General features: G+C 71.3%; 50 protein-coding genes and 4 tRNA genes (1 of these 54 only partly in view). 31 read left to right on the top strand and 23 right to left on the bottom strand.

Going from position 1 to position 47,221, the window contains the following annotated elements:
• Positions 1-381: 381 nt before the first annotated feature.
• The 5 genes from nuoK to htpX all read left to right on the top strand — a co-directional run bounded on the left by nuoK (position 382) and on the right by htpX (position 7,309).
• Entirely contained in the window at positions 382-780 is a 399-nt protein-coding gene (nuoK, locus tag ACIP4O_RS28290) for an NADH-quinone oxidoreductase subunit NuoK (RefSeq protein WP_401578738.1), read from the top strand.
• Positions 777-2,813: an NADH-quinone oxidoreductase subunit L gene (locus ACIP4O_RS28285; protein WP_401578736.1), complete on the top strand. Its 2,037-nt coding sequence runs from the start codon at positions 777-779 to the stop codon at positions 2,811-2,813. Before nuoK ends, ACIP4O_RS28285 begins: the two co-directional genes overlap by 4 nt.
• A 3-nt stretch (positions 2,814-2,816) precedes the next feature.
• Complete coding sequence (locus ACIP4O_RS28280; RefSeq protein ID WP_401578734.1) at positions 2,817-4,709, top strand: NuoM family protein; 1,893 nt, start codon at positions 2,817-2,819, stop codon at positions 4,707-4,709.
• A complete protein-coding gene (locus ACIP4O_RS28275; protein WP_401578732.1) occupies positions 4,706-6,268 on the top strand; it encodes an NADH-quinone oxidoreductase subunit N in 1,563 nt (520 codons plus the stop codon). The genes ACIP4O_RS28280 and ACIP4O_RS28275 overlap by 4 nt, the downstream gene beginning before the upstream one ends.
• Positions 6,269-6,436: 168 nt before the next feature.
• A complete protein-coding gene (gene htpX, locus ACIP4O_RS28270) occupies positions 6,437-7,309 on the top strand; it encodes a zinc metalloprotease HtpX (protein WP_401578730.1) in 873 nt (290 codons plus the stop codon).
• A gap of 92 nt (positions 7,310-7,401) precedes the next feature.
• On the opposite strand, the gene ACIP4O_RS28265 is transcribed toward htpX, so the two are convergent.
• The gene (locus tag ACIP4O_RS28265) at positions 7,402-7,827 is read right to left on the bottom strand and encodes a YccF domain-containing protein (RefSeq protein WP_401578728.1); all 426 of its coding nucleotides are present in this window, start codon (positions 7,825-7,827) and stop codon (positions 7,402-7,404) included.
• A 244-nt stretch (positions 7,828-8,071) separates the two neighbouring features.
• Between ACIP4O_RS28265 and ACIP4O_RS28260 the strand changes: the two genes are divergently transcribed.
• Positions 8,072-8,338 carry a GlsB/YeaQ/YmgE family stress response membrane protein gene (locus ACIP4O_RS28260; RefSeq protein ID WP_007823195.1) on the top strand — a complete coding sequence of 89 codons (267 nt, stop codon included), beginning with the start codon at positions 8,072-8,074 and terminating at the stop codon, positions 8,336-8,338.
• 105 nt (positions 8,339-8,443) lie between these two features.
• Here the strand turns inward: ACIP4O_RS28260 and ACIP4O_RS28255 are convergent, their stop codons facing one another.
• Positions 8,444-8,932, bottom strand: a complete 489-nt coding sequence (locus ACIP4O_RS28255) for a YajQ family cyclic di-GMP-binding protein (RefSeq protein WP_007823194.1) — start codon at positions 8,930-8,932, stop codon at positions 8,444-8,446.
• A 201-nt stretch (positions 8,933-9,133) separates the two neighbouring features.
• Between ACIP4O_RS28255 and ACIP4O_RS28250 the strand changes: the two genes are divergently transcribed.
• Positions 9,134-9,215: transfer RNA gene (locus ACIP4O_RS28250), tRNA-Tyr, on the top strand.
• A gap of 167 nt (positions 9,216-9,382) precedes the next feature.
• On the opposite strand, the gene ACIP4O_RS28245 is transcribed toward ACIP4O_RS28250, so the two are convergent.
• The 14 genes from ACIP4O_RS28245 to ACIP4O_RS28180 form a co-directional block, all read right to left on the bottom strand.
• Positions 9,383-10,759 carry a tyrosine-type recombinase/integrase gene (locus ACIP4O_RS28245; protein ID WP_401578726.1) on the bottom strand — a complete coding sequence of 459 codons (1,377 nt, stop codon included), beginning with the start codon at positions 10,757-10,759 and terminating at the stop codon, positions 9,383-9,385.
• Positions 10,760-10,826: 67 nt separating this feature from the next.
• The gene (locus tag ACIP4O_RS28240) at positions 10,827-11,021 is read right to left on the bottom strand and encodes a helix-turn-helix transcriptional regulator (RefSeq protein ID WP_401578725.1); all 195 of its coding nucleotides are present in this window, start codon (positions 11,019-11,021) and stop codon (positions 10,827-10,829) included.
• Positions 11,022-11,477: 456 nt separating this feature from the next.
• Entirely contained in the window at positions 11,478-12,953 is a 1,476-nt protein-coding gene (locus ACIP4O_RS28235; RefSeq protein ID WP_401578723.1) for an ATP-binding protein, read from the bottom strand.
• Between the two features lie 3 nt (positions 12,954-12,956).
• Positions 12,957-13,784 carry a bifunctional DNA primase/polymerase gene (locus ACIP4O_RS28230; RefSeq protein ID WP_401578721.1) on the bottom strand — a complete coding sequence of 276 codons (828 nt, stop codon included), beginning with the start codon at positions 13,782-13,784 and terminating at the stop codon, positions 12,957-12,959.
• Positions 13,781-14,500 (bottom strand): DNA methylase, encoded by a 720-nt coding sequence (locus ACIP4O_RS28225; protein WP_401578719.1) that lies wholly within the window; start codon positions 14,498-14,500, stop codon positions 13,781-13,783. Before ACIP4O_RS28225 ends, ACIP4O_RS28230 begins: the two co-directional genes overlap by 4 nt.
• Positions 14,501-14,594: 94 nt before the next feature.
• Positions 14,595-15,056: a hypothetical protein gene (locus ACIP4O_RS28220; RefSeq protein ID WP_401578717.1), complete on the bottom strand. Its 462-nt coding sequence runs from the start codon at positions 15,054-15,056 to the stop codon at positions 14,595-14,597.
• An 8-nt stretch (positions 15,057-15,064) separates the two neighbouring features.
• Positions 15,065-15,520 carry a hypothetical protein gene (locus tag ACIP4O_RS28215; protein ID WP_401578715.1) on the bottom strand — a complete coding sequence of 152 codons (456 nt, stop codon included), beginning with the start codon at positions 15,518-15,520 and terminating at the stop codon, positions 15,065-15,067.
• A 204-nt stretch (positions 15,521-15,724) separates the two neighbouring features.
• Positions 15,725-17,863: an FtsK/SpoIIIE domain-containing protein gene (locus tag ACIP4O_RS28210; RefSeq protein ID WP_401578713.1), complete on the bottom strand. Its 2,139-nt coding sequence runs from the start codon at positions 17,861-17,863 to the stop codon at positions 15,725-15,727.
• A gap of 101 nt (positions 17,864-17,964) precedes the next feature.
• Positions 17,965-18,282 carry a hypothetical protein gene (locus tag ACIP4O_RS28205; protein ID WP_401578712.1) on the bottom strand — a complete coding sequence of 106 codons (318 nt, stop codon included), beginning with the start codon at positions 18,280-18,282 and terminating at the stop codon, positions 17,965-17,967.
• Position 18,283: 1 nt separating this feature from the next.
• Positions 18,284-18,631 (bottom strand): RRQRL motif-containing zinc-binding protein, encoded by a 348-nt coding sequence (locus ACIP4O_RS28200; protein WP_401578710.1) that lies wholly within the window; start codon positions 18,629-18,631, stop codon positions 18,284-18,286.
• Positions 18,628-19,503 (bottom strand): protein spdB, encoded by an 876-nt coding sequence (locus ACIP4O_RS28195; protein ID WP_401578708.1) that lies wholly within the window; start codon positions 19,501-19,503, stop codon positions 18,628-18,630. Before ACIP4O_RS28195 ends, ACIP4O_RS28200 begins: the two co-directional genes overlap by 4 nt.
• Positions 19,503-20,135: a GGDEF domain-containing protein gene (locus ACIP4O_RS28190; protein ID WP_401578706.1), complete on the bottom strand. Its 633-nt coding sequence runs from the start codon at positions 20,133-20,135 to the stop codon at positions 19,503-19,505. The genes ACIP4O_RS28195 and ACIP4O_RS28190 overlap by 1 nt, the downstream gene beginning before the upstream one ends.
• Positions 20,132-20,593 (bottom strand): Pycsar system effector family protein, encoded by a 462-nt coding sequence (locus ACIP4O_RS28185; RefSeq protein ID WP_401578704.1) that lies wholly within the window; start codon positions 20,591-20,593, stop codon positions 20,132-20,134. The genes ACIP4O_RS28190 and ACIP4O_RS28185 overlap by 4 nt, the downstream gene beginning before the upstream one ends.
• Positions 20,590-20,859, bottom strand: a complete 270-nt coding sequence (locus ACIP4O_RS28180; RefSeq protein WP_401578702.1) for a DUF6284 family protein — start codon at positions 20,857-20,859, stop codon at positions 20,590-20,592. The genes ACIP4O_RS28185 and ACIP4O_RS28180 overlap by 4 nt, the downstream gene beginning before the upstream one ends.
• A 588-nt stretch (positions 20,860-21,447) precedes the next feature.
• Here ACIP4O_RS28180 and ACIP4O_RS28175 point away from each other — a divergent pair.
• Together ACIP4O_RS28175 and ACIP4O_RS28170 are read left to right on the top strand one after the other, a co-directional pair.
• Positions 21,448-22,236: a GntR family transcriptional regulator gene (locus tag ACIP4O_RS28175; RefSeq protein WP_401578700.1), complete on the top strand. Its 789-nt coding sequence runs from the start codon at positions 21,448-21,450 to the stop codon at positions 22,234-22,236.
• Entirely contained in the window at positions 22,233-22,913 is a 681-nt protein-coding gene (locus ACIP4O_RS28170; RefSeq protein ID WP_401578698.1) for a YdcF family protein, read from the top strand. Before ACIP4O_RS28175 ends, ACIP4O_RS28170 begins: the two co-directional genes overlap by 4 nt.
• Before the next feature lie 25 nt (positions 22,914-22,938).
• Here the strand turns inward: ACIP4O_RS28170 and ACIP4O_RS28165 are convergent, their stop codons facing one another.
• The gene (locus ACIP4O_RS28165) at positions 22,939-23,892 is read right to left on the bottom strand and encodes a hypothetical protein (protein ID WP_401578696.1); all 954 of its coding nucleotides are present in this window, start codon (positions 23,890-23,892) and stop codon (positions 22,939-22,941) included.
• 282 nt (positions 23,893-24,174) lie between these two features.
• Between ACIP4O_RS28165 and ACIP4O_RS28160 the strand changes: the two genes are divergently transcribed.
• Positions 24,175-25,377 carry an MrcB family domain-containing protein gene (locus tag ACIP4O_RS28160; protein WP_401578694.1) on the top strand — a complete coding sequence of 401 codons (1,203 nt, stop codon included), beginning with the start codon at positions 24,175-24,177 and terminating at the stop codon, positions 25,375-25,377.
• A gap of 216 nt (positions 25,378-25,593) precedes the next feature.
• On the opposite strand, the gene ACIP4O_RS28155 is transcribed toward ACIP4O_RS28160, so the two are convergent.
• Positions 25,594-27,468, bottom strand: coding sequence for a DNA/RNA helicase domain-containing protein (locus ACIP4O_RS28155; RefSeq protein WP_401578692.1), 1,875 nt, complete (start codon positions 27,466-27,468; stop codon positions 25,594-25,596).
• Between the two features lie 117 nt (positions 27,469-27,585).
• Between ACIP4O_RS28155 and ACIP4O_RS28150 the strand changes: the two genes are divergently transcribed.
• Positions 27,586-27,795 (top strand): hypothetical protein, encoded by a 210-nt coding sequence (locus ACIP4O_RS28150; protein ID WP_401578690.1) that lies wholly within the window; start codon positions 27,586-27,588, stop codon positions 27,793-27,795.
• A 7-nt stretch (positions 27,796-27,802) separates the two neighbouring features.
• Here the strand turns inward: ACIP4O_RS28150 and ACIP4O_RS28145 are convergent, their stop codons facing one another.
• Positions 27,803-28,459 (bottom strand): SDR family oxidoreductase, encoded by a 657-nt coding sequence (locus tag ACIP4O_RS28145; RefSeq protein ID WP_401578689.1) that lies wholly within the window; start codon positions 28,457-28,459, stop codon positions 27,803-27,805.
• 46 nt (positions 28,460-28,505) lie between these two features.
• Entirely contained in the window at positions 28,506-29,753 is a 1,248-nt protein-coding gene (locus ACIP4O_RS28140; protein ID WP_361328934.1) for an amidohydrolase family protein, read from the bottom strand.
• Between the two features lie 312 nt (positions 29,754-30,065).
• On the opposite strand from ACIP4O_RS28140, the gene ACIP4O_RS28135 reads away from it, so the two are divergent.
• The 9 genes from ACIP4O_RS28135 (at position 30,066) to ACIP4O_RS28095 (ending at position 36,342) form a co-directional block, all read left to right on the top strand.
• Positions 30,066-30,138, top strand: a tRNA-Thr gene (locus ACIP4O_RS28135).
• 54 nt (positions 30,139-30,192) lie between these two features.
• Positions 30,193-30,265 (top strand) — tRNA-Met (locus tag ACIP4O_RS28130).
• Positions 30,266-30,355: 90 nt separating this feature from the next.
• Positions 30,356-30,520, top strand: a complete 165-nt coding sequence (gene rpmG, locus ACIP4O_RS28125) for a 50S ribosomal protein L33 (RefSeq protein WP_007823188.1) — start codon at positions 30,356-30,358, stop codon at positions 30,518-30,520.
• A 233-nt stretch (positions 30,521-30,753) separates the two neighbouring features.
• The gene (locus tag ACIP4O_RS28120; protein ID WP_401578686.1) at positions 30,754-31,212 is read left to right on the top strand and encodes a MaoC family dehydratase N-terminal domain-containing protein; all 459 of its coding nucleotides are present in this window, start codon (positions 30,754-30,756) and stop codon (positions 31,210-31,212) included.
• Entirely contained in the window at positions 31,212-31,640 is a 429-nt protein-coding gene (locus tag ACIP4O_RS28115; protein ID WP_361328928.1) for a MaoC family dehydratase, read from the top strand. Before ACIP4O_RS28120 ends, ACIP4O_RS28115 begins: the two co-directional genes overlap by 1 nt.
• Before the next feature lie 115 nt (positions 31,641-31,755).
• Positions 31,756-32,298 (top strand): TetR/AcrR family transcriptional regulator, encoded by a 543-nt coding sequence (locus ACIP4O_RS28110; RefSeq protein ID WP_401578684.1) that lies wholly within the window; start codon positions 31,756-31,758, stop codon positions 32,296-32,298.
• A gap of 115 nt (positions 32,299-32,413) precedes the next feature.
• On the top strand, positions 32,414-33,844 hold the full coding sequence (locus tag ACIP4O_RS28105) for an MFS transporter (RefSeq protein ID WP_401578682.1): 1,431 nt from the start codon (positions 32,414-32,416) through the stop codon (positions 33,842-33,844).
• A 67-nt stretch (positions 33,845-33,911) separates the two neighbouring features.
• A complete protein-coding gene (locus ACIP4O_RS28100) occupies positions 33,912-34,967 on the top strand; it encodes a UDP-N-acetylmuramate dehydrogenase (RefSeq protein WP_401578680.1) in 1,056 nt (351 codons plus the stop codon).
• A gap of 94 nt (positions 34,968-35,061) precedes the next feature.
• On the top strand, positions 35,062-36,342 hold the full coding sequence (locus ACIP4O_RS28095; protein WP_401578678.1) for a M48 family metallopeptidase: 1,281 nt from the start codon (positions 35,062-35,064) through the stop codon (positions 36,340-36,342).
• A 27-nt stretch (positions 36,343-36,369) separates the two neighbouring features.
• On the opposite strand, the gene ACIP4O_RS28090 is transcribed toward ACIP4O_RS28095, so the two are convergent.
• Positions 36,370-37,008 carry an NAD(P)-dependent oxidoreductase gene (locus ACIP4O_RS28090; RefSeq protein WP_401578676.1) on the bottom strand — a complete coding sequence of 213 codons (639 nt, stop codon included), beginning with the start codon at positions 37,006-37,008 and terminating at the stop codon, positions 36,370-36,372.
• Positions 37,009-37,113: 105 nt separating this feature from the next.
• Here ACIP4O_RS28090 and ACIP4O_RS28085 point away from each other — a divergent pair, with 105 nt between their 5' ends.
• Both ACIP4O_RS28085 and ACIP4O_RS28080 read left to right on the top strand, forming a co-directional pair.
• Complete coding sequence (locus ACIP4O_RS28085; RefSeq protein ID WP_401578674.1) at positions 37,114-37,746, top strand: TetR/AcrR family transcriptional regulator; 633 nt, start codon at positions 37,114-37,116, stop codon at positions 37,744-37,746.
• A gap of 118 nt (positions 37,747-37,864) precedes the next feature.
• The gene (locus tag ACIP4O_RS28080) at positions 37,865-38,527 is read left to right on the top strand and encodes a DsbA family protein (RefSeq protein ID WP_401578672.1); all 663 of its coding nucleotides are present in this window, start codon (positions 37,865-37,867) and stop codon (positions 38,525-38,527) included.
• A gap of 28 nt (positions 38,528-38,555) precedes the next feature.
• Here the strand turns inward: ACIP4O_RS28080 and ACIP4O_RS28075 are convergent, their stop codons facing one another.
• Together ACIP4O_RS28075 and ACIP4O_RS28070 are read right to left on the bottom strand one after the other, a co-directional pair.
• Entirely contained in the window at positions 38,556-39,626 is a 1,071-nt protein-coding gene (locus ACIP4O_RS28075) for an adenosine deaminase (RefSeq protein WP_401578670.1), read from the bottom strand.
• A gap of 179 nt (positions 39,627-39,805) precedes the next feature.
• The gene (locus ACIP4O_RS28070) at positions 39,806-41,032 is read right to left on the bottom strand and encodes a pyridoxal phosphate-dependent aminotransferase (RefSeq protein WP_401578669.1); all 1,227 of its coding nucleotides are present in this window, start codon (positions 41,030-41,032) and stop codon (positions 39,806-39,808) included.
• Positions 41,033-41,303: 271 nt separating this feature from the next.
• Here ACIP4O_RS28070 and ACIP4O_RS28065 point away from each other — a divergent pair.
• The 9 genes from ACIP4O_RS28065 to rplL form a co-directional block, all read left to right on the top strand.
• Positions 41,304-41,376 (top strand) — tRNA-Trp (locus ACIP4O_RS28065).
• Positions 41,377-41,486: 110 nt separating this feature from the next.
• Complete coding sequence (gene secE, locus ACIP4O_RS28060; RefSeq protein WP_030996522.1) at positions 41,487-41,765, top strand: preprotein translocase subunit SecE; 279 nt, start codon at positions 41,487-41,489, stop codon at positions 41,763-41,765.
• Between the two features lie 83 nt (positions 41,766-41,848).
• Positions 41,849-42,772 (top strand): transcription termination/antitermination protein NusG, encoded by a 924-nt coding sequence (nusG, locus tag ACIP4O_RS28055; RefSeq protein ID WP_401578666.1) that lies wholly within the window; start codon positions 41,849-41,851, stop codon positions 42,770-42,772.
• Positions 42,773-42,987: 215 nt separating this feature from the next.
• Positions 42,988-43,422 carry a 50S ribosomal protein L11 gene (rplK, locus tag ACIP4O_RS28050; protein ID WP_007823169.1) on the top strand — a complete coding sequence of 145 codons (435 nt, stop codon included), beginning with the start codon at positions 42,988-42,990 and terminating at the stop codon, positions 43,420-43,422.
• Between the two features lie 94 nt (positions 43,423-43,516).
• On the top strand, positions 43,517-44,239 hold the full coding sequence (gene rplA / locus ACIP4O_RS28045; RefSeq protein ID WP_007823167.1) for a 50S ribosomal protein L1: 723 nt from the start codon (positions 43,517-43,519) through the stop codon (positions 44,237-44,239).
• A gap of 144 nt (positions 44,240-44,383) precedes the next feature.
• Positions 44,384-45,043, top strand: coding sequence for a hypothetical protein (locus ACIP4O_RS28040; RefSeq protein ID WP_401578665.1), 660 nt, complete (start codon positions 44,384-44,386; stop codon positions 45,041-45,043).
• Positions 45,044-45,125: 82 nt separating this feature from the next.
• Complete coding sequence (locus ACIP4O_RS28035; protein ID WP_401578664.1) at positions 45,126-46,139, top strand: hypothetical protein; 1,014 nt, start codon at positions 45,126-45,128, stop codon at positions 46,137-46,139.
• Positions 46,140-46,466: 327 nt separating this feature from the next.
• Entirely contained in the window at positions 46,467-46,997 is a 531-nt protein-coding gene (gene rplJ, locus ACIP4O_RS28030; protein WP_008746149.1) for a 50S ribosomal protein L10, read from the top strand.
• Positions 46,998-47,111: 114 nt separating this feature from the next.
• Positions 47,112-47,221, top strand: partial view of a 50S ribosomal protein L7/L12 gene (rplL, locus tag ACIP4O_RS28025; RefSeq protein WP_401578662.1) — the start only. It continues 274 nt past the right edge of the window; the window shows 110 of its 384 coding nt (coding positions 1-110); the start codon lies at positions 47,112-47,114; its stop codon lies beyond the right edge, outside the window.

The raw sequence follows: 47,221 nt of genomic DNA, 5'->3' as shown, positions 1-47,221 counted from the left end.
CACCCCTCGGTCCGCGAGCCCGGCCACCCCGCAGGCCCCAGACCCAGCCACCCCGCAGGACCCGGGCTCGGCCGTTCCTCGGTCCGCGAGCCCGGCCAGCCCGCAGACTTCGGACCCGGCCAGCCCGCAGACTTCGGACCCGGCCGTCCCCCAGGCCTCCGACCCGACCACCCCTCGGTCCGCGAGCCCGGCCACCCCGCAGGCCCCAGACCCAGCCACCCCGCAGGACCCGGGCTCGGCCGTTCCTCGGTCCGCGAGCCCGGCCACCCCGCAGGCTTCGGACCCGGCCACCCCCCAGGCCCCGGACCCAGCCACCCCCCAGGCCCCGCGTCGCCCAGCGCCCCCGCGCCCAGCGCCCCCGCACCCGGAGGACCCGCGCTGATGCATCTCGTCTATCCGGCCGTGCTGTCGGCCCTCCTCTTCTGCACCGGGATCTACGGGGTGCTCGCGCGGCGCAACGCGATCCTCGTGCTCATGTCCGTCGAGCTGATGCTCAACGCCGTCAATCTCGACCTCGTCGCCTTCGACGTCTGGTTGCGCGACACCCTCCACGCGGGCCAGGCGCTCACCCTCTTCACCATCGCGATCGCCGCCGCCGAGATCGGGATCGGTCTCGCCGTCGTCCTCGCCGTGTACCGCGCCAGGGGCACGATCGCCGTCGACGCCCTGCGCGACACCGCCGAGCCCCCGTACGGCCCCGAGGACCCCGAGGCCCCCGAAGGCCCCGGCAGCACGGACCCGGCCGCCCCCGGCACGCGCACCCCCGGAGCAGCCGCGTGAACACCACGACCCTCGCTGTCCTCGTCCCCCTCCTGCCGTTCCTCGGCGGGATCGCCGGGCTGCTCATCGGGCGCGGCGCCGCGGGGCTCGTACGGCCCCTCGCCGTGCTCCCCGCCGCCGCGAGCGCCGTGCTCGCCGTCCTCGTCACCGTCCGCCAGGGCGGCGACGCCGCGATCGACGCCGCCACCCGGCTCACCCCGACCGGCGCCGCCCCCGTCGACCTCGCACTCCACCTCGACGGCTTCGCCGTCCTCGTCGCGGTCCTCGTCACCGTCGTCTCGACGTGCGTCCAGCTCTACTCCACCGGCTACCTCCGCGAGGACCCCCGCTACTCCTCCTACGCCGCGCTCGTCTCGCTCTTCACCTCCGCGATGCTCCTCGTCGTCTACTCCGGCGACCTCATGGTGCTGCTCGTCGGCTGGGAGGTCATGGGCATCTGCTCGTACTTCCTCATCGGGCACTACTGGGAGACCCCCGAGGCCCGCTCCGCCTCGCTCAAGGCCTTCCTCGTCACCAAGCTCGGCGACGTCCCCTTCCTCTTCGGCCTCTTCGCGCTCGCCGCCGACACGGGCTCCTTCCGCATCACCGAGGTCCTGCACGCCGTCACCCACGGCGGGCTCGACCACCCCACGCTCATCGCCCTGCTCCTGCTGTGCGGGGTCGTCGGCAAGTCCGCGCAGTTCCCGCTGCACACATGGCTCCCCGACGCGATGGCCGGGCCCACCCCCGTCTCCGCGCTCATCCACGCGGCCACGATGGTCGCGGCGGGCGTCTACCTCGTCGCGCGCCTCCTGCCCGTCTTCACCTCCTCCGCCGCCGCGCTCGTCGTCCTCGCCGTCCTCGCCGCCGTGACGATGGTCGGCTCCGGGCTCGCCGCGCTCGCCCAGGACGACATCAAGCGCGTCCTCGCCTACTCGACCGCCGGTCAGCTCGGCTACATGACCGGCGCCCTCGCCGTCGGCGACCGGGGTGCCGCCGTCTTCCACCTCCTCTCGCACGGCGCCTTCAAGGCGCTCCTCTTCCTCGCGGCGGGCGTCGTCATCCACGCCGCGGGGACGAACTCGCTCGCCGCCATGTCCCGGATGCCGGGCCTGCGCCGCGCCGTCCCCGACGCCTACTGGACGATGACCGTCGCGCTCCTCGCGCTCGCCGCGATCCCCCCGTTCACCGGCTTCTTCTCCAAGGAAGCCGTCCTCGGCGCCGCCGAGCACGCCGCCACCGGGCACGCCCACGGCATCCCCACCGCCGCCGGCTGGCTCGTCCTCGTCGCCGGACTCGCCACCGCCCTCCTCACCGGCGCCTACGCGACGCGCCTCTGGCTCCTCCTCGGCGCCCGCCAGGCACCCGAGATCCCCGCGCGCACCGCCGAGCAGACCCCCGCGGCCGAGGCCGCCACCCACGACCACCCCACGACCCCCCGCGTCATGAACGCCGTCCTCTGGCTCCTCGCGATCCCCACCTTCCTCTTCGGCCTCACCGCCTGGGCCCTCCCCGACTGGTTCGACGGCCGCGACCTCGCACCGACCCTCACCACCTCCGTGCTCGGCACCGGCGTCGCCCTCGTCGGCGCCGTCCTGACCTACGGCGCCTGGCGCCACACCAAGGCGCTCGCCGCGCGCCACCCGCTCGGCGCCGTCGCGGCGGGACCCGAGGGCGACGCGGGCCGCACCGAGGCCCAGGCCATCGCGAGCCGCCCCGCCGCCTACGGCGCCCCCGGCGGCACCGAGGACCCGGCTGACCCTGGCCGCCTCCTCCTCGGCGGCCTCCACCGCCACGCGGCCACGGGCTTCCACCTCGACCGCCTGTACAGCGCCCTCGCGGTCACCCCCGTCCGGGCCGGCGCCACGCTCGTCCGCTTCCTGGACACGGCCGTCGTCGACACCTACGTCCGCGCCGCCGCCGCACTCCCCAGACTGCTGGGCGCCGCCGCACGCCGCGCCCAGACCGGCAACATCCAGACGTACCTGGGCGCGCTGATCGCCGCGGCCGCCCTCCTGACCTGCGCGGTCGTCCTCTACGCGGCGGGAGCCTGAACCGTGGCCCACCTCCTCGGCGCCCTCGCGCCGCACGCACTCCAGGCAGGGGCGAGCGCCCCCGGTATCGCCGGGACCCCGCCCGCCCCGGCGGGCACGAGCCACCTGAGCGGTGCGCCCGCGGACCTGGCGAGCGGTGCCCTCGTCGGCCTTGGCGACACCGCCCAGTCCGTCCTGCTCCTGATCGTCGTCCTCGGCCCCCTCCTCGGCGCCCTCGCGGCCCTGCTCCCCGCCCCGCCCGGACTGCGCGGCCGCGACCCCGAGCAGGCCGTACTCCGCCACGGCGTCACCGTCAGCGCCGCGATCCTCGCCGCCGCGCTGCTCCTCGCCCTCGGCTTCGACCGCGACCAGGCCGCCCACATCCAGGCGAGCACGGACGTGAGCTGGATCGCCGCGTACGACATCCGCTTCCACCTCGGCGTCGACGGCATCTCGCTCCCCCTCCTCGTCCTCACGGCCCTCCTCACCTTCCTCTGCGCCCTGCACAGCTACTTCCGGCCGCCCAAGGGCGGCACTCCCCGCGCCTTCGTGGCGCTCCTGCTGCTGCTCGAAGGCGGCGCGCTCGCCGCCTTCGCCGTGCTCGACCTCGTGCTCTTCTTCGTCGCCTTCGAGACCGTCCTGATCCCGATGTACTTCCTCATCGCCCGCTGGGGCGGCGCCAAGCGGGAGCAGGCCGCCTGGAAGTTCATCCTCTTCACCCTGGTCGGCTCCGCCGTCATGCTCCTCGGGCTGCTCCTGATCGGCCTGAGGGCGGGCACCTTCGACATGGTGGCACTCGCCACTGACAACGGCTCAGGTCTCAGCAAGTCCGTGCAGGTCACGGCCGTTCTGGCGATCGGTCTCGGCCTCGCGGTCAAGTCCCCGATGTGGCCGCTGCACAGCTGGCTGCCCGCCGCGCACACCGCCGCACCCACGGCGGGCTCGGTCATGCTCGCCGGGGTCCTGCTGAAGATGGGCACGTACGGCTTCGTGCGCGTCGCGATCCCCGTCGCGCCCGAGGGCATGAAGGTCTTCGCGCCCTGGCTCGCGGTCCTCGCGGCCGCCGGCATCCTGTGGGGCTCGCTCGCGTGCCTCCAGCTCGTACGGCGCGGCTCCGGCGGCGACCTCAAGCGCCTCGTCGCGTACTCGTCGGTGGGCCACATGGGCTTCGTCCTGCTCGGGATCGCGAGCATGACCCCGCAGGGCCTCAACGGCGCGCTCTTCGCGAACATCGCCCACGGCCTCATCACCGGGCTGCTGTTCTTCCTCGTCGGCGGCGTCAAGGACCGCGCGGGCACGTCCGTCCTCGACCGCCTCAGCGGCTCCGCCGGAGCGGCGCTCTACGGTCGCGCCCCGCGCTACGCCGTCCTCCTCGCCTTCGCCGCCGTCGCCTCGCTCGGCCTCCCGGGCCTCGCGGGCTTCTGGGGCGAGATGCTGACCATGTACGGGGCCTTCGACCCGGCGAGCGGCCTGAACCGTGCCACGTACCTCACGTGCATGGCCGTCGCCGGCCTCGGCACGCTCCTCACCGCCGCGTACCTCCTCCTCGTCGTCCGCCGCCTGTGCATGGGCCCGGCGCCGATCGGCACGCTTCCCCAGGACGAGGGGGACGCCCGGACGTCAACCGGGGGAGCCGCTCCCCGGGAGGATTCGACCCTTCCGGGGAATTCCCCCGTAGGGGAGAACCCCGAGGCCGAGGAGCCCGCCCCCCTCCTCCTCGACGCCCCGCCGACCCCGGCTGCCCCCTACGAGCCGCCCGCCCTCGCCGAGCGTCCCTTCCCCGAGCTGAGCGCCCCCGAGGCGGTCGCCTGGACGCCGCTCGTCGCCCTCACCGTCCTCGCCGGGCTCTGGCCCGCGCTCCTCATCGGCCTCAGCGACCCGGCCGTCCACAAGCTGCTCACCGGAGGCGCGGCATGACCACCCTCGTGCAGTCCGTCGACTGGCTCGCCGTCGCCCCGCCCGCGCTCACCGCCCTCGTCGCGCTCGCCGTCCTCGTCGCGGACCTCTTCACGCCCGAGGCCCGCAAACCCCTCCTCGGTATCGGCGCCGTCGCGGGCCTCGCCCTCGCCCTCCTGAGCCTCCTCCCGCTCCTCGACGGCGACCGCGCCACGTTCTGCGTCGCCAAGAGCGGGTGCGGCTACGAGGCCGACCACTTCGCCCTCACCGTCCAGCTCCTCGTCCTCGGCGGCGCGCTCCTCACCGCGCTCCTCTCCTTCACCGCCGTGCGCGAGCAGCGCCTCCCGGCGGGCGAGTACTGGTTCCTGCTCCTCTCCTCCGCCGCCGGAGCCGCCCTCCTCCCCGCCGCGCGCGACCTCGCGACGCTGATCGTCGCCCTGGAGGTCGCGACGCTCCCGTCCTTCGCGCTCGTCGGCCTGCGCCACGGCGAGCGCCGCTCCGCCGAAGCGGCCCTCAAGTTCTTCCTCTCCTCCGTCACCGCGACCGCCGTGACCCTCCTCGGCACGGCCTTCGTCTACGCGAGCACGGGCAGCGTCCACCTCGACGCGATCGCGGCTGCCCTCGGCGACGTCGACCCCCAGCTCCGTACCCTCGCCCGCGTGGGCGTCGTCCTCACGCTCGTCGGCTTCGCCTTCAAGACCGCCGCCGTCCCCTTCCACTTCTGGGTCCCCGACACCTACACGGGCGCTCCGCTCCCGGTCGCCGCCTACCTCTCCGTCGTCGGCAAGGCGGTCGGCTTCTCGGGCCTCGCGCTCGTCACCGTGCGCGCCTTCCCCTCGTACGGGAACGTCTGGGGCCCCGCCCTCGCCGTCCTCGCCGCGCTCACGATGACGATCGGCAACACGGCGGCCCTGCGCCAGGACCCCACACGCCCCTTCAGCGCCGTGCGCCTCCTCGCGTGGTCCTCGGTCGGCCAGGCCGGCTACCTCCTCGTCCCGCTCGCCTCGGCCGCGTACACGGACCGCCCGGCGCACGCGATCGGCGCGACCCTCGCCTACGCGCTCATGTACGCGGCGGTCAACCTCGGCTCCTTCGCCGCCGTGGCGCTCCTCGCCCGCGGCCGCCTCGCCGACTTCCAGGGCCTGTACGCGCGCAACCCCGCGCTCGCCCTGCTCCTCGCCTTCTTCCTGCTGTGCCTGGCCGGGCTCCCGCCGGGCCTCGCGGGCCTCTTCGCGAAGCTCGCCGTCTTCGAGGCCGCGATCGACGCGGGCCTCGGCTGGCTCGCGGTCGTCACGGCCGTCAACGTCGCGATCGCCCTCGTCTACTACCTCCGCTGGACCGCGTCCCTCTTCCGTACGACACCGGAACCGGCCACGGACGCGGGGGACCTCCCGGCCGCCGGAGGCAGCACCCTCACGGCCGTACGGGAGGAGGCACCCGTGCGGGAAGCGGCCCCCGCCCTCGCGACCGGCCGCCCCCTCGCCCTCGTCACCGCGCTGACCGTCTGCGGCCTTCTCGCCCTCGTCCTCTCGGCGGCCCCGCAGCTGATCCTCCGCCTCGCGGACGTCAATCTCTTCTGAGCCTCCTCACCCGTACGGAGGACGGCCGTGCCCCCGCCGACCGGGGAACCTGAGCCGCTCGCCTGGCGTTGACCAGTAACGAAGGGTCCACTTGACCCAGGTCCACCGGGCGCCGGCCACCTGCCGCGCCAGGAAGGGTTCCCTGCCGCACGACTTGGAGGGCGTACCGTGCACCGCCGGCACAATGGCTTGAAGACCGCTGTACTCCTCGGGGGCCTCTCCGCGCTCATCCTCGTCATCGGCTCCTTCTTCGGCCGGACGGGGCTGATCGTCGCGCTCCTCGTCGCGATCGGCACGAACGCCTACGCGTACTGGAACAGCGACAAGCTCGCGCTGCGCGCCATGCGCGCCAGGCCGGTCAGCGAGTTCGAGGCCCCAGGCCTCTACCGGATCGTGCGCGAGCTCTCCACCGAGGCCCGCCAGCCCATGCCGCGCCTGTACATCTCGCCCACCGAGGCCCCCAACGCCTTCGCCACCGGCCGCAACCCGCGCAACGCCGCCGTGTGCTGCACCGACGGCATCCTGCGCATCCTCGACGAGCGCGAGCTGCGCGGGGTCCTCGGCCACGAGCTGAGCCACGTCTACAACCGGGACATCCTCATCTCCTCGGTCGCGGGCGCCCTCGCCTCCGTGATCATGTTCCTGGTCAACTTCGCGTGGCTGATTCCGATCGGCCGCTCGGACGACGACGAGGGCCCCGGGCTCATCGGGCTGCTCCTGACGATGCTCCTCGGCCCGCTCGCCGCCTCGCTCATCCAGCTCGCCATCAGCCGCTCCCGCGAGTACCAGGCGGACGCCTCCGGAGCCCAGCTCACCGGCGACCCGCTCGCCCTCGCCTCCGCCCTCCGCAAGCTCGACGCGGGCACGAAGCAGCTCCCGCTGCCCTCCGAGCCACGCATCGAGACGGCGAGCCACATGATGATCGCCAACCCCTTCCGGCCCGGCCAGGGGCTGACGAGCATGTTCTCCACGCACCCGCCGATGGCGGAGCGCATCCAGCGCCTGGAGCGGATGGCGGGCGGCGGCCAGCAGCGCCCCTGACGGCCGGCACGGACGGCCGCACCCCCGAGGGCCATCACAGACCGGCCGGACCCCCGACGGCCGCCGCCCGGCCGCCACCCGGCCGCCGCGCGTCACCAGCTCCGCGACGCCTCGCCCGGGCGCGCCGCGAAGGGCTGGTCGCTCGGGACGACCTCGCGCCCGAGCGGCATGAGCGAGATCGGGATGAGCTTGAGGTTCGCCCAGCCGAAGGGGATGCCGATGATCGAGACGAAGAGCGGGATGCTCGTCAGCAGGTGACCGAGCGCGAGCCACCAGCCGGCGAAGACCACCCAGATCACGTTGCCGACGAAGGAGGGCGCCCCCGCGTCCGGGCGCTCGACGGTGGTACGCCCGAAGGGCCACAGCACGTAGCCCGCGATGCGGAAGGAAGCGACCCCGAACGGGATCGTGATAATGAGAATGCAGCAGATGACGCCCGCGAGCAGATAGCCGAGGGCCATCCAGATGCCGCAGAAGATCAGCCACAGCAGGTTGAGCACGAGGTTGAGCAGTTTCACGAGGTCGCCTTTCGTCTGTGACGCGTCCGCGCCGCATCCCTGTCCGGTCCCGAGGTCGTCCCCCCACCTCTACCAACGGTGAGGACGCCGCCAAGCCCCGCGCGCCTGCTTTGTTGCGCGATCGGGAAGCGGACGCGCGGCCGGTGACACGACCGTGACACCGCCGCGTCAACCTCGCAGGTGATCACGTACGTCCCTATGGGTAGAGCCCCCCGAAAGCAAAACGATCAGGAGTGGGACGCACATGGGCATCATCAGCTGGATCATCCTCGGCCTCCTGGCGGGAGCGGTCGCGAAGATCCTCCTCCCGGGCCGCGACCCGGGCGGTCTCGTCGGCACGACCCTCATCGGCATCGTCGGCGCCTTCCTCGGTGGCTGGATCTCGTCCCGCTTCCTGGACCACCCGATCTCGAAGGACTTCTACGACCTGCCCACGTGGATCTCGGCCGTCGGCGGCTCCCTCGTACTCCTCATCGGCTACCGGCTGATCTTCGGCAACTCGCGGGACTGAGCGGGGGCCGGTACGGGGAGGGCCGGTATGGGCGCGGGTGGTACGGGTGAGGGGCGGCGCACCCGCGGTGCGCCGCCCCTCACCCGTACCACCCGCGCCCGTCGCCTACCGGTAGTTGACGAACTGGAGCGCGAAGTCGAAGTCCTTGCCCTTCAGCAGCGCGATGACGGACTGGAGGTCGTCGCGGCTCTTCGAGGAGACCCGCAGCTCATCGCCCTGGACCTGGGCCTTGATGCCCTTGGGGCCCTCGTCGCGGATGATCTTCGCGACCTTCTTGGCGTTGTCCTGCGAGATGCCTTCCTCGACGGAGGCGAAGAGCTTGTACTCCTTGCCGGAGATCTGCGGCTCACCCGCGTCCAGCGACTTCAGCGAGATGCCCCGCTTCACCAGCTTGGACTGGAAGACGTCCAGGATCGCCTTCACGCGCTCCTCGGAGTTCGCCTCCATGAGGATCTTCTCGCCCGACCACGCGATGGACGCACCCACGCCCTTGAAGTCGTAGCGCTGCGAGATCTCCTTGGCGGCCTGGTTGAGGGCGTTGTCGACCTCCTGCCGCTCGACCTTCGAGACGATGTCGAAACTGGAGTCGGCCATGTTCCTGTGGCTCCTTGGCTCGGATTGCACGTATGACAGAGGGCAGCGACCCCCAGCGGGCCGCAGCCCCAAAGCCTAGCCACCCCACCCCCCGCCCGCCCCGGACAACCGGGTGGCGAAGCACCCCCCACCATCAGGTATTGTTTTCCCCGTTGGAAGGACACCCCCGGCCCCGCGCCGGACGCCCGACCAACAATCCCAGGCGGTGTGCCCGAGCGGCCAAAGGGAGCAGACTGTAAATCTGCCGGCTCAGCCTTCCCAGGTTCGAATCCTGGCGCCGCCACACGGACGAGAAACCCTCTCCGATCAGCCCGAAAGAGCTGGTCGGAGGGGGTTTCTTCGTTGTCGGGGCGGGGGCTGTGCGGCGTGAGGGTTGTCTCAGCGCGTCTCGCGTGCGTCCCGCCCACGGTCGGCGCGTGTCCCCCAGGCGTCCCCCGGGGGACGGCCGCCCTACTCGGGCTGGTCCCATCGCCGGTAGCCCTCGGCTATCCGCTCGTTGGCTTCCTGCTGGGTGCGGTCCAGGACCTTGGCGTACGTACGGAAGAGGACTGCGACGCTGTGGCCGGCGCGGCGGGCGCACTCCATCGGGTCCACGCCGGAGCTGAGCCAGAAGGACACCCCGGCGTGCCGCAGGTCGTACGGGCGCCGCGCGAGCGGGGAGGCGGCCTCTTCGGGCGTAAGGGCGGTCGCGCGGGCCCGTTCCCAGACCTCCCCGTACCCGGTGTCCTGCACGACGCCGCCCCGCCCCGTACGGAAGAGCCGTCCGTCCGGCGCCGTGCCGAACCGGTCGATGTGCTCGCGGAGCTGCCGGACGAAGGCGGGCGGGATCGGGACGGGCCGCGTCTCGCGCTCGGCCCGCGCCTTCAGATGCCGCTCCTCGTACGACTTGCCGTCGTCGGTCCACTGGCTCCCCGTGTGCACGATGCCCTTCCGGAGCATCAACGTTCCCCACCCGGACTCGGGAAGTCGGCACTGCGCGCGGCGGAGCCCAGTGGCCTCGGCGGGGCGCATGGCGGCGTAGTACAGGCACCCGAAGAAGGCTTCGAGTCGTTCCCCTCGCGCGCCCTGCTCGCGGACGGCGGCGAGGAGCGCGCGGACCTGTCGGGGGTTCGCCACGCTCTCCGGGTCCACCTGCTCGGCGGTCTTCGGGGCGCTCCACTTCACGGTGGTGAGCGGGTTCACCGGGACGGTGAACGCCTGCCGTTCCACCGCCATGCCGAGCACATCGCTCAGGCAAGCCCGCTTGCGCAGCGCGGTCTTAGCGGCGGCCGGGCGCCCGTCGAGCTTCCGCGAGAGCGCGTCGAGCGCGCGCCGTACGGTCTCGGGCGACTCCAGCACGGAGAGGGGCACCGTGTGCGTCTCGATCCAGCGCAGGGCCGCCGCGACGTCCGTCGGCGGTTCCTGCTCCCAGCGCTGCACGTTGTACGCCCACCCGTAGAGCGCGCGGCGCATGAGGCGCTTCTCGGGAGCCCCCGCGGTCGTGCTGAGCAGTGCGGGTGTGATGGTGGCGAGCGCGTCGGCGTAGTTCTTCCGCGACTTCGCTGGCGCGTCGTCCCACTTGCGGGCGACGTAGTCGCGCGTGTGCTGATACCAGGTGACGGATGCGCGGGCGGCGCGGAGTTCGGACGCCGGGAGACCGGTCTCCTCGTCGAACTGCTCGCCCTTCCTGACCGCCTCCCTCAGTTCCGAGATGCGGCCCTCGGCCTGCACCTTGAGCGTGTAGCTCTTGCCGTGCTTCCGGCTCCCGACCCGCCAGCGCGCGCGGTACGGCTTGGGACGGTCCTTGCGCACTTCGATGCTGTAGAAGCGCACGTCGTACGTCTGCATGGTGCTCCATGACGAGGGCCCCGCCGGTTCGAACCGGCGGGGCCCTCGGGGTTGTGGGCGGGTGAGGTCAGGCGGCGTGCTGCTGCTCCTCGCCGGCGTTGAGCCAGGCGTCGAGGTCCGCGCGGCGGCAGCGGAGCTGGCCGTTGGGGAGCTTGACGAGGCGCGGGGCCTGGCCCTTGGCGCGGAGGCGGTAGAAGGCGGCGCGACTGAGGTTGATCTCGGTGAGGAGTTCGGGGAGCTTGAGCATCTGCGGGCGGGGCATGGGCGCGGGCTCCTGTCCGGGGTGGGCGGGGTGGGTGCCGGGCGTGCGGGGCTGTCCTAGGTGGGGATTTCTGCGTCATGTGCGTCATCAGCGTCATGCGGGTCGCTGACCTGCGCTTTCGTGTGACGCAGGGGTGAGGCGTGCGTCATCGCCGCGTCATGGTGTGCGTCATCTCCATGACGCAGATGACGCAGGATGACGCAGGGGGTGCCGTCTGCGTCATGGTCCGAACCGCAGGTCGGAGCCGGTTTGCGGGTGCGCGTGACGCAGATGACGCAGCGTTTCCCCTCTTAGGACAAAGCAGGGGGTGTCTGTAGGCGTCGCACGCTCGCGTGGGGAGAGAAGTAGGGGGCCGCTTCGCGGCGCATCCTTGGGGCGGCGTTCCGCCGAACAGCAAGAAGAGCACGCGGGCGCGTTGCCCCCCTGGTGCTCTTCTTGCTTGTTCGGTGGCGAGGGTCAGAACGCCGGGTTCTGCTCGTGCGGGGTGGTGGCGGACCGCCGGGCCATTTCGAGGTAGCGGCCCTCGCTGGTCCGGCCCGAGTCGATGAGAACACCCCGGGCGGCGAGGGTCGGTTGCAGGCGCTTGAGGCGGTCTGAGAGGACTTTGCCGGTCGTCGGCCAGCCCTTTGGAAGGGGGCGCAGCTCCTCGCCGCTGTAGAGGCGGCTGAGGAGGTGCAGCCACTCGGTGGACGTCATCCGCTGTTCGGTGCCCGGGGGGATGCTCTCGGCGTGCTTGAGGACGGTCTGTGCGAGCAAGTCCCCTTCGATCACGTCGTCGTTGAGGTCGTCCAGGCTTGCCCGGTAGGCGGGCAGCGCGCCGAGTCCGGTCGCGGTGTCGAGCTGTGCGCACAGGTGGGCGAAGTCGGCCATACGCAGGTCGGTCGGCGTCTGCGCGCGTACGGCGCGGACCTTGACGGTGAGGTCGAGGAGCGAGCCGAGGATGGCAGGCAGCACCCGCTCGTACTCCGTCCACAGCTCCGCCTCGGTGCGACGGACGCGCGGCCGTTCGAGGCGGAGGGGGAGGAGGCGTTCCGCGAGGTCGGGGCGGATGACGCCGACGTCTATGCCGGTGAGGAGGAGGGGGCGGCGGTAGCGGGCGCGGAAGACGTCCCCGTCCGTGAACAGGGCGCGCTTGACGTTCTCGGCGCCGGTGACGATGCAGCACATGGCGTCGGACAGGTCCGGCGTCATGTGGGACAGGTTGTCCAGCGCGGTGACCCACCCCGCCGAGACGGCGGCGATCAGGTTCTCCTCGTCCTTGGGGGCGCGGCGCAGGTCGCCGCTCATGCCCTCCAGGATGCGTACGAGCATCCGTCCGCCCGTGGACTTGCCGGCGCCCTGCGGTCCCGTGAGGAACGGCGCGGGGACGGGCACAGAGGGCGCGAGGCAGCCGATGAGCCAGGCGACGGCCAGGCACTCCGTCTCGGCGGTGGCGAAGTTGCACAGCCGCAAGAGGTGGTCGATGCCCTGCTCGTTGGTGTCCTTGTCCGGGAGCGGGAGTTCCCCGGTGAGCTGGGTCCGGCGCCAGCACACCTCGCGCGGGTCGGGGACGGAGATCTCCCAACCGGTGGGGTGGATGCGGACGGACTGGCCGTCGTCGCGGCCGAGGTCGAGCCAGGTCGCCCCGTCGAGGCCGGGGGCGACGCGGATGTGCACCGGCTGCACAGCCTCGGTGAGCGCGAGCGCTTCGATCAGGTCGAGGGCCTCCTTCATGGCCGTGCCGTTGAAGACGCCGAGTCCGTCGCGGAAGAGGCCCACCATGAGTTCCTGCCGGTGGCTGCCGGTGGTGCCCTGGGAGCGGATCGGGCGGGCCACGGGGTGGCCGTTGCGCTGGGCGTAGACGGTGCCGTCGGCGGTGCGGAAGTAACGGAAGTGGGATTGCGCGTAGTCGGTGATGACCTCGCGCGCCGGGGTCTTCTCCTCCTCGGACACGCCTCACACCCCCAGCCGCGTAAGGGCGTTGGCCCACGCGTCGGAGCAGTGCCGCAGGGTCTCGCCCTTGGCCTGCGCGGCGGCGAACAGCCGGTTGACGTGGGTGTCGGTGAGGCAGCCGCACCGGCCGTGCGTGCTGAGCACGGCGAGGAACACCCGGTACACGGTGGCGTGCACGGCGCTGTCGGCAGCGGTGATGCGCTCCTCCGCCATCGCGAGGCCGCGTTCGAGGTAGGCGGGAGTGCGGTGCGAGCACTCGCCCGTCATGGTGGAGGCGGTGAGGCCGGACGGGGCGGGACGGGCCGGGGCGGGCGCCTTCACGATGAGCGCGCGGACCTCGGCGGGCAGCGCCGCCATGGCACCTTCTCCGGGGCCGAGCCAGCGGGCGTATGCCATGCGGGACTTGACGTCCACGCCGGGCCGCACGGCGTTCGCGGACTGCATCGTGCCCCGGTAGATCCAGTGCTCGCCCCGGGTGGTGGGGACGGTGCGGGTGGGCGGGAGTGTGGCGCGGGCCCACGTGATGGCCGCGTCGTTGTCGAGGTCCACGACGGTGAGGCCCGCGCCGCCGGGGTGGTAGGCGACGGCGGCGGCCCGCTCCCAGTACGGGGCCCACGCGGTGGCGTGGCGGTGGGTGTCGGTGGTGGCGGCGGCCCAGCCGTGGCACGGCAGCGGGCACGCGCACCGGCCCGGGGTCTTCATGTTCGGCCGGCCGCCGCACTGGTTGCGGGCGCAGGCCGGGCAGTTGCCAAACGGGACCTTCCCGGCCCGCAGGGGCAGGACGGGCAGACCGCCGGACGCGAGCCGCAGGGCGAGGGCGGCGGTGTTCACGCGGCCACCTCCGCCCCGGTGAGTGCGGTGAGGAGGTGCGTGCCGATCCAGTGGGTGTAGGCGGGCGGGATGGCTTCGGTCAGTTCCTCGCGTTCGTCGGTCCAGGTGATGCCCATGGCGTGCTGCATCTCGGGGACGGTGGCCTTGCCGCCGCCGTTGCCGTAGGGGCCGTCGCGGTAGACGCCGTGCCGCCACCCCCGCACCGGCCCCCGGTGCCGAGGGTGGGTGGGCTGCGGGGCACTCCACCCGCCCAGTTCGAAAACGCGGTGGCGGATCACGCCGAGGCCGAACATCTCCCCGCACAGGCGCACGTCGGCGCGGACGGGGGCCTTGCCGGTGGGCTGTTCCAGCACCCATGGCAGGCCCGTGCGGTCCAGCAGGACCCGCAGTTCGGGGATGAGCTGGACATGCGGGCGTCCCCAACCCCGGGAGGTGTTGGTGCCCACGGTGAGCGCGCACCCGGCCTGGCAGGGCGGGGAGGCGTGCACCGCGTCGAATCCGGCGATCTCCCCGCTGTCGAGCAGGCGGGTGAGGAAGGCGAGCGCGTCGGCGCGGTGCCAGGTGTACGGGTAGTTGGGGCGGTCGGCGACGTCCACCCCGGTCACGTCAAATCCGGCACGGGCGTAGCCGGTGGCGGCCCCGCCGGCGCAGCAGAACAGATCGAGCAGACGCGGACGCCGTACACCCTCTCGCGGGAAGGGGATCAGGTCGGGCATTCTGGAACCTCCAACAGGTCCGTTCACGGTCGGGTTGGACGAGGGCGGCCCCGGACTTTGGCGAGAAGGGGGCCGCCCTCGCTTGTGTGGGTGGTTACGCGGCCTTGCAGGTGCTCGCCCACTGGGCGTACTGCTGGCGCACGTAGCCGCGCGGGTCGTGGCCAGCGACGGGCGGGGCGTTGTCCATGTCCGCGAGGTGGGCGGCGGCGTCCTCGGCGGCCTGCGCGTCGCGCGGGTCCGCGCCGGAGGCGAGCGCGATGCGGTTGAGGACGGCCGCCTTGCGGAGGTAGTAGTCCCGGTCGAGGGCGGTGAAGCACTTCGCGTCGGCGGCCGTGGCGGTCACGGCGGCGAGTGCGTCGAGGATGGCGGGGGCACCCTCGTACGCCTCCTCCGGGGTCGGCCGCCCGATGGGCCGGTGCTCGGCGCTCACGTAGAGGCGGGCGCGGCCGTCGCGGGCCGGGTACTGCCGCGCGGGGCCGGTGCGGAAGCAGGTGCCCAGCTCGCGCACGACGCGTTCGCTCTCGGCGGGGTCGCAGATGATCCGGATCTCGAACACGGGGCTCCTCAGCCGTGGAAGTGGTTGCGCTTGAAGGTGGCCTTGCGGATGTTGACCGTGGTCCCGGCGCCCCGCTCGCGGTGGCCGAGGACCTGTACGGCGATCCAGCCGCCGAAGATGACGGCGGCGAGGATGACGAGCTGGGAGACGAAGGCGGTGAGCGCCGCGATGAACGACGTGAGAATGAGCAGTCCACCGCTGACCGCGAGGAAGCCGACCCCGCCGAGCGCGATGTTCACCGCCACCCGGGAGACGGGCGGCTTCGCGGCCACCGGGGCGGGCTGGGCGGACGCGATGGTGTAGCCCGTGATGGTGCGGCCGTCCGGCAGGACGATGGTCGCAAGCTCCGGTGTGGTGCTCGGCGCGTTGACCGGGAGGGGCGTCGGGGCGGGGACGATGGGCACCGGCCGGTGGACTTCTGCGGCCGGTACGGGGGTCCGGTGGGTGGGGTGGTCGGGGTACATGCGGAATCCCTTCCGGTGCTGGCTCAGGGAGGCTTGGGCACCCCCTTCGGAGTGCCGTGTGGAGGGGGTTGAAGGGGGCCTGACCTGCGGGCCTCCCTGCCTCCCTGAACGATCATTCGTGCAGGTCAGGCGGAGGGAGGCAGGGCAGGGAGGCGGGTAGGGAGTTCTCCCTGCCTCTCTGCCCCGTGAGGCAACGGCTCCCTGTCAGCTCGCGGCGGAAGCGGAACCGTCGGCGTCGCGGTGGGCGAGGGCGCGGGCCACCCGGTCGCGGGCGACGACCATGACCCCGTCGGACTTGTACGGCTCGGCGCCGGCCTCGTCCAACACGCGCTTGAGGTCGATGAACGACCAGCCGCCGTAGGCGTCCGGGTTGCGCGTGGACAACCGGGCCAGGACGTCCTTCGTCCGTACGCGGGCGGCGTCCCCGATGACGGCCGCGACGTCCGCGAGCGGATCGTGTTCGGCGTCGTGCTCGACGGCGTGCAGGAGGGTGGTGATCCCGTCGCGCAGGGCCTTGGCGCGGTCGGTGATGGCGCGGGCGTCGTCGTCGGGGATGTAGTGGGTGCGCACCGTGATGGAGGACTGTCCGGCGGGGATGGTGATGCCGTCCGAGGCGACGACGAGTGTGCCCCGGTCCAGGCCCGGGCGTAGCAGGTTCGGCGCGGCCCCGCCGTCAACGGCCTTGTCGCCCAGCGCCATGCGCGCCTGTGACTCGGTGCCGAGCGCGAGCGAGGCGCGGGTGTGGGCGCCCTCGCGCACCAGCTTGGGCAGGTTCTCGTTGGTGGGGTCCTGGGTGCCCTGCCACATCAGGACGTTGACCGCCCGCCCCTGGTTGTGGATCTTTCGGACGGCCATGAAGTAGCGGGAGTTGGCCTTGGACCCGCCGTAGGGGCGCTTCTCCTCGTCCTTGGCCGGGCACATGAACGCCACCTGCGCTTCGTCCACCAGGACGATGAGCGGGGGGAAGGTGGTGCCGGGCGGGGCCTGGATGCGGCGGTTCATCTCGTCCACCGCGCCTTCGACCATCTCGGTGACCTGGATGACGTGTTCGTCGGTCGGGCCCTGGATGAGGGTGGAGGCGAGGCCGTCGAACATGGCCCAGTCGCCCACGCCCTTGAGGTCACCCATGAGGAACCGCACCGACTTGTCGAGCGCCAGCCACAGGGCCAGCGAGCGCAGGGCCACGGTCTTGCCCTGGTTGGACAGGCCGGTGATGAGCAGGTGGCGCTGGTAGAGGCTGAGGGCGGCGGCGTCGCCCCGCAGGTCCTGGCCCCACGGGGCCTTCCCCTTGGCGTAGTCGGCGGTCATCGTGTCGTCGGTGACCAGCGGGGAAGGACCGATGGGCTCGTCAAGGGCGCCGGAGTCCGCGATCCACAGGCGGACCGTGCGGGCTGCCTCGGGGATCGTGATGAACACCTCGTGCTCGTGACGGGTCAGGTTCTCGGCGAGCTTGCGGCGCTTGCCCTGCACCTCGTTCGTGGACACCCCGGACGGCAGCGTCACGTCCACTTCGACACCGCATCCGGCGATGCGGATGGGGCCGAGCATCGAGGCGCCGGCGTCGCCCATCTCCTTGATGGCCCGGCCGAGCGCGGGCACGCCGAGGTCGCGCAGGGCCTTGACGACGATGGACGGGGTGATGGGCTCGCCCGCGCTGTCGCGGACCTTCGCGGGCAGGGCCCAGGCGGGGGCGGCGTGCTGCTTGCGCCCGACCGACCACAGGGCCAGCAGCGCGAGGAACGGGCCGAGGGCCAGCGCGGGGCCCCAGACGACGCGCACGATGCGGATGAGCAGGGCGAGGAAGTCGATCGTGGCGGACAACGGGGTGATGACGTCACCGGGGCGGCCCGTATTCACGGCCATGACGACGCCGAGGGCGACGAGGACACCGACGCTCATGCCCGCGCCGACCGCGACGCCCTTCGCGGCGTCCACGGGGGAGTGCAGGAGGTCCATGCGGCGGTGGTGGCGGGCGGCGCGGAAGCGCTGCAACCGCTCCTCCCACTCCTCGGCGGCTTCCAGGTTCCCCGCGGCTTCGGCGGCGCGGATCATCCGCTCGTAGCGGGCCCCGGTACGGCCGTCCCAGGCCCGGCGCGCCACGATCCGCCCGCCGTTGAGGGTGTAGAGGCCGTGGCGGGCCGCAGCCCGGACGCTGGCCCGCGTGGACTCGTGCGTGAGCCCGGACCGTACGGCGCGCCCGGAGCGGACCCACAGCGGCACGGGCCCCGTGGGCGCCGTGTCCGGCACGTCCGGCACGTCCGGCACGACGGTGAGGACGGTGGGCGCCGGGTCGGTGGCGGGCGAACTGGTGGTCTTGTGGAGGGAGACGACGTTCTCGGTCATGCTGGGGGTGCTCCTGACTGCCCCGACGAGGGGCGGGAGGGGTGGAGCGTCGGGGTGGCCGTGTCCGTGGAAAGTCCCGGCCACCCCGGCGCGAAGGCCGGTCAGAACCAGCCGGACGCCTTCTTCTTGGCCTTCTCGCGGGCCGCCTCGGTGACCAGGCGCTGCCGCTCGCCGTGCAGCGCGTTCAGCTCCGCGTTCAGCCTGATCTCGGCCGCGCTGCCCGTGGAGTCCAGCCGGGCGTCAGCCCGCTGCGGGCTGCGGCCCCGGGCGACCTGGTAGGCGCCACCGACCGCCGCACGGGTCATCGCCCGGCGCTCCTTGCCGTTGAGCGGCCACCACTCACCGCGTCGCACGGCCTCCAGCTTCTTCGTCGCCCTCTCGATCTCCCGGTCGAGGCGGCGGATCTCGGCGTTGCGCATGTCAGACACTCCTCAAGGAGTCGTAGCGGTCGGAGTCGGCGCAGGGGACGCACGCGCCGAGGTGGACGGGGAGGACGTAGCCCGCGTCGCGTCCGCAGACGGGGCACGTACGCCGCGCCGTCATGGCCCGGTCCAGCGCCACCCGGCGCGCGGGGGTCATGGGGCGTACGGGCCTGGCGAGGTCGAGGCGGTAGAGGTGGGCGACGAGCGGGCCCCGGCGGCGGCGCGGGCGTTCGAGCTGTGCGGCGACGGGTTGTCCGCCGGGGCGCAGGCCGAGGGCGCGGAGCTGGCGGCGGGTGGCGAGTCCGTCGGGGGCGAGCTTCCACCGGTAGACCGGAACGGCGCTCACGAGGCGGCCCCGGTCTCGGTGGCGAGGACGCGTTTCCAGGCGCCGCGCAGGCGGACTTCGGAGGCGCTGTGACCGGCGCTACGGAAGCGTGACGCCATCTCCCGGTACGACAGCGCGGGGACACGGCTGACGCGGATCTCGGCAACCAGCGCGTCCAGCTCGGTGTCGGTGAGGGGAGTGGGTTCCAGCTCCGCGACGGGGACGCTGGGGCCCCAGACGGGGAGTTCCCAGCGGGGTGTGCCGGAGGGTGTGACGCGGCTCGTCACGCTGGTCAGAGCCGGTCCCGTCTCCTCACCCGTGCGGGCGTTCTCCAGCGTCGCCCACGCCTCGGAGAGCGTCTGGGCGGTGCGGGCCTGGACGCGTGCGACGCGCGCCCCGGCCTCCGTCACGGCCGTCAACCGTGTCTCCTCCGTGCCCGCGTCGGCGCGCAGGCGGGCGCGGGAGACGGCGGCTTCGTCGCGGGCCTCCTGCTGGATTCCCCGGATCGCGCCGAGGGCCGCCGGGGTGAGCGCGGTCCGCTCCCACAGCCCGTGCACCAGCCACAGGGCCTTCGCTGCGAGGGGGAGCCAGGCGACGGCGAGCCAGGCGCCCTTGGAGGCTTCGGCGGTGAGGGCGTGGGTGATGAGGACGCCGGCGGCGATGAGGCCGAAGGACCATCCCACGGCGGTGACGGGGCGGCTGTGGTCGCCCTGCGCGGCCAGGCGGCGTTCGTAGGAGAGGGTGGCGAGCCATCCGCCGTCGATCCCGAGCCCGACGACGAGCGCGACCGGCCACGGCATCGCCCGCCCCAGCCACATCACCACCACCGCCAGCGTGAGGACCATCGACACCGCCGTCATGGCGACGGCGGGAAGCACGGTCTTGGCCCTCATCACGCCACCTCCCGCACGACGTCGCGGCGGCCCGAGCGACGCGCCGTGACCAATCCGAGAAGGCGGCTGGCGAACGGGGCCTTCACCGGCCGGTGCGCCCGCTTGGCCTCGTACATCGCCGCGTCCGCCCGCGCCAGCAGCGCGGACAGGTCGCCGCCGGGGTGGTCGGCGGCCCGCACCCACCCCAGGGAAACGGTCGTGGCGACCTCGGCCGGCTGTCCCTCGGCGGGGCGGGCGAGGACACCGTGAAGGAGGGCGAGGAGGTCGGGCGCGGTGCCGTCCGCATCGATCAGGACGGCGGCGAACTCATCCCCGCCGAGGCGCCCGCACACCCCGGCCCGGCCGGTGGCGTGGGCGAGACGGCGGGCAACCGACGCGAGGACCGCGTCACCGGCGGCGTGGCCGTAGCGGTCGTTGACCTGCTTGAAGCGGTCCACGTCCGCCAGCACCACCACCGCACGCTCATCACGCAGCAGGCGCCGGGCCTTGCGGGTGAACGCGTCCCGGGTCCACAAGCCGGTGAGCGGGTCGCGGCGGGCCCGGGTCAGCCCCCGCCGCAGGGTGAGCGCATGGGTGGCCCACCCGGCGACGAGCGGAGCCGCCGTGGCAAGAGCGGTCAGGGTCTCGCTCACGACGCACCCCCGATCACGACGAGGAGCCCCGCGAGGACGAGCAGCGCGCAACCGGCGGCGGTCAGGTCCACGGCGCGGCGCAGGTCCGTGTACTTTGCGACCGCGAGCCGGGACAGCCCTGCCACGTCGGCGGCCAGGTCCCCAACCACGGCGGTGGTGATCTCCTCGGCGCTCAGCGTCGCCCACAACGGGAATCCGTGGCTTCCGCCGAGGCGGGGGCGGACGGAGCGCAGGAGCAGGCCGGCGGCCGCGAGGAGCAATGCGGTACCCGCGCCGCCGGCCAGAACGGCGGGAAGGCCGCTCTCGATGTCCTTCGCGACGGTCCACGAACCGGCGAGGACCGCGCCGACGAAGGCGAGCAGGAGCCCGGTCTTCGTGTCAGTCCGGGCGATCTCGGCTTTGACCTCGGCGTGAGCCGCCGCGAGGCGGGCGCCCGGTGCGACGTCGGGGGTACTCATGCCGCACCTCCCGCCGGGAAGTCGCGCACGGTGGCGTTGGCGAGCGCGGCCCGCTCCCGCAGGACCCGGCGGCTGGCCCTGCGAAGACGGGCGGTGTCCAGCTCGGAGGGGATGCGGTCGAGGGTGAGGATCTGGGCGTCGAGAAGGTCCACCTCCGCGAGGATCGCGGGCAGCTCCTCCTCGACCGCCGCCAGCTCGGCGGCGGTCGGCTCCAGCCAGTCAGCGAACGCCGTAACGGCGTCCTGAACAGTGACGATGATGCTCATGGGTCGTGGTCTCCCTGGAAGATGGCAACGGCCCGAACAGAGCCCCCGGTGGTAGGACACCGGGGGCTCGCGCCGTTGGGGGTCGGAACTCCGGCTCCCCGCGCTCCTCCTCGTACTGCCGTAGACGCGGGACGAGGAGGAGAGGCAGCCGGCCGCCGCGACCGGAAGGCTGTGTGTGCGGCGGGATGACGCGAAGGGCGTTACCGCTCGTACGGGTCCAGTACGAGCGGCGCCGGGGGCAATCGACGTGGTGGGTGCATCGGGCTCCTTCGGAGGTGCGGACAGGTGTTGAGCACTGCAAGGCGGACGCAGGGTCCGCACTCTCCGGCCGTTGCTCGCGGTCACCGGGCCACCTCGCCAGTACGGGCCGAAACCCTGTTCCACCTGGCCTTTAGCGGGATTGCAGCGTCCCCGCCCTCTGCTCTGGCTGTTGTCGTCGCACCCCTAGCGAAGCGGCGTGACGACAGCACCTCAGCTTCCGTAGTCCTAGGACTGCGCTCGCCGTGAAAGTAGAATGGCTCACAGTCCCGAGACTGTCAACAGTCCTGGGACTGTGTTTCACTTGCCGCAGGTGAAAGGGGTTCTTCTATGGCGCCGAAGTGGCGAGAGCTGGCAGACCGACTGGCCGCGCAGATCCGCAGCGGGGAGCTGAGGGCGGGTGAACGGCTGCCGCACATCCGAGAGCTGGTGGAGGCCGGCGAGGGCTCCAAGTCCACCGTCCACGCGGCCTACAAGGCGCTGGAGAGCGAAGGGCTCGTGACGTCCTCGCGGGGGCACGGCACGGTCGTGCGCGAGCAGCGGCCGTTGAAGCGGCTGGGCATCTCGCGGTACGACAAGGCGAAGTGGCGCGACGGGGACGAGGTGGCGTTCATCGCGGACCGGGTGGCGTCCGGGCGCTCATACCAGCGCAACGAGCAGACGCAGACGGTGAGCAAGGCGCCCGCGAACGCGCTCGTGGCCGCCGGCCTCGGTGTTCCCGAGGGCACGGAGGTGTACGCGCGTGCCCGCCTCGTCAAGGAGGGGGACCGCCCGACGCACACCCTGACCAGCTACTACCGCCCGGAGCACGTCGAGGGCACGCGCCTGGTGGACCCGCAGCCCGGACCCGCCGGACGAGGCGGCGGCTATCGCGTGCTCTACGACGCCGGCTACGAGATCGACCACATGCGAGAGGAGCTGTCCGCCCGGCCACCGTCCGCAGAGGAAGCGGCGCAGCTTCAACTCCCTCCCGGCGAATGGGTCGTGGAGCTGCACCGCACGACCTTCACGGAGGACGGCACGGTGGTCGAGTTCGCCCTCGGCGTGCACGCGGCCTCGCGCTTCGCATGGTCGTACGACTTCAAGGTGCCCGACTCGACGGCGGAGGGGCAGTCATGATCACGGCTGAGAATTGGGCGGACGCCGAACTGCTCTGGGACTACCAGCACATGGGGCACCGCCTTAAGCCGTCATCGGTGGCCATCGCGCTCGGCAGCCACGACCTCGGCGTTGCCGATGTAGCCGCAGACCTGTACCTCAAAGGCATGGCGCCCCTGCTCGTCTTCACGGGCGGCAACAGCCCGACGACACGCGAGCGAATGCCCCGGGGCGAGGCAGAGCACTACCGCGAACGAGCACTCGCTCTCGGCGTCCCGGAGTCTGCCATCCTCGTGGAGCCGAAGGCTCGGAACACGGGCGAGAACATCACGCTGTCCCGGGAGCTCCTCGAAAGCCGAGGCGTCGAGGTCCGCTCTGCGCTACTCGTCTGTAAGCCGTACGAAGAGCGTCGGGCATATGCAACGGTCAGACAGGTGTGGCCCGAGGTGGACTGGACTGTCAAATCGACATCGGAAGAACTCCGAGAATATGCGGGCAGGATCGGTGATCCGCGATTCGTGCTTGACATGCTCGTAGGGGCGCATCAGCGTGTGCTGCATTACCCCAAGTTTGGATTCTCAGTTCACCAGTATGCACCGCTGTCGGTTCAATCAGCCTATAGCCGCCTGTGTCGGGCTGGATATACGCGTCGTCTCATGTCCTTCGACGGTCAGAAAGGTGGGGTCCCTCCAATGTGAGTGGTCTGTAGCGCCGAGGCCATAACTACCCGTCGTTCGGCAGGACTGGTGGCTGTCCGCTAATGCGCGGATAGTTCAAAACCGTTGAGGCGTCCTTGAGGGCGATGTCTAGGAGTAGCGCTAGATCAACCCGAACGAAAGCAAGAGACCAGTTTTTTTCGGATTCAGCATCTTCGTTCAGCCACTCTGTGGGCCTGAGGCCAAAAAGGGCTGGTACGTACTCGGTGCCTTCTGGGCTCGCGTCCAGCGAAAGAATGTACTCGGCGGCGTCTGCGAGTTCGTGGTTACGCGCAATTAGCAACTTTCCGTAAGTTCTACTGCACGACAGCATCATGCGATTCACGGTCTCGATTGCGTCGAATTCTCCATCAATTTCTAGCAGTTCTTGGCGCACCTTCTTTCCCCATCCATCGTAACGGTCAACCAGTTTCAGGCTGTCAAATGTGATCGAGACGTCTTTGTGGATTTCTCCGCCCTCGGAGAGGTAGCCTCGAACGCCTCCGGAAAGTTCAGGTACTCCGCAGTGCTGACTGTAATTCCTTAGCTTGTACATGAATCGATATGCGAATTCATTATCGTATTCAGAGGAAAGTGATTCCTTGAAGTTCAGGACCTCGTGCGAGTTTTTTCCGAACCGCCTGGAAAGGGCGTGAGAGGTTCGATCGTCGTAGGCGCGGAGTGCGGATAGTGTGCCATCCAGCATTAGGGGCAGGGAATCAACTATCTGCTTTATCTCTGCGCTGTCTGCTTTTGGGTTCCATAGGTTGGCGACGGTTTCTTTGAAGAGTGTCACTTTTTCGCGTAGGTGTGCGTAAGGGGAGTCGGGGAAAGTCTCACGCAGGAGAGTGGCGCACTCTCTGTGTTTCTCCACTTTCTTCGTGTCTATGGCGTCACCGATGTTCCACTCGATGATTTTGTTTTTTGCGTTTCGAACAATATGCCCCAAGTGCCATTCCATTGCCTCGCTGTCGTTTGCCATGCTGTTATCGTCACTCATCTAAGATCGAGAGCTCCTCTGGCTCGTGTTGCCAAGTCAGGTCGCGGTCCACAAGCACTGCCCTCGTTGGCGGCTCGGAACCTCACTGTAGAACGGTTATAGGCTCCGTGCCTCCTTGCTACGTGATCCCGGCCGGCCAAGGCCGACACGGCCTCTGGGCGTTACGTGAGTTTGCGCAGCTCGGAGCAAACCCGGTGTCGTGCTTAGAGCGTTTCGGAACGCCGCTCCGACTCGTTGTCAGTGCAGCTACTTAAGATTCGCCTTGTGAATGAACTCTTGAGCAAGGTGCTGGATCTGCAGGGCGCGTGGACTGCCGTCAACACGGACGAGATGAGGAAGCGGGGGGTCTTCGTCCGTCAGGAGCTCCCAGCTTTCCTGCGTGGGCACAAGGCAGAGCTGGCTGATGCGCTCGGCGTAGCAGTGAATGAACTCGGCGTGGAGGGCAGGGACGGGACGGGGCTGAAGACCGAGATCCCCTGGGTTCGCGTATACGGGTCGGACCAGTCGCCAAGTGCCACGAGCGGTTGGTACGTCGTCTACTTGTTCGGCGCTACGGGAGAGCGCGTCTACCTGTCGCTCATGCAGGGGACCACGGTATGGACCGGCGGCGACTTCAAGCAGCGCAAGCTGGAGGATCTCCGGGCGCGGGCTAGCTGGGCGCGTCCCGTCATCGCCGAGCAGGCGGCAAGGCGCTCCGATCTAAAGCGCGACCTTCGGCTGGAAGCCACCACGACTCTCGGGCGGGGCTACGGGCCCGGGACCGTCGTCGCCTTTGAGTACTCGCGGGAGACGCTGCCGAGGCAAGAAGTGCTCCTTGCGGATCTGCGCTACATGCTCGGCCTCTTGCGGAGGCTCTACGAAGCCGAGCGACTGGCGGCACACATCCCCGGCGACCCCGCCCCCGAAGTCTTGGAGGCGGAACAGAGCGCTGCGAAGGCCGCTGGCCGCCGGACGCGCAAGGGGTCTCGCCAGCTCAAACCGGGGCAGGGCTACCGGCTCAGCGCGGAGGAGCGAGACGCGATCGAGCGCCACAGCGTAGACATGGCAACGGAGTTCTTCCAGGCGCAGGGATGGACCGTCAAGGATGTCGGTGCCCGTGAGTCGTACGACCTCTTGCTGACACGGGCCGGGCGGAAGGTGAGGGCCGAGGTCAAGGGGACCGCCTCAGCAGGAATGGACGTAATCCTGACCCGTGCCGAGGTCGAGAAGCAGCGCCAGTACTACCCCGATAACGCCCTCGTCGTGGTCCACTCCATCATCCTGGACCGTACCGGTGCGAAGCCGGTCGCCTCGGGAGGGACGCTCCACTGCACCTCCCCCTGGAGCATCGAAGAGGATGACCTCACCGTGATCTCCTACACCTACCGGACACAGGTCGGAACGACTCCCTCTTCCCCAGGTGTCCCCCAGCAGCGGCAGTCCCAGGGAGATCCGCAGGTCACAGCTACCCGATGGAGCCCGCTGTAAATCTGCCGGCTCAGCCTTCCCAGGTTCGAATCCTGGCGCCGCCACACGGAGCGAGAGGCCCGGTGGTCAACCGAGAGGTTGGCTGCCGGGCCTCTTCGTCGTTGTGTGACATGGTCGGATGGGGTGTCATGGCGGCCTCGTGTCAGACTGCTTCGCCCCCCTGCGGACGGGGCGCGGCCGGGGACCGTCCACGGGGTACACGCCGCCGTGCTTCGTTCAGCTGGTATGCGGTGGGAGAAGGGCCTGAAGGTACTCCTGGGTGAGGGCGTCCGTGGAGTAGAAGCGCGTTGCCTTGGTCCCTCTCGTGGCGAGTACGCGGTAGGTGTTGAGGGCGTACTGGAGGTAGTCGTCCGGTGAGAGATGGTTGAGGTGCCTGTCGTGGCTGGCCCGGGGGTTGCCGACCCAGCGGTCACCGCGGCGAAGCAGGTCACCGCCCAGAATTACGACGCTGTACGGGTATTCCATGCCCTGCGCGGTGTAGACGCAGCCGACCTGGTTGTGACCGCCGCGGTCGGTCGACCAGAAGGTGCGGGCGGGAACCTCGTCGAAGTCGGACTCGTCGGCCTGGCAATTCCAGGGGAACGCCCAGTGGCGTGAGGACCCGTCCGCTCCCCTCCAAGTGATCTCGACCTCGGGGACCAGCGGTGGGGAAGGGGGAGATTTCCACTCCCAGCAGTATCCGGCGGTGATGCGCGCAGTGGCGCCCGCCCGTGTGTGGGTGGCCACCCAGTCGGTGAACTGTTCCGGGTCCGCCGCGACCGCGAGGTCATAGTCCTTCCCCGACCAGCGAGGAGCCTTGCCCTCTGGGCTCAGGAACTCCTCGACCCATCGGTCGTAAGCCGTCGAGCCACCGCAACGCAGTTGCGTCGGGAGACGGGAGCAGGAGAAGGAATAACCGGCGGCTTGTGCGTGCGCGTGCAGCTCGCGGAGAGTGACGCCTTCGTCCGGACGCACGATTTGCTTCTCGTCGAGGAAAAGCACCGTTGTGCGCGCTCGGTCGAGAAGGCGTCCCAGCACGATCGGGAAACGTGTATGAGGGGCGGGGTTGGTACGCGAGCGATGCGCCTCGTCGAGCACCACCACGCCCGACTCGGGGACTCCAAATGGGATCTTGGTCGAGAAGGTACTGATCAGGCCCTTGAAGCGGTTTCCGACCGCTCTCAACATCTGCCTGGTGACGGTCCCTGACGGGGACAGCAGCCGGGGATCACAGCCCGGCAGTCGTGCCAGTTCGCCGAAGAGCTTGAGGGCGACGACGGTCTTGCCGCTCCCCGCGCCGCCGGTCACCACCACGATGCCCTTCGTGCCGTCCCGGCGATGGATGCTGACGGTGTCAAGAATCTCCTGCCGTACCTCCTCCTGTTCCGGCGTCAGGGTGAGCGAGGAATTGCCCTCGATGATGGTGGAGGCGGACTTCAGCAGTTCCGGGGAAGGGCGGTGTTCAAGAGCGAGGAAGCGGTCGAATTCCGGGGGTGCGAGGGCCTCCATGCCCGCACAGCCCAGCCGTTGAGCTAGCTCTCCGGCGGACTGGGAGGAGAGCAGGTCGTCCCGCCCCAGGAGGGGAACGCCATCCACGCCCGCCTCCTTCGCCTTCGCCCGGAGACGGGCGATCAACGGGGCGGGTGCGTTGTGGAGCACCGCGACACCGGCGACCGACAGGGGGAACTCCCTCCTGCTCACCCAATGGGTGATGTAGTGCGTATAGGTCTTCACCTGGTGTGCGGGATGCAGCGTCACCCGCTCCCCGACGCGGACCAACCCGCGGCGGGAATCGCTGAGCCGGGCCTGTGTCCACTGCTTCAGCTCGATGACCACCACACGCGTCTGCTTGCCCCTCCGGCCCACGAGCATGGCGTCCACCCGGTGCTGGGTCGTGATGAGGCCGTATTCCAGCACCAGGTGGAGATCGTCCAGGCCCGCCGCTTGCAGGGTCGTGAGCAGGGCGGGCCAGCTCTGCCGCCAGCTGCGCACTTCTTTCTCTTCCGCGGAGAACCCGAACATCTCCTGGAAATATCCCTCGATGTGAGGAAAGAAGGCCGGATCAGACATGCGGTCCACCGCGTCGCGCACGGTTCCCTTGTAGAGATGCACAGGAGATCTATACCAACGCGAGTACAGGCGGGCTACGAGCGGGTGAGGCCCCTTGCTCGCGACACCCTCACCGTTCACGCGGCCCCCCTGCCGGTCCCGCCCCCCACACTTGACCCCATGGCTGAGCGTCGTGCGTGTCCCGAGTGTCGTCGTGAGATCGCTGTCGTGGGTGGGCGGGTGGCCCGGCATGATGCGCCGGGGACGCGGGCCCTCGGGGGGCTGGAGTCGTGCCGGGGGTCGCGGCGGTATGTCGGGGCCTCGGCCGGGCAGGACGCCCTCGACGGGTTCGTCGTGCCCGACTTCCCGGGGCAGATGTCGCTCTGGTGAGGGCCCGTCAGGGGGTCTTGGCCAGGCGGACCGCCGTGTCGACCGGGGTAGGGCCCGTGATGAGTTCCAGGGTCAGGCCCGCTGAGGCGGGGGAGTCGGCCAGGGCGTGGAGGACGGCTGCCACGTCGTCGCGCGGGACCTCCCCGTACCCCGTGCTCGTGGAGAGGGCGACCTCGCCCGTGCCGGGGGCGTCCGTGAGGCGGCCCGGGCGCAGGATCGTCCAGTCCAGGCCCGTGTGCGCGCGGATCGCGTCGTCCGCCGCGCCCTTCGCGCGCAGGTACACGTCGAAGACCTCGTCCCCCTCGTGCGCCGCGTCCGCGCCCATCGCGGAGACCATCAGGAAGCGCCGCACGCCCGCGCGTTCGGCCGCGTCCGCGAGGAGCACGGCCCCGTCGCGGTCCATCGTGTCCTTGCGGTCCCGCCCGCTGTCGGGGCCCGCCCCGGCCGCGAACACCACCACGTCCGCGCCTTCGAGCGCGTGCGCCACCTCGTCGACCGTCGCCGCCTCCAGGTCGCACACCACCGCCTGGGCGCCCGCGAGTTCCAGGTCGCCCGCCTGTTCCGGGTTCCGGATCAGGCCGACCGCCTCGTCACCGCGCCCGGCGAGCAGTCGCTCCAGCCGCAACGCGATCTGACCGTGTCCTCCTGCGATCACCATGCGCATGGGTCCGACGGTACGCCCGTACGGGGCCGGGCGCCGCTCAGGAGGGTCAGGGCGTACGGCGCGGGGCCCTGCTCTGGCGGGGCAGGTCGAGGCCCGCGGCGGAGTCGCAGTACTCCCGTACCGCGCTCGTCCGCGCCACCACCCGCCCCCCGTGCACGACGAGCCGCCCGTACGCGAGCGAGAGGGCGCCCGCGAGCTGGTCGCCGCGCACCGCGAGCAGCTCGGCGGGGAAGCCCGCCTCGACCCGTACCTCCGGCAGGCCGAGCAGCGCGCGGGCCGTCGCGGAGACCGCCGCGTACGCCTCGTCCGGGCGCAGTCCGTGCTGCGAGGCCAGGAGGTAGGCGGCCTCCAGCGGGTCGCCGCGGCCCACCGGGTTCGCCTGGTCGCGCAGCGCCCCGCTGCCGGCCGCGACCGCGACCCCGGCCGCGCGCAGGAGCCGTACGGGAGCGCTCGTCGCCCCGCGTCGCTCGGTGCCGCGGCAGTCGCCCTGCGGGAGGGCGACGACGGCGATGCCGGCCGCCGCGAGCGACTCGGCCGCGCGCCCCGCGACCGTGTCGGGCAGCCGCGCGAGGCCGCCGCAGGGCCCGAGCGTCACCCCGGGACGCAGGCCGCCCGCCATCGCGGCGAGCCGCGCGAGGCGCACGGGGTCCTCGGCGGCGGTGTGCAGGTCGACGGGGCAGCCGTGCTCGGCGGCGACGGCGAGCAGCGTCTCGGTGTAGCCCGTCGGGTCGGGGTCGAGGTCGGGGCAGCCGCCCACGACGGCCGCGCCCATCTTCACCGCGTCGCGCAGCTGCGCCCGCCCTTCCGCGCCCGCGACCCCGGTGAGCAGCCGGGGCACGGCGACGGCGGACAGCTCGGTGAGGCCGTGCAGGGACGTACGGGCCTGGAGGACCGCTTCGAGCGCGGTGAGGCCCTGGACGTCGCCGACCCGGACGTGGGCGCGCTGGGCCGTGGCGCCGTGGCCGAGCTGGAGGAGGGCCGCCTCGGTGGCGCGGGCGCGCACCGCGCGGGGGCTGTCGTCGGGCGGGCCCGGCGTGAGGGCGGTGAGCGCGGTGTCGGCGTGCGCGTGCGGTTCGGCGGGGGCGGGGAGCAGGAGCCAGCCGCCGAGGTCGACGGTGTGCGCTCCGCCCGCGGCCAGGCTGCCGACGGTGCCCACGGCCTCGATACGGCCGCGGGCGAGGCGGACGTCCACGGTGCGCCCGTCGCTCAGCCGTGCACCGCTGAGCAGCAGGCCGGCGCCGGGGCCGCCGCTGCCGCCGGGGAGGCGGGATGAGGGCGGAGGGCTGTCGGGCATCGTGCTCCCGTGGTCGGGTACTCGCTCCCGTGGGTCGGGTACTCGCGGAATGTGATCACCCCGTGATCACCCAGAGTGGGCACGAGCCTAGGGCTCCCTCCTCGCGACGACGAGCAGGAGCGCAATAGTCGTACCGGCGGAATGTCCCGTTGCCGCGCGTCCGTCCGGCGCGGGGCGCACGGGTGCTCGCGCAGGTCACAGGCGTACGGGGGGCGGCGCGCGGGGTGGGGGAGCGCGGGCGCGCACCACCGCGACCTGCCGCGATAAGGATTTGGGGGAACGGCCCGCGAGCGTGTAATGTCTTCCTCGCTCGCCCCAATAGCTCAGTCGGCAGAGCGTCTCCATGGTAAGGAGAAGGTCAACGGTTCGATTCCGTTTTGGGGCTCTGGTGTGAAAGTGTCCCTCGTCCTTGACGGGGCGGGGGTCGCACTCGCATCGAGGCGGTGTAGCTCAGTCGGTAGAGCAAGCGGCTCATAATCGCTGTGTCACCGGTTCAAGTCCGGTCACCGCTACTGACAGTAGCCGATTGTGGGGTCGGTCCTTCGGTCGGCTACTCTTTCCTGCGTTAATCGTTTTCTATCCGTTCGTCAAGGAGCACTCACGTGGCTGCCACCGACGTCCGCCCGAAGATCACGCTGGCCTGCGTGGAGTGCAAGGAGCGGAACTACATCACCAAGAAGAACCGGCGCAACGACCCGGATCGTCTTGAACTCAAGAAGCACTGCCCGCGCTGCAACAAGCACACGGCGCACCGCGAGACCCGCTGACCTTCCGGTCACGGACCTCTCGTCCCAGGCTCGTTCGCGAGGCCGTTCCCTTCGGGGGGCGGCCTTTCGGCGTTTGTGGGGGCCGCTTCCGAGCGGGGGCCGGCCGCGGTCACGGGTGCGGGCTCTCCTCGGGCGCCCCGTCCCGCTCGTGAGACGCTGGGGCGCCGCGATACGCCACGTACCGCCGCGTACACGTATGCACGTACAGCCGAGACCGGGAGGTGGGACGGCGCATGGCGCTCGACCAGTCCTTCGTGGGGCGGAGTTATCCGCCCGTCGATTCCTACGAGGTGGGGCGGGAGAAGATCCGCGAGTTCGCGCGCGCGATCGGCGACGAGAACCCCGCGTACACCGACCCCGAGGCCGCCCGCAAGCTCGGGCACGAGGACGTGATCGCGCCGCCGACCTTCGTCTTCACGGTCACGTACAGTGCCGCCGCGCAGGTCGTCCAGGACCCGGCGCTCGGGCTCGACTACAGCCGCGTCGTGCACGGGGACCAGAAGTTCGTCTACGTGCGCCCGGTCCGGGCCGGGGACGTGCTGAGCGTCACATCGACGATCGACACGATCAAGTCGCTCGCCGGCAACGACATCATCGACGTCCGGGGCGAGGTGCGCGACGCCAAGGGTGAACTCGTCGTGACGGCCGTCACGAAGCTCGTGGCCCGCGCGGCCGGGGAAGGGGAGAAGTGATGAGCGCCACCGTCGCCTACGCGGACGTCGAGGTCGGCACCGAGCTTCCCCCGGCGAGTTTCCCCGTGAACCGCGCCACCCTCGTCGCGTACGCGGGTGCCTCGGGGGACTTCAATCCCATTCACTGGAACGAGCGCTTCGCGAAGTCCGTGGGGCTGCCGGACGTCATCGCGCACGGCATGTTCACGATGGCCGAGGCGGCCCGGGTCGTGACGGACTGGGCGGGCGACCCGGGCGCCGTCGTCGAGTACGGGGTGCGGTTCACGAAGCCGGTCGTGGTGCCCGATGACGACGAGGGGGCCGTCATCGAGGTGAGCGGGAAGGTCGCGGCGAAGCTGGACGACGGGCTGGTGCGGGTGGACCTGGTGGCCACCAGCGGCGGGCAGAAGGTGCTCGGCATGAGCCGGGCGGTTGTCCGGCTCGCGTGAGTCCAGGGGGGTGGGCGGGGCTCTCCTGAGCCCTGCCCCGCCTTCGCGCTTGCCAGGTTAGTGATTGAGTACTAACTTTCTTCTCGTGGTCAGGATGAGTGCTGGGGAGCGGCGCGTGAGCGCCATTCGTGCCGCCGTCGTCGAGTTCGCCGAGCGCGGGTACGAGGGGACGTCGACCGAGTCGATCGCTCAGCGCGTCGGGGTCTCGCAGCCGTATCTGTTCCGGCTCTTCAAGAACAAGCGGGAACTCTTCCTCGCCGCGGCCGCGTACTCGCTGCGTGAGACGGTGCGTGTCTTCGAGGAGGCGGCCGACGGCGCGGGGGAGGAGGGGGTCGAGGGCGCCATGGGCTTGGCGTACAAGCGGCTCATCGAGCGGCGCCCCGAGTTCCCGTTGATGTTCCTGCGGATCTACGGGCAGGCCGCCGCCGCCCGCAGCGCGGGCGACGAGGAGTTCGCCGGTGAACTGCGGCGGAACTGGGTCGAGTTGTGGGACTTCCTGCTGCTGCGCCTCGGCGGGAACGCCGAAGAGGCCACGGAGTTCCTGGCGATGGGCATGCTGGTCAACAACCTCGTCTCGCTCGGTTTCCCGCCCGGCCACCACGTCTGGTGCGGGTTTCAGGACGAGGACGTGCCCGTGGCGAAGGAGTTCCAGGAGTAGGGGCCGCCGGGGGCGCAGCGGGTTTTCGTGCGCCTCGCGCGGTTGCCTCGCGCTTTCGCATGGCCCGCGAAGTTAGTGATCGATAACTAAAATCCAAGTCAGGGGGACACAGGACATGACACGCACACCGAGCGCACGGCCCGTTTTCTGGGTGCTGCTCATCACCGGGATCGCGGGCTTCATGGCCGCGCTCGACAACCTCGTCGTCACCAACGCGCTGCCCTCGATCCGCGCCGATCTCGGCGGCGGCGCGGGCGACCTGGAGTGGACGGTCAGCGCCTACACGCTGACCTTCGCGGTGCTCATGCTCTTCGGGGCCGCGCTCGGGGACCGCTTCGGGCGGCGACGGATGTTCACCGCGGGCGTCGCGCTCTTCACGCTCGCCTCGGGGCTCGCCGGCTTCGCGCAGTCGATAGGCCAGCTCATCGCCGCGCGCGCGGTGCAGGGCGTCGGCGCGGCGGTCATGATGCCGCTCATCCTCACGCTCATCGCGGCGGCCGTCCCGGCCGGGCGGCGCGGGATGGCGTACGGCATCACGGGCGCTGTCAACGGCCTCGCGGTCGCGACGGGACCGCTCATCGGCGGCACCCTCACCGAGCACATCTCGTGGCACTGGATCTTCTGGGTCAACGTGCCGCTCGGCGTGCTGCTCCTGATCCTCGCGCCGCTGCGCCTCGGCGAGTCGACCGCGCCCGGCGCGCGCCTGGACCTGCCCGGGACGCTCCTGGTCAGTGGCGGTCTCTTCGGGATCGTGTACGCGCTCGTCAACGGCAACGGGGACGGCTGGAGCAGCGCGCCCGTGCTCGGCGGGCTCCTCGCGGGGACCGCGCTGCTCGCCGGGTTCGTCGTCTGGGAACTGCGCTCGCGGCGTCCCATGGTGCCGATGCGGCTCTTCCGGGGGCGGGCCTTCAGCGCGGTCAACGGCGTCAGCCTGCTGATGTTCCTCGGCATGTTCGGCTCGATCTTCCTGCTCAGTCAGGCCCTCCAGCTCGTACGGGGCTGGTCGCCGACCGAGGCGGGCCTGCGGATGCTGCCGTGGACCGCGATGCCGATGGTCGCCGCGCCGATCGCCGGGCTGCTGAGCGACCGCTTCGGGGGACGGCGGGTCGTCGCGGCCGGGCTGTTCCTCCAGGGGATCGCGCTCGGCTGGTTCGCCCTCCTCTTCGACGCGGGCGTCTCGTACGGGCAGATGCTGCCCGGGATGATCCTCGGCGGCGTCGGGATGGGGCTCTACTTCGCGCCCGCCTCGGCCCTCGTCATGGACAGCGTGCGCCCCGCCGAGGCGGGCATCGCCTCGGGCGTCAACAACGCGGTCCGCGAGGTCGGCGGGGCGCTCGGCATCGCCGTCCTCAGCGCCGTGTTCACCGCGCGGGGCGGGTACGGGAGCGTCGGGAGCTTCGTGGACGGGCTCGCCCCGGCCCTGTGGGCGGGCACGGGCGGGGTGCTCCTGGGCGGGGTGGTCGCGCTGCTCATCCCGCGGGGACGGGCGGTGCCGCCGAAGGCCGGTGAGCCGCTGCCCGCCGAAGCGGTGCCGGTCGCCGCGTAGCCCGTACGAAGGAGGGGGCGGGGTGCGAGCGCACGTGCGATCGCACCCCGCCCCGTACCCTGAAGCCGTGCAGGAACTCCACGACGCTCCCCTCGCCCCCCTCACCACCCTCCGGCTCGGCGGCACCGCGCGCCGCCTCGTCACGGCACACACCGACGCCGAGATCGTCGAGACCGTCCGCGCCGCCGACACGGCCGGTGAACCGCTGCTCGTGATCGGCGGCGGCAGCAACCTCGTCATCGGTGACAAGGGCTTCGACGGAACGGCGCTGCGCATCGCCACGACCGGCCGCACCCTTGACGGCACCCGGCTCGAAGCAGCCGCCGGGGAGAACTGGAGCGAGACGGTCGCCGCCTCCGTCGCCGCCGGGCTCGCCGGGATCGAGTGCCTCGCGGGCATCCCCGGCTCGGCCGGGGCGACGCCGATCCAGAACGTCGGCGCCTACGGCCAGGAGGTCGCGCAGACCGTCACCGAAGTCCTCGCCTACGACCGCGCGAGCGGCGAGACGGTCACCGTCCCCGCCGCCGAGTGCGGCTTCGCCTACCGCTGGAGCCGCTTCAAGGCGGAGCCCGAGCGGTGGATCGTACTGCGGGTGCGGTTCGCGCTGGAGGACGCCGACGGGCTCTCCGCGCCCGTGCGGTACGCGGAGACGGCGCGGGCGCTCGGTGTCGGGGTGGGCGAGCGCGTACCGCTCGCGACCGCGCGCGACACGGTCCTGAAGCTGCGTGCGGGCAAGGGCATGGTGCTCGACCCGGAGGACCACGACACGTGGTCGGCGGGCTCCTTCTTCACCAACCCGCTGCTCACCGAGGCCGAGTTCACCACCTTCCTCGCCAAGGCCCACGCCCGCCTCGGCGAGGACGTCCAGCCCCCCGCCTACCCGGCGGGCGAAGGGCTCACGAAGACCTCGGCCGCCTGGCTCATCGACAAGGCCGGCTTCACGAAGGGCTACGGCAGCGGCGCCGCCCGCATCTCGACGAAGCACACGCTCGCCCTGACGAACCGGGGCGCGGCGAGCACGGAGGACCTCCTCGCCCTCGCGCGTGAGGTCGTGGCGGGCGTACGCGAGGCCTTCGGCGTCGAGCTGGTCAACGAGCCGGTGATGGTGGGCGTGGGGCTGTAAGGACGTGCGGGGGTAACCGCTCGACGGCGCCCGCGCGGCGTGATCCACTTCTCTTCTTCGGGAGGCCCTGGGGGCCGAGAGGGAGGGGACGAGCGTGCCAGACGCGGCGAGCGGGAGAGCGTGCCCGGAGTGCGGGGGGCAGGTCACGGCGGACGCGCGGTTCGTCGGCTGGTGCCCCGCGTGCGAGTGGAACATCGACCCGGGTGAGCCCGAGGAGGAGGACCGCCGGGAGGCGGTCCGGCGGGCAAGGGCACAGGAGTTCGGCGGGGAGCTGCTCGCCGAACTCCTCGGTACGGAGCAGGCCGCTCCCCGCCGCGAGCCCAGCGCCCGCCTCGCCCTCGCGCTGGGCCTCGCCGTGCACGCGCTCACGCTCGTCGTTCTCGGCCTCGCCGTCTGGTGCCTCACCGCCGGGTGGCCCAGCGCGCTGCCCTTCGTCGGGCTGCTGCTCCTCGCCCTGGCGTGGGGGCTGCGGCCCCGGTTCGCGCGCGTGCCCGAGGACGCGGTGGTGCTGCGGCGCACCGAGGCCCCCGAGCTGTACGGGCTCGTCGACGAGATCGCCGCGGCGGTCGGGACACGCGGTGTGGACCTCATCGCGATCGACGCCGAGGTGAACGCCAGCGCCATGCGGTACGGGGCACGCGGCCGGATGCTGCTGACGCTCGGGCTCCCGCTGTGGGAGATCCTCGGCCCGGAGCAGCGCCTCGCCCTCCTCGGTCACGAACTCGCCCACCACGCCCACGGCGACACCCGGCACGGAAGGGTCCTGGCGACCGCCTCGCGCTCCCTGGAGACCTGGGACTACTACCTGGCCCCCGAGGGGCACTCCGCACGCGCGTGGCTCAACACCCTGGTCCTTCGCCCGCCGTGGTGGCTCGTGCGCGCCGCGCGCACCGGGCTCACGCGGTTGTGCCTGCGGTCCTCGCTGCGGGCCGAGTACCTCGCCGACCGCTCGGCCGCGCGCGTCGCCTCCACCAGGGCGGCGACCGAACTCCTCGACCGGATTCTCGTCGCGGACGCGGCCTTCGCCGCGCTCAGCCTCGAGGATGCCAAGGCGGCCCGCGTCGTCGTCGGCTCGCGGGCCGCGCGCGAGCAGCGCCCCGAACCGGCCACCGAGCGTTCCCTGTGGGACCGGCTCGCGGCCTCCGCCGCCTCGGTGCCGGAGACGGAGTACGAGCGGCGGCGCCGCCTGGCCGTGCGCCACGGCCATCGCGTGGACAGCACCCACCCCCCGACCCACCTGCGTCGCGAGGCCCTGCTCGCCGGCCCGTCGCGGCAGCCGCTCGTACGGCTCGACGCGGAGCGCGAGCGGCGGGTGGCGGCGGAGATGGCGGGGGCGCGGAACGAGGTGGGGCGGAAGCTGGGGGCGCGGGCCTGACCGCCCCGGCCCCCGCCCCCGGGCCGGTCAGTACGCCACGCCCAGCGCGTGGCCCGCGAGGGAGGGGTCGTCGGCCGCCTGGAGCATCGCGTGGGCGACGTCCGCGCGGCTGAGGGTGCGGCCCTTCGCGGGGTTGGCGTCGACGGCGGTGCGGTACGTGCCCGTGAGCGGGCCGTTCGTCAGGCGCGGCGGGCGGACCGAGGTCCACTCGGTGTCGCTCTCGCGCAGCAGCTTCTCCATCGCGCGCAGATCCTCGTAGACCGGCTTCAACAGCGTGCCGATCGCGCCCAGCACCACGCGGTCCATGAGGCCCGTGCCCGGGGCGGGCGGCGCCAGCGGTGCCGCGCTCACCACCACCAGCCGCCGCGTCCCCGCCGCCGCCAGCGCCGCGAGGACCGTCCGCGTCAGCCGCTCCGCGAGCCCCGTACGCGCCTGCGCCTTGTTCGCCACGCCGAGCCCCGAGAGCACCGCGTCGCGCCCGGCGACCGCGGCGACCAGCTCGTCCGGCGATTCGAGCGCGGACCGTACGACCTCCAGTCCCGTGCCCCGCGCGTCGAGCCGCGCCGGGTCGCGGACGACCGCCGTCACCTCGTGGCCCGCGGCGAGCGCCTGACGCACCGCCTCGCCGCCGACTCCACCGGTCGCGCCGAATACCGTCACTTTCACGATCTTCCCCCTCGATCAGGTGGGTGAGTGCTCACTCACCCCCACAATGGGGAGAACGCGGGCCGCGCGTCAAGGACTTGGGCCCAGTGTGAGGGAGGGGAACGCATGACTGAGGACCTGTACCACCGGCCCTTCGGCGAGGCCACGATGGCACCCGCCAGGACCCGGGTGCTCGACGCGGCGCTCCGGCTGATGCGGGAGGCCGGGCTCGTCGGAGCCACGACGAAGGAGATCGCACGCACCGCGCGCTGCTCCGAGGCCGTGCTCTACAAGTACTTCGGCAGCAAGGAGAACCTCTTCGTCGAGGTCCTGCGCACCCGGCTGCCGCGCCTCGACCCGCCCCCCGCCGGGGGCCCCGAGACCCTCGCCGCGGTACTCACCGCGTACTGCCGCCGCGCGGTCGCCTTCTACGCCGAGACCTTCCCGATCGCAGCCTCGCTCTACGCCGAACCTGCACTGCGCGCACGCCACTTCGAGGCCCTGCGCGAACTCGGCGCGGGACCGCACGTACCGCTGCGGCACCTGGAGGAGTACCTGCGCGAGGAGCGGGACGCGGGCCGTGTCGCCGCGGGGACCGACCCGCGCGCCGCCGCCGCGCTGCTCCTCGGCGCCTGCGCGCAGCGCGCCTTCGCGCACGAGGCCACCGAGACCGGGCGGGCCCCCGAGAGCGACGAGGAGTTCGCGGAGGCGATCGTCGCGACGCTGCTCGGGGGGCTCGGGCGGGACGCGGAGGGGTGATCCTCTAAGCTCGCCGGGCGCGGCCGGGGGGCCGGGCTCCTACGCGTTCCTTGGGGGGAACCTGATGCGGCTGCGTCCGTGGCGTGCTGTGCTGTCCGTTCTCTGTGCGTTTCTTGTGATGAGTGCTGCCGCCGCCTGCGGAAACGCTCCCCGGACCGGGGAGGACGATCCCGAGCTGCGGCGGGCCGCCGCGGGGCCCGTACCCGAGAAGCTCGACGCGGACGGCACCACGATCCACGTCGGGCGGAAACTGGCCATGGGCACGATGCACGTCTACGAGGACCCGCGCTGCCCCGTCTGCAAGGAGTTCGAGGACTCGGACGGAGCCCGGGTGCTGCGCGAGAGCACCGAGCTCGGCTACGTGAGCACCGACTACACGCTCGCCTCCTTCCTCGACGACGGCCTCGGCGGCGGCGGCTCGAAGCGCGCGGTCAACGCGCTGCGTGCCGCGCTGGAGGAAGGGCACTTCGCCGAATACCACGACGTCCTCTACGCCCACCAGCCCGAGGAGAGCGTCGACGGCTACACGACCGCGCGGCTCCTCGCGCTCGCCTCGAAGGTCGAGGGCCTGCGCGGCCCCGCGTTCGACAAGGCGGTCCGTACGATGCGGTACGCCGACTTCGTCGCCGAGTCCGAGGCCGCCGTCGAGAAGGACCGCATCCAGGGCACGCCGTCCTTCTACCTCGACGACGAACTCATCGCGAACGGTACGGACGACACGGTCACCACGGAGGCCGGGATGAACCTCACGCTCATCACGCGCGGGAGCCGGCAGTTCTGAGGAGCTTCTGACCGCGCCGAGGGAACTCCTAGACCGCCAGCCAGTCGTCCACCCGCGCCAGCAGCTTCTCGCGCACGTCCACCGGTGCCGCCGAGCCCCGTACCGACTGCCGGGCCAGCTCCGCCAGTTCGGCGTCGGTGAAGCCGTGGTCGTGGCGGGCGATCTCGTACTGGGCCGTGAGGCGCGCGCCGAACAGGAGCGGGTCGTCGGCGCCGAGCGCCATCGGGACCCCGGCGTCGAAGAGGGTGCGCAGCGGTACGTCCGCCTGCTTGGGGTAGACGCCGAGCGCCACGTTGGACGCCGGGCACACCTCGCACGTCACGCCCGAATCCGCGAGGCGGCGCAGCAGAACGGGGTCCTCGGCCGCGCGCACCCCGTGCCCGACGCGCGCCGCGTGCAGGTCGTCGAGGCAGTCCCGTACGGAGGAGGGGCCCGCCAGCTCGCCGCCGTGCGGGGCCGCGAGCAGCCCGCCCTCGCGCGCGATCGCGAAGGCGCGGTCGAAGTCGCGCGCCATCCCTCGGCGTTCGTCGTTCGAGAGCCCGAAACCGACCACGCCCTGATCGGCGAAGCGCACCGCGAGGCGGGCGAGGGTGCGGGCGTCGAGGGGGTGCTTCATGCGGTTCGCGGCGACGAGGACGCGCATCCCGAGCCCGGTGTCGCGCGAGGCGGCGGCGACCGCGTCGAGGATGATCTCCAGGGCCGGGATCAGGCCGCCGAGCGCGGGCGCGTACGAGGTCGGGTCGACCTGGATCTCCAGCCACCCCGAGCCGTCGCGCACGTCCTCCTCGGCCGCCTCGCGGACCAGGCGCTGGATGTCCTCGGGCGCGCGCAGGCAGGCACGGGCGGCGTCGTACAGGCGCTGGAAGCGGAACCAGCCGCGCTCGTCGGTGGCGCGCAGGCGCGGGGGCTCGCCGGAGGTGAGGGCGGAGGTGAGTGCCTCGGGGAGCCGCACCCCGTACTTGTCGGCCAGTTCGAGCAGCGTCGAGGAACGCATCGACCCGGTGAAATGCAGGTGCAGATGCGCCTTCGGCAGTTCCGCGAGGTCTCTGGTCCCGTCCCTGACCACCCCGGCGCGGGGGTTCACGTGCATGCGCTCCATTCATCGATACTGCCGCACGCGGGCGGCGACCTGGTACCCGGTTACCCCTTCGAGCACTTGCCCGAACGCACGTACGGGCACGTGGCGGGGCGGATACGGCGGGTCGCGGGCGGATACGGCGGCGGGCCCCCGCCCGGTGAAGGGTGGGGGCCCGCTCGGGTCCGTACGACCGCTCCCGGTCAGTCCTTCGCCTCCGCGAGGAGCTTCTGGAGCCGGCCGACGCCCTCGATGAGGTCCTCGTCCCCGAGCGCGTACGAGAGCCGCAGGTAACCGGGGGTGCCGAAGGCCTCGCCGGGGACGACCGCGACCTCGACCTCGTCGAGGATCAGCGCGGCCAGCTCGACGGTGGTCCGCGGGCGCTGGCCCCGGATCTCCTTGCCGAGCAGCTCCTTGACCGAGGGGTAGGCGTAGAAGGCGCCCTCGGGCTCGGGGCAGAGGACGCCCTCGATCTCGTTGAGCATCCGCACGATGGTGCGGCGGCGGCGGTCGAAGGCCGTGCGCATCTCGGCGACGGCGTCGAGGCTGCCGGAGACGGCGGCGAGCGCGGCGGCCTGCGAGACGTTGCCGACGTTCGAGGTCGCGTGCGACTGGAGGTTCGTCGCGGCCTTGATGACGTCCTTCGGGCCGATGACCCAGCCCACGCGCCAGCCGGTCATCGCGTACGTCTTGGCCACGCCGTTCACCACGACGCAGCGGTCGCGCAGCTCGGGCACGATCGCCGGCAGCGAGGTGAACGTCGCGTCCCCGTACACGAGGTGCTCGTAGATCTCGTCCGTGAGCACCCACAGGCCGTGCTCGACGGCCCAGCGCCCGATCGCCTCGGCCTCGGCCTCCGGGTAGACGGCGCCCGTCGGGTTCGAGGGAGAGACGAAGAGCAGCACCTTGGTGCGCTCGGTGCGGACGGCCTCCAGCTGCTCCAGCGTGACGCGGTAGCCCGTCGTCTCGTCGGCGACGACCTCGACCGGCACGCCGCCCGCGAGCCGGATCGACTCGGGGTACGTGGTCCAGTACGGGGCCGGGACGATGACCTCGTCGCCCGGGTCGAGGATCGCGGCGAACGCCTCGTAGATGGCCTGCTTGCCGCCGTTGGTCACGAGCACCTGCGAGGCGTCGATCTCGTAGCCGGAGTCGCGCAGCGTCTTCGCGGCGATCGCGGCCTTCAGCTCGGGCAGTCCGCCGGCCGGCGTGTAGCGGTGGTTGCGCGGCTCGCGGCACGCCTCGACGGCGGCGTCGACGATGTACTCGGGCGTGGGGAAGTCGGGTTCACCCGCGCCGAAGCCGATCACCGGACGCCCGGCGGCCTTGAGGGCCTTGGCCTTGGCGTCCACGGCGAGGGTCGCGGACTCGGAGATGGCGGCGATGCGCGCGGATACCCGGCGCTCGGTGGGAGGGGTTGCAGCGCTCATGTCCCCATCGTTTCAGACCGGGAACATCCCGGGCACCGGGGTTTGCGGATCGAGACGGGGGCCGGTACGGGCGTGAGACGCCGGCGGGGTGCGGCGTCCCTCGCGGGTGCCGCGCGGAGCGGCGGCGGGCGGTACGGGCCGGGCGCGCGGAACTACGCGTTCGACCTGGGAGCGCTGAACACGTATGCTCTCTCCTCGTTGGCCCACGGCGGACCGGTTCCGCGCAGGCACTTAGTGTCGGCGGACGGATGCGGTACGTTGGGGCGGGCAAAGGGTCGTAGCTCAATTGGTAGAGCACTGGTCTCCAAAACCAGCGGTTGGGGGTTCAAGTCCCTCCGGCCCTGCTTCACACACCTTCGGGTATGTGTGCGCATGTGTACGTACAGCAATTGCACCGCCGTGCGGCTCCTCTGGGTGCGGTACGGCACCCGACCGGGAATTCAGGTGAGGACACGTGACGGACGCCGTGGGCTCCATCGATACGCCTGATGCCCAGGACGAGGCACCCCGCCCCAAGAAGAAGGGCGGCAAGCGCGGCAAGAAGGGCCCCCTGGGCCGGCTCGCGCTCTTCTACCGGCAGGTCATCGCGGAGCTGCGCAAGGTCGTCTGGCCCACCCGCAGCCAGCTCTCGACGTACACGACCGTCGTCATCGTCTTCGTGGTGATCATGATTGGCCTGGTCACCGTGATCGACTACGGATTCTCGCAGGCCGCCAAGTACGTTTTTGGCTGAGCCGGCATGCACAATGCGAAGGGCGCCGTACTCGGCGCCCCTTTCGCGTGTTCCACCCCTATGTATCAGGAAGAAGCAGCGACGTGTCTGACCCGAACCTGAACGGCGACCAGCCCGCGCACGAGGGCCCGGCCTCCGCCGAGGACGTTCTCGGCGCCGGGGCCGAGGGCGCCGTGGAGCCGGAGCAGGCCGCGGCTGCGGAAGCCCAGGCCGAGACCGAGGCCGCCGAGGTCGGCGAGGAAGCCGCTGCGGCCGAGGAGACCGCCGAGGCCGAGGAGGCCACCGAGGCCGCGGCCGACGCGGACGAGCTCGCCGCCGAGGAAGCCGAGCAGGACGCCGAGGACGCGGCCGAGAACGCCGCGGACGAAGAGGCCGCCGAGGAGGAGGCCGTCGACCCCGTCGCGGCCCTGCGCGAGGAACTGCGCACGCTGCCCGGCGAGTGGTACGTCATCCACACGTACGCCGGTTACGAGAACCGCGTGAAGACGAACCTGGAGCAGCGCGCCGTCTCGCTCAACGTCGAGGAGTTCATCTTCCAGGCCGAGGTGCCGCAGGAAGAGGTCGTCCAGATCAAGAACGGCGACCGCAAGACGATCCGGCAGAACAAGCTCCCCGGCTACGTCCTCGTCCGCATGGACCTCACCAACGAGTCCTGGGGCGTCGTCCGCAACACCCCCGGCGTCACCGGCTTCGTCGGCAACGCCTACGACCCGTACCCGCTGACCCTCGACGAGATCGTCAAGATGCTCGCCCCCGAGGCGGAGGAGAAGGCGGCCCGCGAGGCCGCCGAGGCCGAGGGCAAGCCCGCGCCGCAGCGCAAGGTCGAGGTCCAGGTCCTCGACTTCGAGGTCGGCGACTCGGTCACCGTCACCGACGGCCCCTTCGCGACCCTCCAGGCGACGATCAACGAGATCAACGCCGACTCCAAGAAGGTCAAGGGCCTCGTGGAGATCTTCGGTCGCGAGACCCCGGTCGAGCTGAGCTTCGACCAGATCCAGAAGAACTGAGCCCGGCTTCAGGGCCGCCAGTCTTCAGGATCGCCAGTCTTCCGGCAGGTCACAGGGGGTACGGGGATACCCGGCACCCCCTGTGACCTGCCGGTTTTTGAGCGCGCGACGATACCCGTTACCGTTGTGCGGTATGCCTCCATCCGGATGAACCGAGTGAAACCGGTTCCGGCGGATGAAGGCGGAACACTTCTCACCAGGACCCGGAGAGAGCAATGCCTCCCAAGAAGAAGAAGGTCACGGGGCTGATCAAGCTCCAGATCCAGGCCGGTGCCGCCAACCCGGCCCCGCCTGTCGGCCCCGCGCTGGGTCAGCACGGCGTCAACATCATGGAGTTCTGCAAGGCCTACAACGCCGCGACCGAGTCGCAGCGCGGCTGGGTCATCCCGGTCGAGATCACGGTCTACGAGGACCGCTCCTTCACCTTCATCACGAAGACCCCGCCCGCCGCGAAGATGATCCTCCGCGCCGCCGGTGTCGAGAAGGGCTCGGGCGAGCCGCACAAGACCAAGGTCGCCAAGATCACGGACGCCCAGGTCCGCGAGATCGCCCAGACCAAGATGGAAGACCTCAACGCCAACGACATCGACGCCGCCGCGAAGATCATCGCCGGTACCGCGCGTTCGATGGGCGTCACCGTCGAGGGCTGAGCCCGCGGCAGGGCCCGCCGGGCCCCGTAGACCTCTTGTGGCAGGACGAGCGCCGTCCGGACCACAACTCCGCAACAGAACACCAGGAGCAGTAGTGAAGCGCAGCAAGTCCCTCCGGGCTGCCGACGCCAAGATCGACCGGGAGCGCCTGTACGCGCCCCTGGAGGCGATCCGGCTGGCCAAGGACACCGCCACCACCAAGTTCGACTCGACCGTCGAGATCGCCTTCCGCCTGGGTGTCGACCCGCGCAAGGCCGACCAGATGGTCCGTGGCACCGTGAACCTCCCGCACGGCACCGGCAAGACCGCCCGGGTCCTGGTCTTCGCGACCGGTGACCGTGCCGAGGCCGCGCGTGCCGCGGGCGCCGACATCGTCGGCGCCGACGAGCTCATCGACGAGGTCGCGAAGGGGCGTCTGGACTTCGACGCCGTCGTCGCGACGCCAGACCTCATGGGCAAGGTCGGCCGCCTCGGCCGCGTGCTCGGTCCGCGCAGCCTCATGCCGAACCCGAAGACCGGCACCGTGACCCCCGACGCGGCCAAGGCCGTCAAGGAGATCAAGGGCGGCAAGATCGAGTTCCGCGTCGACAAGCACTCGAACCTCCACTTCATCGTCGGCAAGTCGTCCTTCACGGACGAGCAGCTCGTCGAGAACTACGGCGCCGCGCTCGACGAGATCCTTCGTCTCAAGCCGTCCGCCGCGAAGGGCCGCTACATCAAGAAGGCCGTCGTGAGCACCACGATGGGCCCCGGCGTCCCGGTCGACCCCAACCGCACCCGCAACCTCCTCACCGAGGAGGACCCGGCCGCCGTCTGAGCCCCTGGCTCCAGCCGGTGACCGCGTCACGGACGCGCGTCTTCCCGAAGGCCCCGCACCCGCCCTGGGTGCGGGGCCTTCGCGCGCTCTGTTCCCGGGCGGGCGCGCGTGCTTGGGTGGGGCGGTCGAGGCGAGGGGGCGTACGTGCGCGGGTGGGGACGGGGTGCGGCGGCGGTGCTCGCGGTGTGTGTGCCGCTCGCGGGGTGCGGGGATTCCGGCGGCGGCACGGGTACGGGGGCGAGCGGCGAGGCCGCGCGGGTGCTGCGCGCGGCGGTGCGCGCGACCGAGGCGGCCGGCTCGGCCCGTACGGAGTCCGTCACCGAGATCGACGGGGAGCGGACCAGGAGCCGGGGCGCGCTCGACTGGTCGGGGAAACCGTACGGGCGGCTGCGGGTGGGGGTGGGCGGCGACCTCGTGCTCAAGGACGGCGAGGCGTGGGTACGGCTCGCGCGACCGGTGGGCGGGAAGCGGTGGGTACGGCAGAAGGCCGCGGACGGCCTCGTGCCGGCCGACTCGCTGCGGCTGCTCCTCCAGGCCGCGGACGCGCACCGGGCCGGACGGGCACGGGTGCGGGGCGTCGTCACGACGCACTGGGCGGGACGCGTACGGGCCGACGAGTCGGCGCGGGTGCGGGAGGCCGGGGTCGCGGCGCAGAGCGTGGACGTATGGCTGGACGGGCGGCAACGGCTCGTGAAGCGGGTCGAGTCGGGGCGCGGCACGGCGGGGCTGGTGCGGGTCACGACGTACTGGAGCGGGTTCCGGACGGACGTCGAGGTGCCGGAGGTGCCGGGCGGCGGGAACTGAACGCGGTTCGGGGGTGTCGTAGTCCTCAGGTAATGTGCGGGAAAAATCGGGGGCACGCACAGTGTCGGCATGGGGTGGGGAAATGAACAGGACAGCTTGGAGCCGGGGGCGGACGGGTCGCGTCGTGGGCGCGGCGATCGCGGTGGCGCTCCTGGGCGGCGCGGCGACGGCGTGCGACAGCGACGACTCGGGCGACAAGAAGAGCGACGCCAAGCCGGCGGCGGAGAAGTCCTCGGCCGCGCCGGCCAAGGACGTGGACCCGCAGGAGGCGCTGAAGGCCGCCTCGGAGAAGACCGCCTCCTTCAAGTCCGCCGCGGTGGACATGACGACGAAGACCCCGGCGGGGCTCACCGAGACGACCGCTCCGGCCCACATGAAGGGCAAGCTCGGCTGGGACCCGGTCGCGATGGACATGGCCGTGGAGAACGCCGAGGCCGAAGCCGGCATGCCGGCCGAGATGACCATGAGGTGGACCGGCTCGGTCATGTACATGGACGTGGGCGAGGAGGGCGCGGCCGAGCTGGACGGCAAGCGCTGGATGAAGATCGACCTCGCCGCCGCGGCCAAGGCCGGGGGTGCCGAGGGCCAGGACGCGATGAAGCAGTTCGACCAGCTCATGGGTTCCTTCGGGCAGGGTCCCGCGACGCAGATCGACATGCTGAGCGCCGCCGACGACGTGAAGTACGTCGGCGCCGAGAAGGTCGGCGGGGCAGAGGCGAAGCACTTCCGCGGCACGGTGTCCGCCGAGGCCATCCTCAACACGACCGACGCGCTCAAGAGCCTCGACGCGAAGACGCGGAAGCAGGTGCAGGACAACCTCAAGAAGTCGGGCGTGACGTCGGAGCAGATCGATCTGTGGATCGGTCCGGACGACCTCCTGGTGCGCGCGGACACCATCGCGAACTCGAAGCAGGGCAAGATCAGCACGAAGGCCACGTACAAGGACTTCGGCGGTGCGCTCAAGGTGACCGCTCCGCCCGCCGGTCAGACGATGGACCTCATGAAGATGCTCCAGGGCATCGGTGACCTCGCGAAGAACGGCGACCCGAGCGACGCCGACATGAAGGAACTCGAAGACGCGCTCGGCGGCGTCTGAGCCAGGGCCGACGCGGGCCCGTCCGGGGGCGATTTGCTCCGGGCGGGTCCGCTCCCGTACTCTCACTTCCGTAGCCGAAGACCGCTGGTCGCCCCCGTGCCGCAAGGCGTGGTGGCCGAAGGACTCGCAGATACGCGAGCGACCCGCGCAGGTGCGAATGAGGACCGCAGCTCCCGGACGTCCAGTCCGGTCGAGCCACGCCCCGCGCGCCCGCGCCGGGGCGTTTCGTTTGTTCTCCACTCTCCTTCGTCCCGGTGGTCCACGGCTCGTCTGCGGCTGATCGCGAGGTCAGTCGAAGCTCATCACCCCGGAAGGAGGCCGAGGCACATGGCGACCGCTGACAAGGTCGATGCCGTTGAGGAGATCACGGAGAAGCTCCGTAACTCCAACGCTGCCGTCGTTACCGCGTACACGGGTCTGTCCGTCGCGCAGCTCAAGCAGCTGCGCCGTTCTCTCGGCGAGAACGCTCAGTACCGTGTGGTGAAGAACACGCTGACCAAGATCGCGGCCAAGGAGGCCGGGTTCTCGGAGCTGGACGAGCACCTCAAGGGCTCGACGGCCGTCGCTTTCGTCACCGGTGACCCGGTCGAGGCGGCGAAGGGTCTCCGTGACTTCGCCAAGGACAACCCCGCGCTTGTCATCAAGGGCGGTGTTCTCGACGGCAAGGCTCTCTCCGCCGACGAGATCAAGAAGCTTGCGGACCTCGAGTCCCGCGAGGTTCTGCTGGCCAAGCTGGCCGGCGCCATGAAGGGCAAGCAGTCGCAGGCTGCCGCGCTCTTCCAGGCGCTTCCCTCGAAGTTCGTCCGCACCGCGGAGGCGCTTCGTGCCAAGAAGGCCGAGCAGGGCGGTGCCGAGTAATTCGGCTCGTTTTCTGACCCGAGCCCGCTGAGCGGGCAGAGGTCGACGCGGGCCGTACGTACGCCCGCCGACATGTACATCCGGCACCAGCCGAAGAGTGGAAGGACCGCCATCATGGCGAAGCTCAGCCAGGAAGACCTCCTCGCCCAGTTCGAGGAAATGACCCTCATCGAGCTCTCCGAGTTCGTGAAGGCCTTCGAGGACAAGTTCGACGTCACCGCCGC

It is taken from the genome of Streptomyces sp. NPDC088923 (assembly GCF_044749745.1).
In the GTDB taxonomy this organism is placed as follows: domain Bacteria; phylum Actinomycetota; class Actinomycetes; order Streptomycetales; family Streptomycetaceae; genus Streptomyces.
This window is presented reverse-complemented; position numbering and strand designations above follow the sequence as displayed.

Bases quoted from the DNA above. Each gene is read 5' to 3' on its own strand.
- ACIP4O_RS28150 (WP_401578690.1), top strand. From the start codon at position 27,586: ATGGCTGAGCGTCGTGCGTGTCCCGAGTGTCGTCGTGAGATCGCTGTC.
- ACIP4O_RS28205 (WP_401578712.1), bottom strand. From the start codon at position 18,282: ATGCGCAACGCCGAGATCCGCCGCCTCGACCGGGAGATCGAGAGGGCG.
- rplJ (WP_008746149.1), top strand. From the start codon at position 46,467: ATGGCGACCGCTGACAAGGTCGATGCCGTTGAGGAGATCACGGAGAAG.
- ACIP4O_RS28035 (WP_401578664.1), top strand. From the start codon at position 45,126: ATGAACAGGACAGCTTGGAGCCGGGGGCGGACGGGTCGCGTCGTGGGC.
- ACIP4O_RS28275 (WP_401578732.1), top strand. From the start codon at position 4,706: ATGACCACCCTCGTGCAGTCCGTCGACTGGCTCGCCGTCGCCCCGCCC.
- ACIP4O_RS28260 (WP_007823195.1), top strand. From the start codon at position 8,072: ATGGGCATCATCAGCTGGATCATCCTCGGCCTCCTGGCGGGAGCGGTC.
- ACIP4O_RS28165 (WP_401578696.1), bottom strand. From the start codon at position 23,892: ATGGCAAACGACAGCGAGGCAATGGAATGGCACTTGGGGCATATTGTT.
- ACIP4O_RS28245 (WP_401578726.1), bottom strand. From the start codon at position 10,759: ATGCAGACGTACGACGTGCGCTTCTACAGCATCGAAGTGCGCAAGGAC.
- ACIP4O_RS28240 (WP_401578725.1), bottom strand. From the start codon at position 11,021: ATGCCCCGCCCGCAGATGCTCAAGCTCCCCGAACTCCTCACCGAGATC.
- ACIP4O_RS28210 (WP_401578713.1), bottom strand. From the start codon at position 17,863: ATGACCGAGAACGTCGTCTCCCTCCACAAGACCACCAGTTCGCCCGCC.
- ACIP4O_RS28075 (WP_401578670.1), bottom strand. From the start codon at position 39,626: ATGGAGCGCATGCACGTGAACCCCCGCGCCGGGGTGGTCAGGGACGGG.
- ACIP4O_RS28170 (WP_401578698.1), top strand. From the start codon at position 22,233: ATGATCACGGCTGAGAATTGGGCGGACGCCGAACTGCTCTGGGACTAC.
- ACIP4O_RS28195 (WP_401578708.1), bottom strand. From the start codon at position 19,503: ATGAGGGCCAAGACCGTGCTTCCCGCCGTCGCCATGACGGCGGTGTCG.
- ACIP4O_RS28070 (WP_401578669.1), bottom strand. From the start codon at position 41,032: ATGAGCGCTGCAACCCCTCCCACCGAGCGCCGGGTATCCGCGCGCATC.
- ACIP4O_RS28080 (WP_401578672.1), top strand. From the start codon at position 37,865: ATGAGTGCTGCCGCCGCCTGCGGAAACGCTCCCCGGACCGGGGAGGAC.
- ACIP4O_RS28085 (WP_401578674.1), top strand. From the start codon at position 37,114: ATGACTGAGGACCTGTACCACCGGCCCTTCGGCGAGGCCACGATGGCA.
- ACIP4O_RS28105 (WP_401578682.1), top strand. From the start codon at position 32,414: ATGACACGCACACCGAGCGCACGGCCCGTTTTCTGGGTGCTGCTCATC.
- ACIP4O_RS28115 (WP_361328928.1), top strand. From the start codon at position 31,212: ATGAGCGCCACCGTCGCCTACGCGGACGTCGAGGTCGGCACCGAGCTT.
- ACIP4O_RS28215 (WP_401578715.1), bottom strand. From the start codon at position 15,520: ATGTACCCCGACCACCCCACCCACCGGACCCCCGTACCGGCCGCAGAA.
- ACIP4O_RS28175 (WP_401578700.1), top strand. From the start codon at position 21,448: ATGGCGCCGAAGTGGCGAGAGCTGGCAGACCGACTGGCCGCGCAGATC.
- ACIP4O_RS28120 (WP_401578686.1), top strand. From the start codon at position 30,754: ATGGCGCTCGACCAGTCCTTCGTGGGGCGGAGTTATCCGCCCGTCGAT.
- ACIP4O_RS28140 (WP_361328934.1), bottom strand. From the start codon at position 29,753: ATGCCCGACAGCCCTCCGCCCTCATCCCGCCTCCCCGGCGGCAGCGGC.
- ACIP4O_RS28145 (WP_401578689.1), bottom strand. From the start codon at position 28,459: ATGCGCATGGTGATCGCAGGAGGACACGGTCAGATCGCGTTGCGGCTG.
- ACIP4O_RS28255 (WP_007823194.1), bottom strand. From the start codon at position 8,932: ATGGCCGACTCCAGTTTCGACATCGTCTCGAAGGTCGAGCGGCAGGAG.
- rplK (WP_007823169.1), top strand. From the start codon at position 42,988: ATGCCTCCCAAGAAGAAGAAGGTCACGGGGCTGATCAAGCTCCAGATC.
- ACIP4O_RS28185 (WP_401578704.1), bottom strand. From the start codon at position 20,593: ATGAGTACCCCCGACGTCGCACCGGGCGCCCGCCTCGCGGCGGCTCAC.
- ACIP4O_RS28225 (WP_401578719.1), bottom strand. From the start codon at position 14,500: ATGCCCGACCTGATCCCCTTCCCGCGAGAGGGTGTACGGCGTCCGCGT.
- ACIP4O_RS28180 (WP_401578702.1), bottom strand. From the start codon at position 20,859: ATGAGCATCATCGTCACTGTTCAGGACGCCGTTACGGCGTTCGCTGAC.
- nuoK (WP_401578738.1), top strand. From the start codon at position 382: ATGCATCTCGTCTATCCGGCCGTGCTGTCGGCCCTCCTCTTCTGCACC.